The following is a 56,284-nucleotide window of genomic DNA, read 5'->3' on the forward strand; positions in this document are numbered from 1 at the left end:
GGGGGGGGGGGGGGGGGGGGGGGGGGGGGGGGGGGGGGGGGGGGGGGGGTCGGGGTCTGGCTGCGTGGAGGCCACCACGATCCGGTCGACCAGCGCGCCGGCGTCCAGCGTGTCCGCGGCCCCGCGGGCGGCCTCGTCGCTGTCCTGCTCTGCCATGACCAGCAGCCCGCCCAGACGGGCCACGCCCGCACCCATCACGGCCGCGTGCATCGGGTCGCTGGCGGTGTACACGATGTTGACCGGCAGACCGCGCGCCGCTGACTCGTCGGCCACAGCCTGGGAGGTGGCCAGCAGGTCCGCGCCGTCCAACCGCTGAGCGTCGGGCAGCCCGTCGGCCACCGGCGCGCTGACCGCGCCAGTGCCGCCGATGACCACCGTGGCGTCGATGTCGAGCTCGTCAAGCGCCGTCTGGGTGGCTGCCGGCACCGCGCCGGCGTCAACGAACAGCACCGGCAGGTGCAACGCCGCCGCCATCGCCGACGCCGTCGCGGCCTCGTCACTGTCAGGGTTGGCGACGACCGCGGCGTCGAACGCGGGCTGACCGGCATCCTTGGCCTCGTCGGAGCGCGCGTCCATCAACCCCGCGATCGCCGCCGCCGTGGCGGCCGGGCTCCCGGCGTCGACCCGCTCGATCTCGTCAGCCGGCACCCCGGCAGCCTCCAGGTCGCTGATCACCTGGGCCGACAGCGACGACGTGTCACCCACCACGTAGGCGCCCTCGGCCTGCATCCGGGCGACCTCGTCAGCCACCTCCTCAGGCAGACCCGCCGCCGACGAGGCCAGCACCGGACCCCAGAACGCCCGTGCCAGCACTCCCCCGGCCAACGCCCCGGCCACGTCCTCGTCGTTCACAATCACCACCCGGGTCCTCGCCTCCGGGCCGACCTGCTCCACCCCGCCCGGATACGCCAGCTGTGACTGCGCCACCGACACCGCCGTCGCGTCCCCACCCACCGGCGTGAGATGGCTGACCGGCACCGCCCCGTCGGCATTCAACGCCATCCGCGCCAGGTAGATGTCCTGCGTGTCGGTGTGGAAGTTGCCCTCACGCCCGTCCGCCCACGCGAACAACAGCTCGTCGCTGCTGAGCTGCGCCATGGTGGGCCCGTACCAGATGTAGGTGCCCACACGACGGTCCAGGCCCACGTCGAGGTTGAGCGTCCGGTCGCTCACCCGCCGGTTGACCGAGAACGACTCGCCACCATCGGTCGAGTAGGCGTAGTAGGTGTCGCCCATCCCCCGCGGCGCCGGCAACGGCAACCCCACGAACGCGTGGCGGCGGTCGTGCCACACCACGTCCACCCGGCCGTCGTCGGCGACGTGGACCTCGGGCGCGCGCTGCACGGTGCCCGGACCATCGTCGTCGTTCACCCGCAGGGGCGCCGACCAGCTCGCGCCCCCGTCGGTGGAGCGCTGCAGGACGACGTCGAAGTCACCGTCCTCGAGCCTGGTGTACGTCAGGTAGAGGGTGCCGGTCCCGGCAGGATCGGCCGGGTCGATGGCCAGCTTCGGGTGGCCGCCTCCCCCGCTGATGGGGCCGGTCTCCACACGCGTCCAGGTCTCACCGTCATCGGTCGAGCTCGCCACCACCATGTCGTTCGGGTCCAGCTCCGTCACGGGGTCGCGGTTGCGCCAGGCGACGTACAGCGTGCCGTCGGGGCCGATCACCGGCTGCGAGGGCTCGCGAGCGGACTCGTCGGGGCCGCTGGCGATGACCGGCTCGTTCCAGGTCTGGCCACCGTCGTCCGACACCGCGGTGATGATCCGGCGTGCGCCTCCGCCGCCCTGGCAACCTCCCGACTCGACGAAGCACACCCATCCGGAGACCACGACCCGGTCACCCTCCCCGTCGGGCGACACGGCCAGCTGCGGACGGATGAAGAAGGGCTGGGGGTCGGGCCCGCCGGGGACGGCGACCACGCCCGGCGCGAAGGTCTGGCCCCCGTCGGTGGAGCGAGCGACGAGGATGTCGTCGCCCTCCCCGGCGATGATGCCGCTCTCCGGCCGTTGGAACTCCCCGCGGTGGGACGAGAAGGTCGTGTACACGGTGTCACCGGAGCCGAATGCCACGCTCTCGTTGACCTGGGCGTACCCGCCCGAGTCGAAGTTGTGGGTGCACACCGGGGTCGGGAAGCCGGCTGGCCCCGTGAGCTCGTCCGTCTCCCACGTCGCGCCGCCGTCGAAGCTGACGTGGTGCTCACAGGTCGCGTTGATGAAGTCCTTGTCGACCACGACGATGTGGTCGGGATCGTCGGGGTTGACCGCCATGCCCGGGATATCCCGCCCTCGGGCGGGGCGCGGGTCGTCGCCCATGCGGGCGTTCTCCGCGGTGCGCAGCGGTCCGGGGTCGGCCGGGTCCTGTGCCACGGCGCCGGGCACCGCCACGATCAGGCTGGCCAACAACGCCAGCGCCACGGTCGCCGTCAGGGCCCTGCTGGAGGTTTCCTCGCGCATGGAGCGACTCCTCTAGGTGTCTACCAGGTGTCTACGAATCGCCGTGTGCACTGCTCGCCGCCAGATCGCCGCCCCGAAAAGCCGTCCCGCACCCCGACCACGGGCACCGGTGGCCGACCTCACCCGAGGTCGGCCGTGCTGTCCTGCGTTTGCCATGCCCCCGTGATCGGACGTGACGTCCCTACTGCGCCATCGCCGATCGCAGCCCGCTCAATCGCCGCCCGAGGACCGCGACCAATCCGAGACTCGCCAGCACCACGATCGAGAGCGCCACCGCACCCGAGTCGAGCGCGCTCACCGCAGTGGACCCGACCGCGGGCACCGCGGTGCGGCCCGTGTCGACGACGCCGACCGGGGAGCGGGAGGCCGCGGTGGCGTCCGTCGCTGCGTGTTCAGCCGCAGCGAAGCGCTCCCAGCCCGTGGGTGCCGCCGGCTGCGGGCTCGTGCCGGCGACGCCGGCCGTGCCCTGCGCGGACTCGACGGGGGACGTGGCCGCAGCCGCGGTGCGCTCCGCCGCAGCGAAGCGCTCCCGCGCGGTCGCCGCGGACCCCGCCAGCGGCTCCTGACCGCTCACCGCTTGGCGCTCAGGCGTGCCAACCGCAGGCGGGGCGGCAGCCGCCGCGGCCCGCTCCGCCGCCGCAGGGGCGGGCTGTGCTGGGACACCGCCCGTGTCTGCGACCCCCGGCTGCGTGGGGACACCGGCCGCCGCGTCAGCGACCGCCGGCTGACCTGCGGTCGCCGGCTCGGCAGCCGAGGTCCCGGCACCGGTGGCCGACGACGGCGCCGGCTGGCTCGGCTCCCCGGCCGGGGCCGCAACCCCGGTCGAGCCACCTGCTGCATCCGCCGGTGCTGCCGACTGCGGGCTCACCTCCGCAGGTGCGCCGGACGGCTCGGACGAAGCAGCCGGCGCCAGCTGGCCTTGGGAGGCGGCGGCCACGACCTCGAAGGACTGGCGGCCCGGCGTGCCGTACACCGGGGTCTCGGTCTCCTCACCGGTCTCGGGATCAGTCGTCGACTGCGTCGCAACGATCACGTAATGCCCGGGTTCGACGTCAGGCACGGTGAAGTCAAACGCCACCGTGCCGTCCTCGCTCGCCTGGCCTGACCACAGCACCGCGCCGTCACGCCGGTCCCACCGCACCCGCACGTCGCCCCCCGGCGACTGGCCGTGCGACGAGCGGAACCCCTTGCCGGTCCCCTCCATCACGGAACCCGGCGTCCCTGCCGACGATGCGAACTCCAACGTGGCGAACGCCGTGCACGCATACGCCGCCGCACCGGCCATCACCACCGCCGCGGCAACCCCCACCACAAGCAGCAATCCCCGACGCACAACCGCTTCGCCCACGGCGCTCCCCTCCCACACTGCTCTGTTGTTGTGGCCTGCAGACGTGTTGTGACCTGCAGTTCGTGAGGGCGCACCGCGACCCGGTCCGCTCCTTCACAAGTCGTCAGCCTAGACCGGCGGCGGATCCTCGCAATACGTGCGTTTAGCACATAGGGGCGGGCACGCGGTGGACGACGCCCTCCACGACTGACCGGCGTGCCCTCGTCCGTTCGGGGAGGCCTTCGGCGGCGAGCCCGGTCAGATTCAGAACAGGCGCAGCTCGTTCGACGCCCGGCCGCGCAGGGCGTCGTAGTCGACCTCGATCCAGCTGATGCCCCGCGCCTCGGCGAGTACGCGCGCTTGCGGCTTGATCTGCTGGGCGGCGAACACCCCCCGGACGGGGCGCAGCAGGGGGTCGCGCTCGAGGCGCTCGAGGTAGCGGACCAGCTGCTCGACGCCGTCGATCTCCCCGCGGCGCTTGATCTCTACCGCCACGGCGCCCCCGTCGGCGTCCCGGCAGAGCAGGTCCACCGGCCCGAGGTCCGTCGGGTACTCGCGACGCAGCAGGGTGAGGCCGTCCCCGAGGGCGTCCGGGTGGGCGGCGAGCAGCTCCTGCAGGTGCGCCTCGACGCCGTCCTTGGTCAGGCCCGGGTCCTCGCCCAGCTCGTAGGTGACGTCGCCCAGGACCTCCTCCAGCGCGATCGTCAGCGTCTCGCCCTTGGGGCTCGTCACCGTCCACACCCCCTCCTGCTCGACGAGGGTGTTGGGGGCGTTCATCCAGTTCAGCGGCTTGTAGGCCCCGCCGTCGGCGTGCACCGCCACGCAGCCGTCGGCCTTGACCATGATCAGCCTGACGGCCGCCGGCAGGTGCGCACTCAGGCGGCCGGCGTAGTCCACCGAGCAGCGGGCGATGACCAGGCGCATGATCACCGAGGCTACCGGAGGCCATCGGCACCCGACCATGAAGGTGTGTGGTCTGACGCACCGCCACGGTGCGCCAGACCCCGCACCTGCCGTCGCGGGATCGACTCATCCACAGGCAAGGTCTGGGCTCTGGACCGCGGCTGCGTGCGGTCGTCCACTGGGTGGATGAGCAACTCGCCGCGCACCCGCCTGAACGCCGTCATCGCCGACCAGCACCACCACTTCGCCACCGCGCAGGCCGCCGCCTGCGGGGTCAGCGCGCGCGTGGTCGCCCGCATGCACCGCACCGGCGAGACGACGCGCGTGCACCGGGGCGTGTACCGCATGGCGAGCGCCCCGGTGACCTGGCGGGGGCGACTGATGGCGGCCCTCTTGGCGGCGGCCCCACCGATCACCGCGCCCCGGGTCGTCGGTCCCCAGGACGCAGCGGTCGCCTCGCACGGGTGGGCCGCCAAGCTGCACGGCATCGAGCGCATCGACACCCCCGAGTCTCCAGAGGTGACCGTCGCGGTGCCCCACGCCCTGGCGATCCCGGAGGTCCGCGTGCACCGGACCCGCCGGTTGGAACGCTGCGACATCACGACGGTCGACGGCATCCCGGTCACCAGCGGTGCACGCATGGCCGTGGATCTCGCCGCGGGCCTCGACGAGGCGAACGTGATGGCCCTCGCTGACGATCTCATCTGCCTGCGCGCCACGACCCGGCCGTGGCTGCACACGCGCGCGACGGCGCTGTGCGCCGGGCGTCGCCACGCCGACGTGCTCGTGCGGATCACCGCACCCGAGGCCGAAGGCGAGTTCTGGTCGTGGCTCGAGCGCACCTTCGACCAGACGGTGGTCCGGGCCTTCGACCTCCCGCCACCCGCCTACAACGTGCCCCTGCACGACCGTCGGGGCCGCATCGGCATCGCCGACGCCTGCTGGGAGGGTGCCGTCACGGTAGTCGTCGAGCTCGACGGACTGCGCTTCCACCAGCTGACCGGCCAGCGCGGCAACGACCAGCGCAAGCACAACCGCTACGCCACCGCCGGGTACGTCCCGCTGCGCTTCGGCTATCGCGACGTGGTCCGCGAGCCCGATCACGTCGCCGCTGTCATCGCCGAGGCCCTCGCCGGCGGCGGCCTGCAGACGGCGTCGGCCGGGCGCTGAGGGGTCCAGGGCACCGCTACGGTGCGCTCGACCCCTCACCCACGGCTGTGGGCCGGGCGTCCCTTGGTGTGCCCCCGTCGGGCTCGACGACCGCCGGGTCGCCGACGGCGACCACACCGGGTTCCAGCACGGTGGCGTACCAGCGGCTCCAGCCCGGGTGGCGGTCGTGGGACATGCGCATGAAGTCGCCGTCGACGAACCAGCGGGCGTTCTTCGCGCACGGGGTCGCCGGGAGGGACAGCTCGGCGAGCACGCCGCCGACGCGAAGCCGGGTGCCCGACCGCAGCGCCGCCCAGTCCAGGCCCGACAGGGCGAGGTTCTCGCCGGCGTTGCCCGCGGCGATGGGGTGGCCCTCGGCGTGCAGCTCCGCGATGACCTCCGCCGACCACAGGCACAGCGCCTGCCAGAGGCGACCGTGGAAGCGTCGGTCAGCCTGCCGATCGCCCTCGACGCCGTCGAGTCCGACCGCCGCCGCGGCCACCGGCAGCTTGGGCACCCCACCGCCCGAACGGTGGATGCCCGCCACCGCCCCCGCCGTCCGGACGGGGCCGACACCGAGGCGCACGAGCGTCCGGCCCGCCGCGCTGAGGTCCGCCAACGCGGCCTGCACGACTGCCAGCACGCCGTCGGGGTCGGCGCCACGCGCGTCGAGCAGCCGGGTGATGCTGGCCTCACGGATCGCGGCGACCGACGGCTCGCCCGGCGCCGGCGGGGACTCGACCAGATCCTGCGCGACCCCCTCGGTCAGCTGGTCCCACCAGGCGTCGAGCACCTGGAGGGTTCCGGCTACGTCGCTGCGCGTCCACTGGCTGCCCATGTACCCAGTCTCGCCCCGGCAGGCCCCCCTCGCCAGACCAGCGCGGCGGCGCCCTACCGTGTCGGGCCCCGGACACAGTGAAGGGCCCGGCGCTCTTGTCGCACCGGGCCCGCTGTCGGGTCTTGGCTCCACCCACCGGTCCCACCGGCTCTTGTCGCCGGCTGGTCCCGTCGTGGCGGGGAAGCCCTGTCGCAGATTCTACCCCGTCGGAGCCGTCTTTACGACCCCTGGCCTTCGTTGCCCGGCGAGCCCGCGAGCTCCACCGGCGGGGAGTCGGGCGGGGCGTCGACGGCGCGGAAGACGATCTCGTCGTTCTCCACGTCGGCGACGATCAGCTGGCCAGCGCTGAACTCGGCGTGCAGGATCTTCTCGCTCATCGCGTCTTCGATGTAGCGCTGGATCGTGCGGCGCAGGGGCCGGGCGCCGAGCGCGGCGTCGTAGCCCTTCTCCGACAGCCAGAGCTTCGCGTCCTCGGTGAGCTCGAGGTCGAGATCCTTGGAGCGCAGCTGGCCCTTCACCCGCTTCATCATGAGGTCCACGATCGACTTGACCTGCTCGCGGGTGAGCTGGTGGAAGACGATGACCTCGTCGATGCGGTTCAGGAACTCGGGGCGGAAGTGGCGCTTGAGCTCCTCGTCCACCTGCTGCTTCATGCGCGAGTAGGTGTCGGACTCCTCGTTGGCCGCCGCGAACCCGAGTGCCTGGGCGCCGAGGTTCCGCGTGCCGAGGTTGGAGGTCATGATCAGCACGGTGTTCTTGAAGTCGACTTCCTTGCCGTGCGCGTCGGTGAGCCGGCCGTCCTCCAGGATCTGCAGCAGCGCGTTGAAGACGTCGGGGTGGGCCTTCTCGACCTCGTCGAACAGCACCACGCTGAACGGCTTGCGGCGCACCGCCTCGGTGAGCTGGCCGCCCTCCTCGTACCCGACGTAGCCGGGCGGGGACCCGATCAGCCGGGACACGGTGTGCTTCTCCATGTACTCGGACATGTCGAGGTGCACCAGCGAGTCCTCGTCGCCGAACAGGAACTCGGCGAGCGTCTTGGCCAGCTCGGTCTTGCCGACGCCGGAGGGCCCGAGGAAGATGAACGAGCCGGACGGGCGCTTGGGGTCCTTCAGGCCGGCGCGGGTGCGCCGGATGGACTTGGACACGCCCGCGATGGCCTCTTCCTGACCGACGACGCGCTTGTGCAGCTCGGACTCCATGCGCAGGAGCTTGGCGGTCTCCTCCTCGGTGAGCTTGAACACCGGGATACCGGTCCAGTTCGACAGCACCTCGGCGATGTCCTCCTCATCGAGGGTCAGCACCGTGTCCATGCCGTCGGACTTCCACTCCCGCTCGCGGTTGGTCTTGCGCTCCAGGATCTTCTTCTCCTGGTCGCGCAGGGCCGCCGCCTTCTCGAAGTCCTGCTCGTCGATCGCGGACTCCTTCTGCTTGCGCACCCGCTGGGCGTCCTCCTCGAGGTGCTGCAAGTCGGGGGGCGCGGTCAGGCGGCGGATGCGCAGGCGCGAGCCGGCCTCGTCGATCAGGTCGATCGCCTTGTCGGGCAGGAAGCGGTCGGAGATGTAGCGGTCGGCGAGGTTGCCGGCGGCGACCAGGGCGTCGTCGGTGATGGTCACCCGGTGGTGGGCCTCGTAGCGGTCGCGCAGACCTTTGAGGATCTCGATGGTGTGCGCGACGCTCGGCTCGTCGACCGTGATCGGCTGGAAGCGGCGCTCCAGGGCGGCGTCCTTCTCCAGGTGCTTGCGGTACTCGTCGATGGTGGTGGCGCCGATGGTCTGCAGCTCGCCGCGGGCCAGCATGGGTTTGAGGATGCTGGCGGCGTCGATCGCGCCCTCGGCGGCACCCGCCCCGACGAGCGTGTGCAGCTCGTCGATGAACAGGATGATGTCGCCGCGGGTGGTGATCTCCTTCAGGACCTTCTTCAGGCGCTCCTCGAAGTCACCGCGGTAGCGGCTGCCGGCCACCAGTGCGCCGAGGTCGAGGGTGTAGAGCTGCTTGTCCTTGAGCGTCTCGGGCACGTTGCCGGCGGTGATCATCTGGGCCAGGCCCTCGACGATCGCGGTCTTGCCGACGCCGGGCTCGCCGATCAGCACCGGGTTGTTCTTGGTGCGCCGGGACAGGACCTGCATGACCCGCTCGCCCTCGCGCTGGCGACCGATGACCGGGTCGAGCTTGCCCTCCCGGGCGTACTGGGTGAGGTTGCGGCCGAACTGGTCGAGGACCGGGGAGCCCTTGGGGTCGTCCGCGGAGCCGCCCGAGACACCCGCCTTCTGGGGGCCGCCCTGACCGGGCTCGCCACCGGCGTAGCCACTCAGCAGCTGGATGACCTGGGTGCGCACCCGCGACAGGTCCGCGCCGAGCTTCTGCAACACCTGGGCGGCCACACCCTCGCCCTCGCGGATCAACCCGAGCAGGATGTGCTCGGTGCCGATGTAGTTGTGGTTGAGCATGCGGGCTTCTTCTTGGGCGAGCACCACCACTCGCCGGGCCCGGTCGGTAAATCGCTCGAACATCTCACTGCCCCCTCGTCGGGTGCGCCTACCGCAACTCTAGCATCGACCGATGCTGCGGCTGCCTGAATCAGTCTTGCGGACTCCGGCAAACGTGCGGCGTCGACGAACCAATGTCGCCAGGGATGGGGACTGCCGCGCGAATCGCGTACCGCAGAGCAAGGATAGCCTGCCCACCGGTGGCCGACAGGACCCGCCCGACCACTGCAGGCCCGCTGCCTGCGGTCAGACCCCGGGGCGCGGCGCCGGGCTGTGCTCGCGCGCTACGGCTCGCCGTCGATGGAGCGCGTCAGCGCGTTCAGGAGCCGGCCGACCTCGACCTCCAGCCGTGCGCCCAGGGCGTTGGTCTCCGCCCTGTCCAGGGTCAGCAGGCAGCCGAGCAGCAGGTGCGCGGGGCGCACGAGCCCCCTGCCGTCGCCGGACACCCGCAGCGCCTCGACGCAGGCGTCGCGGGCCGGCACCGACAGCGACAGCGGTGGGGGCTCGCTCCCATCGGCGTCCGCCGGCGCGGCATCGCCCGGCGCGGTCCCACCGGCCACCTCCAGGGCGGCGGCGACCTGCGCGTCGCCCACCCGCAGGACACCCATGATGAGGTCGTCCACCTCGATCGCTGTGTGCTCCTCGACCGCAGCCGCCGCCCGGGCCAGGCCCAGGGCGCGCCATGTGGTGTCCGATCCGCTGGCCAGGACCCTCCAACCGGCGGCCTGCAGGGCCTGCCGACCACTGGGCACGGGGGCGTCCTCGGCGGGGTCGACGCCGGCCGGCGAGGCACCGGTGTAGCCACTCAGGGTGGTCACGACCTCGGTGCGCACCTTCGGGGGGTCCGCGCCCAGCGTGGCCAGCACCTGCGCGGCCACGCCCTCGCCCTCGCGGGTCAGGCCCAGCAGGAGGTGCTCGGTGCCGATGTAGTCGTGGCCCAGGTTGGTGGCCTCGCGCAGCGACTGCTCCAGCGTCTTCTTGGCCCGCGGGCTGAAGGGGCGGTGCTCCGGCATGGGGCCGTCGCCCCGACCCACCGTCTCGTCGACGTGCTCGCGGACGGCCTCCAGGGAGATGCCGAGGGACTCGAGCGCCATCGCCGCCACACCCTCGCCCTCGTGGAGGATCCCGAGCAGCAGGTGCTCGGTGCCGATGTAGTCGTGGGTGAACATGCGGGCTTCGTCCTCAGCGAAGACCAGCACCCGCCGGGCTCGGTCGGTGAACCGCTCGAACATGACTACGCTCCGTTCCCGGGTGCGGGGCTCATGGCGCCGATGGGTCAGACCCCGGGCTCGCCGGACTCCCCGGGGAGCCGACCGCGTGGCGCAGCAGCGCCGGGCGCAGGGCGACGTCCTCGGCCCCGAGTCGCTCGGCGACGGCGGCCGCGCGCACCGGACCCAGCACCTCGAGCGCGGCGAGCAGCAGGTGCACCGGCCGGATGCCGGCGCCCTCCTCGGGGACCAGGCGCGCCGCCATGCTGCAGACGCGCCGGGCCTCACCGGACAGCGTCACCACGGCATCGCCACCGGACACGCCCTCCCGGTACCCGGGGACCAGGCGGCCAGGCGAGGGATTCTCGGCGCCGGCCTCGGCCAGCGCCGCGCCGACCTCGGGGTCGCCCACGGCCAGCACACCGACCACCAGGTCGATGCGGGCGATCTCGCCCCGCAGGGTGTCACCCGCGTGGCGGCGGGCCGCGGCCACCGCCCGCAAGGTGGCCGTCCCCGCCCAGGCCAGGAACTCCCAGCCTCCCGGGTCGCTCTCGTGGACGGTGTCGCGCTCGGCGCGGGCCCGCGCCCGGGCCCGCTCGACCCGTTCGCTCATCGGGTCCAGGCCGCCCCAGGAGCGCAGGCCCGAGGCCGGGGCCTCCTCGCCCGCCACGGCGACGGCCCGCTCCCGCACCGCGCCGAGGTCCACGCCCAGCGCCTGCAGGGCCCCGCAGGCGCGGCTGTCCTCGTCGCGCAGGAGGCCGAGCAGCAGGTGCTCGGTCCCGATGTGCTCGTGGCCGAGCCCCTGGGCCTCCCGGAAGGCCCCCTCGAGGGCGTGCTTGGCCGGGGTGGTGAAGGGGATGTGGCCGGCCGGCGGGTCCTCGCCGCGCCCGAGCATCTCCTCGATGTGGCTGCGGACGGCCTCCAGCGAGGTGAACGACACCAGCGCCTGGGACGCCGCACGCTCGCCGTCCACCAGCAGGCCCAGCAGCAGGTGCTCGGGCCCGATCGCGTCGTGGGCGAGCAGGCGCGCCTCCTCCTGGGCCTTGACGACGACCAGCCGGGCTGCGTCGGTGAACCGCTCGAACATGACACCTCCTCGTGGGGGGCGATCCTCGCACATGGGCGGGGGGCCGGCGGCCTACTCGGGTCTCAGGGTCGGGAACAGGATCACGTCGCGGATGGTCTGCACGTCGGCCAGGAGCATGACCAGGCGGTCGACCCCGACGCCGAGCCCGCCCATTGGGGGCATCCCGTACTCCATGGCCCGCAGGTAGTCCTCGTCGATGCCCATCGCCTCGAGGTCCCCCGCGTCCCTCGCGCGGGCCTGCGCCTGCAGACGGGCGCGCTGGTCGTCGGGGTCGGTGAGCTCGCTGAACGCGTTGGCCAGCTCCCGACCGGCGACGATCAGCTCGAAGCGCTCGGTCACCGCCTCGTCGTTGCGGTGGCGGCGCGCCAGCGGGGAGACCTCGACGGGGTAGTCGATGACGAAGGTGGGGTCCCACAGCGTGTGCTCGACGAGCTTCTCGTACAACTCCAGCACGAGCTTGCCCGGGCCCCAGGCGCGCTCGGTCGGCACACCGTGGCCGGCGCACAGCGCCCGCAGGTCCTCGAGCGGCGTGTCGTAGGCGAGGTCGTCGCGCCCGGTGGCCGCGCGCACCAGGTCGAGCAGCGTGCGCCGCGGCCAGTCCCCCGCGAGGTCGATCGCCCGCCCGTCGTAGGAGAGCTGCTCGGCCCCGACCGCCTCGCGGGCCGCGCGTTGCAGCAGCGCCTGCGTGAGGTCCATGATCGCGTGGTAGTCGGCGTAGGCCTCGTAGGACTCGAGGATCGTGAACTCGGGGTTGTGACGGGTGGACAGCCCCTCGTTGCGAAAGACCCGCCCGATCTCGTACACCCGCGCCATCCCGCCCACGACCAGGCGCTTGAGGTACAGCTCCGGGGCGACCCGCAGGTACAGGTCGAGGTCGAGCGCCTCGTGGTGGGTCACGAACGGCCGTGCGGTCGCCCCGCCGGGGATCGGCTGCAGGATCGGGGTCTCGACCTCGGTGTAGCCGCGCTCGTCGAGCTCGGCGCGCAGCGCCCGAACCACCGCCGAGCGGGCCGCGAACACGCGCCGGGCCTCGGCGTTGACGGCGAGGTCGACGTAGCGCTGGCGGAAGCGCGCCTCGGTGTCGGTCACCCCGTGCCACTTGTCGGGCAGGGGGCGCAACGCCTTGCCGAGCAGCGTCAGCTCGTCGGCCTTGACCGACAGCTCCCCGCGCTTGGTGGTGATCACCTGGCCGGTGGCGGCCAGCCAGTCACCGACGTCGAGCTGGTCGACGAAGGCCATGCCGTCGGTGCCGAGGGTGGACAGCTCGGCCATGACCTGCAGCTCGGCGTCGCCCTCGCGCAGCACCAGGAACGCGAGCTTGCCGTGGCCGCGGCGCAAGACCAGGCGGCCCGCCACAGCGACCGTCTCGCCGGTCTCCTGCGCCGGCTCGAGCCGGCCGTCGAAGCGGTCCCGGACGCCGGCCAGCGAGTCGGTGACCACCACGCCCACGGGATAGGGGTCGACACCCTGCGCTCGCAGCCGCTCGAGGGTGGCGTGGCGGTCGGCGATCAGGTCGTCGAGGCGGGTCTCGCGGTCGTCGGTCATGGCTGCGCAGGCTAGCGCCAACAAAAGGATCTCCATCCAGGGGGTGCACCACCCCCGTGGTTGATGAACCGCCAGTCGACCTGCGGACCCGACCGACGTGCGGACGGGAGATCGCTCCGCCGACGTCTGGCCCGAACCCAACGGCAGCGCCCTACGCGCTGCGGCGCTCCACCGACGTTCGAGTCATCCGCGGCACGTGCTCAGCCTGTCGGGCACTCGCGTGCTGCGGACACCTCGTAGTCGGGCACGGGCCGTGCCGCTGCTTCCTCGGGGGTTGTCGCCGCCCCGTTCTCCTCGATGTCGGCGATCAACCAGTCCATCTCATCGATCTCGCGGCGCTGGGCCTCGCTGATCGCGACGGCCAACTCACACACGCGAACGTCGAGCAGTTCGGACCGTTCTGATCGCGTGATGGCCAACGAGTGGTGCGGGACCATGCCACGCATGAACGCGGTGTCCTGCACGGTCACCTGGCTACGGTCGAGCACCGCGCCGACGGCGAACAGCAGCAGGCTGGCGACCACGATGGCGATGTTCGCCTTCGTGTTCCTGTACATGTTGAGCATCCAGGCGAGCATGACCAGGCCCATGGTCCCGCCCATGGTGATCGCCATGAAGACGCGGCTCTGGCTGAACCGGACGTGGCTGATCTCCCAGGAGGCCACGAACATGACGAAGTACATCACGACCATGGCCGTGAGGATCATCGCCCCGAACCGCAGGTACATGCCTGCACCATGAGAGCCGTGTCGACCGTTGCCTTGCTGTTCGTTGGAGTCCTCGTGCTTCTGGATTGCCATGTCGCCCCTTCCAGGAATGGACGTTTCGGTGTCCGGTCCGCGGCGTTGCGTCGTCGCTGTGCAGCAGCCGGACGCGCACGACGGCGCGCCTGGCACCGATCACGTGAGGAGGACCACGCGTTCGGCGACCGGGTTCGGGGACGGTCTGGCTCCCCGGTCCCGGTCAGCGGGTATCAGGTGGGATCCCACTCGTCGAGCTGACCGTTAGCGTGACGGTGGTTCTGCGTCGAACTCGCGGTAGTGGCGGGCGAGGTGGTCGTAGACGGCCGCGATCTCGTCCTCGGGCAGGTCGACACCGCCGCGTCCGCCGGTGATCACGTTCATGGCCGCGGCGACCCCGGACCAGACGACCTTGAGCTCCCCATCGACCAGCGCGTGGTGGGGCAGCTTGTAGGCGGTCTTGAGCTGGGGCGGGTCGTGTTCGTCGGCTGACTCGTCGTACCAGGCATGCGCGTTGGCGACGGCGTCCCAGCCGCCGTGCCCGATGATCCGGTCGAGCTCGTCGGTGCCGCTCCAGTCCCAGGCGCGGTCGCGGGGAGCGGTCGGGCTGGCGTGTAGTTCGGGTACCGCCATGATGGGGTTCCTCCACTATCGATCCTCTGTCGGGCCACGTTCGAGCCTGCCCGCCCGGGTTCCGGCTGAAGCGTGGGTTCGGCCTCGTCGCACGGCCGGGGGCTCGGCTGTCAAGGGCCATCTGAACCTGCCCATGGGCAGGAGAACTGCCCGCTGGTGGCCATGGTTCCTGCCCGCTGGTGGCCATCGCAGCTGCCCACGGGTGGGCCCGGGCTGGGCGAGTCCGCCGGCGCTGAGCAGGTGCGGGTGCGGCGGACGCCCGGCGGCTGGTGGTGGGTGCAAGGGGGTGAGGGGGAGCGCGGCACGGGCATCCAGCGTGCGCGGGCGTGTGGGTGGCAGGTCGGCGGCGGTGATCAACGCGAGGACGAGCGCGTGCAGCTGGCGGTCACGGGGCCGCCAGCGGTCTCAGGCGTCACCCCGCAAGTGGGCGGCCTTGTCACCGATCGATCCCAGCAGCATCCCGAACGATCCCACGATGAAGAGCCACGTACCCACGACCTGGGTCGACCCCCACAAGAAGAGCACCGAACCCACGAAGAAGGCCACGTTTCCGGCCAGACCGAGCCGGGCGTGCAGCCAGTGGAACCGTTCGAACGTGTCGAGCAACTTCGTGCGAGCACCACGAGGAGCAGCCGAGCCGTCGTCCGCGCGGTTCTGACCGTGTGCGCGCGACGGGGTCGCATCGGCGTGCGGCTCCTTTCCGGTCATGCCGTCCTCCTTTGTAGGATCAGGCCCCGTTCAGTTCAGTGTCTGCCACGGGTGTGGGGCGAGTGGTCCGGGGTGTGCATGCTCCAAGCAGCCGGTCCGACGAGGGAGTGCTCGTGGCGAGCGACGAACACGACTTTCAGGACGAGCTGCTCGAACATCTGGGGCAGTCGCTCCGATTCTCCGACGCCTACACGTGCAGGAGACAAAGCCGCGGGTCGTGGAGCTCCGCGAGGCGCTGACCGCGCCGGCAAGCCGGTCCCGCCCATCCGTCCACTCACGCGTTGCTGTTGCCACTTGGGCCTACCCATCAACACCTGCTGCCGAACTGAGCCGGAGATGACCCGAGCCATCCGTCCCTCCCCGTGGCCCGGCTGGCACCCGCGCACTATGCCCGTGGCCGCGGCGCAAGACCAGGCGGCCCGCCACGGCGACCGTCTCGCCGGTCTCCTGGGCCGGCTCGAGCCGGCCGTCGAAGCGGTCCCGGACGCCGGCCAGCGAGTCGGTGACCACCACGCCCACGGGATAGGGGTCGACACCCTGCGCTCGCAGCCGCTCGAGGGTGGCGTGGCGGTCGGCGATCAGGTCGTCGAGGCGGGTCTCACGGTCGTCGGTCATGACTTCGGGAGACTAGACGACCGCCCGGGAACGGCGACCGGGGGGCGTCCAGTGCCGTGTCCATGAGCCCCAGGGGCGGCGCGCCGAGCGCCAGCAGCGCCCGGTGGAAGCGCTGGAGGCCGTAGCCGGCGCCCCACCGCCGGCGGGCGTCGTCGCGCAGCTCGCGGATCGCGAGCTTGCCCCAGGTGTAGCGGCCGTAGGTGGGGTCGAAGGTGGCGCGGTTGGCCTCGGCCTGCGCGGAGGGCTCCGGCAGGTAGGCGTCGCGCTCGAAGGCGGCGGTCGCCTCCTCCATGCTCATGGCACCGGTGTGCACGCCGATCGACACGAGCAGCCTGGTGACGCGCAGGAGGGCCTTGCACGCGACCCCGACGGCGTAGCGCGGGTCGCCGTCGCGGAAGCCCTCCTCCACCAGCAGCTCCTCGGCGTAGTGCGCCCAGCCCTCGACGAACGCCGGGGAGTGCAGGGCCTTGCGCACGTCGCCGGGGGCCCGGCGCAGCGCCCGGCCGTGGGTGAAGTGGCCGGGCGCGACCTCGTGCGCGGTGGTGCTCGGCAGCCCCGTGTAGGTGAACGTGGCCAGCCAGCCCTCCTGGCGCTCGGGGGACCAGCTGGGGTCGGGCAGGGTGATCAGGTACCAGGAGGGTCCGTCGTCCTCGAACGGCGCCGCCCACGACAGCATCGCGGTGGCCCACCGGCGCGAGGCCGGGCTCGGCGCGACATGCACGATCCCGTCGGGCTCGTCCTCGACCAGGGCGGCGTCCGCGGTGAAGTGGAGGACCTCGTCGGTGAGCGCGCGGGCGGTGTCGAGGAGACCCTCGGCGTCGGGGTACCCGCTGTTCAGCCGCCGAACGGCCTCGGGGACGGGCACGCCCGGGCACGCCCGCCCGCACGCCTCGGCGAGCAGATCGGTGACGCGAGTGCGCTCTGCCTCCCCCTGGCGGTACAGCCGCTCCAGCGAGACGGTGGTGGCCTCGGGGGCGCCCAGCAACCGCTCGAGCGCGCGGGCGCCGAGGGCGGGGCTGGGGTCCCCGGAGCCGGCCGCCTCCTCGAGGTGGGCCACCAGCCGGCGGTGGGCCGGGATGGCGGCGGCATCCCCGGGCAGCTCGGGGTCCAGGACCTCGGCCAACCCCCGCACCGAGCCGAGCAGCGCCGCGGCCGTCGGCGCCGGGACCGCGTCGAGGGCGCGCAGGCCCGCGCCGATGGCGTCCGGCCATGCGGCCAGGTGCCGGCCGCGGGCGGCCACGCGCTCGGACTCGGGGGCGTAGTGGCGCGCGTAGACCGAGATATCGAGGTTGTCCAGGAGCAGGCGCGGGTTGCTGCGGTGCAGGGCCACCTCGTCGAACAGCACCCGCACGGAGTCCTCGAAGGCCGCCAGGTGGGCCTCGTCGTGGCGGCCTTCGAGGGCCGGCCCGCCGAGGCGGCCAAGGCCCGCCCGCACGCCCTCCGGGGAGAGGTCGGCCACGTGACCGTCGTACTGATGCAGCCCGGCCTGCTCACGGGCGGCGGGCACGAGCAGGTCGCAGACGGCGCGCAGTCGGGGGTCGATCATCGGCGCGAGGGTACCCGCGCCACCACCGGTTACGTGTTGCGGTCCCAGATCATCCGCAGGCCCCGCAGGGTCAGCCACGGGTCGTGGTGGTCGATGGTGCGGCAAGCCCGCACGATCGGAGGGGCGAGGCCACCGGTGGCGATCACGACGGGTGCCGTCTCCATCTCGGTGGCGAGCTCCTCGACGATGCGGTCGACCGCGCCGGCGAACCCGTACACCGCGCCGACCCGCATGGCCTCGACCGTGCTGCGGCCGATCGCGCGGGTGGGTTCGACCAGCTCGATGCGGGGCAGCTGCGCGCCCTTGGTGGACAGCGCGGACATCGACGTGGCGATGCCCGGCGCGATGGCCCCGCCGACGAACTCGCCCTTGCCGGTGTAGACGTCGAAGCTGGTGGCGGTGCCGAAGTCCACGACCACCCCCGGGCCCCCGTGCCGGGCGTAGGCCGCCAGGGCGTTGACCAGCCGGTCCGAGCCCACCTCGCGGGGGTTGTCGACGTCCAGGGCCATGCCCGTGCGCACGCCCGGTCCGACGAACACGGGCATGAAGTGGAAGTACTTGTGGGTCATGACCCGCAGCATCTCGGTGACCACCGGAACGACCGAGCACACGATCACGCCGTGCACGTTCTTGGAGAACGACAGGTCCGCGAAGGACATCAACCCGCCGAAGAGCAGCGCGAGCTCGTCGGGGGTGCGCTGCGCCTCGGTCGAGATGCGCCAGTGCTCGACCAGGTCCTCGCCGCTGAACACGCCGATGACCGTCTGGGAGTTGCCCACGTCCACGGCGAGCAGCACCGCTACGCCCCGTCCAGGTCGAGGCCGATGTCCAGGGCCGCCGCGGAGTGGGTCAGCGCGCCGACCGCGACGGCGTCCACGCCCGTCTCGGCGACGGCGCGCACCGTGGCGAGGTCGATGGCGCCGCTGGCCTCCACGAAGATCGGCTGGGGCTCCCGCCGGGCGCGGGCCACGCCGCGGCGCAGGGCGTCCAGGGTGAAGTTGTCGAGCAGCACCGCCCGGGCGCCGGCGGCCAGCGCCCGGTCGAGCTGGTCGAGGTCGTCGACCTCGACCTGCACCGGGCGTCCCCGCGCACCGTCCAGCGCCGCTCTCGTGGCAGCGGCGACCCCGCCGGCGGCGGCGACGTGGTTGTCCTTGACGAGCAGGCCGTCGCCCAGGCTGCGGCGGTGGTTGACCCCGCCCCCCGCGGCCACGGCGGCCTTCTGGAGGCCACGCAGGCCCGGCAGGGTCTTGCGGGTGTCGCGCACGACGCACCCGGTGCCGGCCACCGCCGCCACGTACCGGGCGGTGGCGGTGGCCACCCCCGACAGGTGCGAGAGCAGGTTCAGGGCGGTGCGCTCGCCCGCGAGCACGGCCCGGGTCGGCCCGGCGACGGTGGCCAGGGTGGCGCCCGCCTCGACCAGGTCGCCGTCGCGCACCAGGGCCGTGAACCCGACGGCGCCGTCCACCGCGGCGAAGACGGCGTGGGCGGCGTCGAGGCCGGCGACCACGCCCGCGGCGCGGGCGACCAGGCGTGCGGTGGCGCCGGCGTCCGCGGGCACGGTCGCGGCGGAGGTGGCATCCCCGCCTTCGCCGAGGTCCTCGGCCAGGGCGGTCGCGACGACCGCCTGCACCCCACCCGTCATGAGGTGGACAGCACGTCCTCGATCCGGGTCGCCGCGGTCTCCGGCCGGCCCGGGATGGCCCGGTTGTCCTCGCCGCAGTACACGACGGTGGGGACGTGCGCGCGAGCCTCGGCGTCGGTGTAGGTGGCGTAGGAGATCACGATGACCGTGTCGCCAGGTGCCACGAGCCGGGCCGCCGCACCGTTCAGGCACAGCTCGCCCGAGCCGCGCTCCCCGGCGATGACGTAGGTCTCCAGGCGCGCGCCGTTGTCGATGTCGACGACTTGGACCTTCTCGTGGTCGAGGAGGTCGGCCGCCGCCATCAGGTCCGGGTCGATGGTGATCGAGCCCATGTAGTGCAGGTCGGCTCCGGTCACCGTGGCCCGGTGCAGCTTGGACTTCATCAGGGTGCGCAGCATCGTGCTCCCTTTCCCGTGTCAGTCCGCCGGTCGTCGGGTGCCTGGTCTGGCTACTCGACTGTCGGGGGGATCCAACCGGATGGTGTCGATGAGGCGGGTCGTGCCCACGTGGGCGGCCACGAGCGCCTGCGCCGGGCCCTCCACGACGCCCTCGAGCGGTTCGAGGGTCTCGGGGTCACCGACCTCCGCATAGTCGAGGCGGACACCGGGCGCAGCCTCCAGTGTACGGCGCAGGTCGCTACGCGCCCCGTCGGCGTCGCCACCCCATGTGGCGGCGACCGCGCGCAATGCCGCCGACAGCGCGCGGGCGGCCTGCCGCTGCCCCGGGGAGAGGTAGGCGTTGCGGCTGGACAGCGCGAGGCCGTCGGCTGCCCGCACGGTCGGGCACGCGACGACCACCACGGGCAGGCCCAGGTCCGCGACCAGGACGCGGATGATGGTGAGCTGCTGGTAGTCCTTCTCGCCGAAGTAGGCGCGGTCGGGGCCGGTGACGGCGAGCAGCTTGGTGACGATCGTGGCGACGCCGTCGAAGTGGCCTGGACGGCGGGCGCCCTCCAGACGGTCGCCGAGCTCGCCGACGCGCACGGTGACCACCGACGGCGCGAAGCCCGCCGGGCTGAGCACCAGGTCGGCGCCCAGGCGATCGAGCCGCGCGACGTCAGCGTCGAGGTCGCGGGGATAGGTGGCGAAGTCCTCGTCTGGTCCGAACTGCAGCGGGTTCACGAAGATGCTCACGACGGTGACGTCGCACTCGTCGGCTGCCCGGGCCACCAGCGCACCGTGACCGTCGTGCAGGGCGCCCATGGTGGGCACCAGCCCGATGGTCGCGCCGGCTCGCCGGTGCGGGGCCAGCGCGGCGCGCAGGGCCCCAGCGGTGCGCACCACCTCAGTCACCGCCGCCCCCACGGCTGTCGGTGGCGTCGAGGACGCGTGCGACCGCGGCGGCGGCATCAGGGTCAAGGCCCGCCCGGCGGGCGTGGCGCAGCGCCAGGCGCGCCAGCTCCAGGTAGGCGTCGACCGCCTCGGGCATCGCGGTGCGCAGCTCCTCCAGCTGGCTGGCCAGGGTGCCGGCGTCCCCGCGACGCACGGGGCCGGTCAGGGCCTCGGCGCCCCGCTGCGCGGCGTTGCCCGCGGCGGTGGTGGCCAGGGTCCCGAGGAAGGCGCTCGGGTCGCTCACGCCCGCGCCGAGCAGCAGGTCCCGGGCCAGGGTGACCACGCTGGAGGTGGCGTTCGCACCCACCACGAGGCCGGTGTGGTACAGGGTCCGGCTGCCGGCGGCCACGGTGACCGGGCTGCCCCGCAGGTCCGTGACGAGCACGCGCGCCCAGCCGAGGTCGGCATCGTCGGCGGTGACCGCCCACGACACCCCCGCCAGGCTGTCGGCGCCGGCGTCGGGGTCGGGGAAGGTGTGGGCGGGGTGGCACGCGGCCACCCGGGCGCCCGCGACCCTCGCCGGGCGCAGCACCTCGACGTCGAAGCCGCCGGCGACGTGCACCCAGCGGCTGCCCTCGGCGACCCCGTCGTCGCGAGCCACCCCGCGCACCACGGCGGCCACCGCGTCGTCGGGCACGCACACGACCACCAGCTCGGCGGTGCGGGCCGCGGCAGCCGCCGCCAGGGGCACCGCGCCGGGCAGGCGCCGACAGAACGCGTCCAGCGCGTCCCGGCCTCGCCCGGCGACCGCCACGACGGGGTAGCCGGCCCGGTCCAGGGCAATGCCCAGCGCGGTACCCACGCGGCCCGGCCCGATGATCGCGGTGCGCCTCACGGGAGCCGTACCTGCGACCCGACCATGGTCACGCCCTCGATCGGGGCGAGCCTGGCCAGCGCGGCGGTCAACGAGGTCCCGTCCGGCAGGGCCTCGCCCGGGGCGACCTCGATGAGGGGCACCAGGGCGAACGCCCGCTCGACCAGCCGGGGATGGGGGATCTGCAGCCTGCGGGTCGCCACCGTGCGGGGGCCGTACAGGAGCACGTCCATGTCGATGGTGCGCGCCCCCCACCGCACCGTGCGGTCCCGGCCGAGCGCCGCCTCGATCACGTGGCAGAGATCCAGCAACCTGGCGGGGGAGCGCCGGGTGCCGACCCGGACGGCGACGTTGAGGTACTCCTCCTGCTCGGGGCCGCCCACGGGCGCGGTCTGGTAGACGCTCGACACCGCCTGCACACTGGTGCGCGCGTCGGCGTCCAGGCCGTCGACGGCTGCCTGCAGGTAGGTCAGCCGGTCACCGAGGTTGCTGCCGAGGCCCAGGTAGGCGACCTCCGCGTGACCGACCGGGGGGATGATCGCGCTCATGGGGCGGTGCGGCGGATGACGACCGCGACGGCATCCAGCTCCAGCGGGATGGCCACCTCCGGCTTGGCGACCCGCACCTCCACGGCCGTGACCCCCGCCTCGCGCAGCGCGAGGCCGGCCAGGTGCGAGGCCAGCCCTTCGATCAGCGTGAACCGGGTCCCGGCGACCTCCTCGGCCACCGCGCGTGCCAAGGCGTCGTAGTCTACGGTGTCGGCGAGCGCGTCGGAGGAGGCCGCGGCCGTCAGGTCGCACTCCAGCACGAGGTCGATGGCGAACATCTGCCCGCGTTGACGCTCCTCGGGGAAGACACCGTGGTGTCCGAAGACCTGGAGGCCGGAGATCTCGATGCGGTCCATGGCCGTGCGCAGGATAGCGCCGGGGTGTGCTCCATCGCCCGACTGGGTAGGTGGATGTCATGCAGCGCCTGCCACCGCCGCGAGGTGGACATGACCCCGGAGACGGCTCGTTCCCTGTTGCATGTGCCCCCCACCGCATCCTCCGCCGAGGTCGAACAGGCCTTCCGTCTCCTGGCTCCCGGGAGACATCCCGACCGAGGCGGCGACGCGGAGGACTTCCGCCTGCTGCTGCAGGCGAGAGCGGTCCTCCACGCTCGCCGATCCAAGGGCCCGCACACACCGCTGACCGTCGTCCATCGAGGACCGTGGTGGCAGCGTCTGCTCCGCGCGCTGCACCGATCCCTCGGGCGGAGCTCATCGGTCCCCAGGGTCAGATGATCGTCATGGCGCCGACCAGCCGAGAAGAGAGGGGAACGCCGTGACCACTGCTCGGTTCGGCACGCTCGTGGGCCTTGCCATCGGCGCGGTCTGGGTGTTCGCAGGCTTCACGAGCGCACTGCTCGTGGCTGCCCTGGCCGCGGTCGGCTTCGTCGTCGCCTTGATGATCGAAGGGCGCGTCGACGTCACCGAGTATCTCGGGCACCGCCACGACGAATGACCGCAGCGCACACCGGATGAAAGGAAGCACACCATGACCGATACCGACACCCCCCAGCGGTCGTCACCGTCACCGGCCAGGTCGCGCGGCGGCTCCGTCGCGCAGCTGGAGACCGAGCGCGGCGCCACCTCCATCGACGACTCGGTGGTGGCGAAGATCGCCGCCCTCGCCGCCCGGGAGATCGACGGCGTGGCGGCCTTGGGCGGGAGCCTGTCCGGCGCGCTCGGCGATGTCGTCGGGCGCATCCGCGGCTCCGAGCATCGCACCTCCGGCGTGGGCGTGGAGGTCGGCAGTCGCCAGGCGGCGGTGGACATCAACTGCCAGATGGAGTACCCCGCGTCCATCCACGAGGTCGCGGAGAGCGTCCGCCAGAACGTGATCGACCGCATCGAGTCCATGACGGGGCTCGAGGTCGTGGAGGTCAACATCGCCGTCAACGACCTGGTGTTCCCCGGGGGGGACGACGGCGAGAGCGCCGACACACGCGTCGAGTAGCGCGACCCCATGGGTGAGGCTGTGGTCTCCTCCGTCGCCGTGGCGCGCATCGCTGCCGCGGCCGCGCGGGAGGTCCCCCATGTGCTGGCACTCGATGGGGGAGCTCGCGGCGAGATCGCCACCTACGGGCCCCAAGGGCCGGTGCGGGGCGTGCGCGTCGACCGGTCCGCGACACCCCGCGTGCGCGTCCGCACGGTCATGAGGTTCGGGGAGAGGCTGGGGGAGGTCGCCGAGGAGGTCCGTCGCAGGGTTCGCGAGGAGCTGGCCGCGCAGGTGCCGGCCTTCGCCGATGCGATCGTTGACGTGCACGTGGCCGATGTCCGGGAGGATGTCCGGGAACCCGACGAGGATCCCACGCCGTCGGCGCCTCCCGGGGACCCCCGGCCCGGGCCCGAGCGGTCATGAACGCCCTCAACCGGCTCCTCGGGCTCCTGGTCGGGCTGACGCTACTGGGCGCTGCCCTGCTGCTGGTGGTGGAGACCGTGCTCTCCTTCCTCCAGCGCCCGGCCTGGCTGGTCCCCCTCGACCAGTGGGCGACCGAGCTCTCGAGCCTCTCGTGGCAGAACCGCACCCTGATGGTGGTGGCGGCCCTGTGCGTCGTGGCCGGGGTCGGGCTCGTCACCCTGCAGCTGTGGCCCGCCCGGCCCGCCGCGCTCCGCCTGATCGAGCAGCGGGTGAACCGTTTGGCGGCCCTGGACGGGCGCGGCCTGGAGGAGCTGCTGCGCCGCACGGCGGTGGACGACGGCGACGTGCAAGGGGCGGCGGTGCGGGTCTCCCGACGAAAGGCCCGGGTGGAAGGCAGCGTGCCCCGGGACGCCCAGGTCTCGGCGGTGAGGGCGCGCACCCGCGAGCGGGTCCAGGCGTGCGTGCGCGAGCTACGCCTCGAACGCCCGTTGAAGGTGGTCGTGCGCCTGCGGCGCAGCAAGGTGCGCGTCCGGTGAGCCGGAGGCCCAACCGCATCGTGCTGGCGCTCCTGGGGCTCGTGCTGGTCGCCGGGGGCGTCCTCGTCCTCCTGGCCGCCTACGGCATCCTCCCGGTGGCCGAGCCGGGCGCCCTGTACGACGACCTGGCCGCAGCGGCCGAGGCCAACCCCGAGCCGTGGGCCGGCGGCGTCGTCCTCGGCGGGCTCCTCGCCGCGGCGCTCGGGGCCTGGCTGGTGCGACGCCAGCTCAGGGGCCGCCGTGGCGGTCGGCTCGGCACGGTGACCCTGGCCCGCGAGGCGCGCGGTCGCACCACCGTTGAGGCTGCGTCGGTCGCGCGTGCCGCCGCAGCGGACCTGCGCCGCGGGCCGGGGGTGGTGAGCAGCAACGTGCGCATGGTCACGTACGGCTCGCGGCCCCGGCTGCTCGTCGCGCTCGCCATCGACACCGACACCGACCCGCGTGCCGCCCTGGGCGTCGCCGAGGAGGTGTATGCGCGCGTCCGCGAACTGCTGGGCGCCCCGGACCTGCACGTGGACACCGTCGTCAGACCCACCGCGGAGCTCGGCGACCGCGTCCGGTGAGCGAGGGACCGGGGATCCCCATGGAGGTGGTGGTCTGGCCGGGCCACACACCCGGGGCAGCCGCCGGGCCACACGACCACCGTGGAGGTGGTGGTCTGGCCGGGCCACACACCCGGGGAAGCCGCCGGGCCACACGACCACCGTGCGGTGAGGGGGATCAGGCCACGGGTGCGCCCGGGGCCACGTCGTCCTCGAGCGCGAGCAGGCGCACGGTCCCGTCCGCATCGAGCGCGCCGAGCACCAGGAACTCGCTGGTGAACCCCGCGATGCGCTTGCGGCCGAGGTTGATCGCGCCGACCACCAGCCGCCCCATGAGGTCCTCCTCGGTGTAGTTGGTCACCTGCGCGCTGGTGTGGAGGGTGCCGACGACCGGGCCGAAGTCCACGCTGAGCTTCCACGCCGGCTTGCGCGCCTCGGGGAAGGGCGCGACCGCCGTCACCCGGCCGACCCGCAGGTCCAGGGCGTCAAAGCCCTCGGCGCCGACGTCGTCCTTGCGGGGCAGCACAGCGGGGTCGTCGGTCACTCGCCCTCCCTCCAGTCGTCGGTCCGCCGGCTGAGGGCCTGCGCCACACGCGTGAGCCGGGCGGTGGGTCCCACGTCGTGCGCCCGGATCACGGCCACCCCGGCGTCGACGGCGACCGCCGCGCTGGCGAGGCTGCCCTCCAGGCGCCCAGCGGTGTCGGCTTCGCCGAGCAGGACGCCCAGGAAGCTCTTGCGGCTGGCGCCGATGACCACCGGCCGACCCAGGCCACGGAACTGGCGCAGGGCCCGCAGCAACGCCACGTTGTGCTCGGGGCGTTTGGCGAACCCCAGGCCGGGGTCGACCAGGATGCGCCCCGTGAGGATCCCCGCCTCGGCGCACCGGCGCAGGCCCTCGGCGAGGAACTCGTAGACCTCGGCGACCACGTCGTCGTACACGGCCAGCGAGCGCATGTCCTTGGGCCGTCCGCGGGCGTGCATGAGCACGTAGGCCGCACCGGTGTCGGCGACCACGTCCAGCAGGGCCGGGTCGCTCGCCCCCGACACGTCGTTGACGATCGCCGCCCCCGCGTCCAGCGCCGCCCGGGCGACCGTGCGCTTGGTCGTGTCGATGCTGATCACCGCGCGCCCGTGCAGGGCCTCCACCACCGGGATGACCCGACGCAGCTCGTCCGCCTCGGAGACGGGGTCGGCCCCGGGCCGCGTCGACTCCCCGCCGACGTCGAGGAGGTCGGCGCCCTCGTCGAGCAGGTGCAGCGCGTGGCCGACCGCGGTCTGCGGGTGCGGCTTCCTGCCACCGTAGGTCAGCCCGCCGTCGGAGAAGGAGTCCGGGGTCACGTTGACCACGCCCATGACCAGCGGATGCGCACCGGTCGGCAACGGCCGGTCGGCGAGCGGCACCTCGGGTGCCGGCCCGAGCCAGGCCGCGACGGCCTCTCGCAGGGAGCGGTCCAGCGCCCGGGCCTCCTCGGCCTCCAGGCTGCGCCCCGCGGCACGCGCGAGCGCCTCGACGGTGGTGGTGGCGTGCAACCGCCCGTCGATGTCCTCCACCGTGGCGCCCGACGACGACCAGGTGCTGCGCAACCGCACCGGGTCGCTCACCCCGCTGACGACCACGCGGATGTGCGCGGCGGGCCCGAGCGCGGCCTCGACCACCCGGACCAGCGGGGTCATCGCCCGCGTCCCATGGCCACCAGCTGCATGACCTCGGTCCTGGTCCTCGGATCGTCGCGCATGGCACCGCGCACCGCGCTCGTCACGGTCACGGCACCGGGCTTGCGGACCCCCCGCATGGTCATGCAGGTGTGCTCCGCCTCGATCAGCACGAGCACGCCCCGCGGCTCCAGCGCGGTCTCGATGACGTCCGCGATGGTGGTGCACAGGCGTTCCTGCAAGCTGGGGCGCTTGGCGACGAGGTCCACCAGGCGGGCAAGCTTGCTGATGCCGGTGATCTGGCCGCGGGTGTTCGGCAGGTACCCGACGTGGGCCGTGCCGAGGAACGGCACGAGATGGTGCTCGCACATGCTGGCGAAGGGGATGTCGCGCACGATCACGATCTCGTCGTGGCCCTCCTCGAAGACCACGTCGAGCACCCGGGCGGGGTCGATGAGCAGCCCCGCGAAGATCTCGTCGCACATGCGGGCGACCCGATCGGGGGTGTCCCGGGTCTCCTCGGCCTCTGCGTCCAGACCGAGGCCCTCCAGCAGCAGCCGGACGCCCGCGCGGATCTTCTCGTGGTCGAACGACCCGTCCGGCTCGAGCCCGGTCGCGGCCCGGATGCGGGCGTCAGCGTCGAGCGTCGCGGGACGCCGGACCCCGGCGCCCGCCGCCGAGTCGGTCATCGATCCGCCCCGTCAGTCGCGGGGAGTCGCAGGGGGATCGTCCCGTCGGGCACGAGCGGCTCGCGCCAGCGCCGCGGGCTGCGCGGCGCGCCGCAGCTGGCTCATCACCGAGGTGCCGGAGACCGGTTGCCCGTTGCCGTTCATGAGCGGTTCGATCTTGCGCGAGGGCCGCTTGGTGACCTTGGCGAGGATCACGGCGAGCTCGTCGCGCTCGACGGTCTCGCGCTCCATCAACGCGTCGGCCAGCTCCTCCAGCACCACCCGGTTGTCGACGAGCACCTCCAGGGCCTCGTCGTGCGCCTCGTCGATCAGCGCCCGGATCTCGTGGTCGATCTCGCTGGCCACCTCCGCGGAGTAGTCCGGCGCGTGCCCGAACTCCTTGCCCAGGAACGGCTGCGAGTCCTTCTGCCCGAAGGTCATGGGCCCGAGCGTCGCGCTCATGCCGTACTGGGTGACCATGTTCTTCGCCGTCGCGGTCGCGCGGGAGATGTCGTCGGCCGCCCCGGTGGTGAAGTCGCCGATGGTGAGCTCCTCGGCCACACGGCCGCCGAGCATCATCGCGAGCTGGTCGATGAGCTCGCCGCGTGCCACCAGGTACTTGTCCTCGGTGGGCAGGGTCAAGGTCCACCCGAGTGCCTGGCCCCGGGGGATGATCGACACCTTGTGGACGGGGTCCGCGTGGGGCAGGGCGTGGCCCACGATGGTGTGGCCGCCCTCGTGGTAGGCGATGATGCGCTTCTCGGTCTCGCCCATCAGGCGGGTCTTGCGCTCGGGGCCGGCGATGACCCGGTCGATCGCGTCCTCCATGGCCTCCATGGTGATGTCCGCGCGGTCCTGGCGGGTGGAGATCAGCGCGGCCTCGTTGATCAGGTTGGCGAGGTCGGCGCCGGTGAAGCCCGGCGTGCGGCGCGCGATGACCGACAGGTCGGCGTCGTCGGCCATCGGCTTGCCGCGGGCGTGGACCTCCAGGATCGCCTTGCGACCGACCAGGTCGGGGCGGTCCACGACGATCTGGCGGTCGAAGCGTCCCGGACGCAGCAGCGCCGGGTCGAGGATGTCGGGCCGGTTGGTGGCGGCCACCAGGATGATGCCGGTCGTGACGTCGAAGCCGTCCATCTCCACGAGCAGCTGGTTCAGTGTCTGCTCGCGCTCGTCGTGCCCGCCGCCCATGCCGGCACCGCGGTGGCGGCCGACGGCGTCGATCTCGTCCATGAAGATGATCGCCGGCGCGGCCGCCTTGGCCTGCTCGAACAGGTCGCGCACCCGGCTGGCCCCGACCCCGACGAACATCTCGACGAAGTCGGACCCGGAGATGGAGAAGAACGGTGCGCCGGCCTCGCCGGCCACGGCGCGCGCCAGCAGGGTCTTGCCCGTCCCGGGAGGCCCGAACAGCAGGACGCCCTTCGGGATCTTGGCGCCCATCGCCTGGAACTTCGCGGGGTTCGCGAGGAAGTCCTTGATCTCCCGCAGCTCCTCGACGGCCTCGTCGGATCCGGCCACGTCGGCGAAGGTGACCTTGGGCGCATCCTTCGAGATGGCCTTCGCCTTGGACTTGCCGAAGCTCATCACGCCCCGGCCACCGCCCGACATCTGGGTCATCAGGAAGAAGAACAACCCGAAGATCAGCAGGAACGGCAGCAGGGAGAACAGGAACTGCAGGAAGATGTTCCCGGCCTGGTTGTCCACCGTGCGCTCGGCGAGCGTGCCCTCCTGCCGTGCGACGTCGAGCGCCGCGCCGAGCCGCTCGCCGTCGACCTCGATGTTGTAGGAGGTCTCGAAGGGCTCGTCGCCGTCGTCCAACGTGCCCTCGAGGCGTCCGTCACGCGCGAAGTCCTCCAGCGTGGCGACTTCCCCCGCCTCGAGGTGGTTCATGAACTCGTCGAACCGCAGCGGTTCCTCTTCGTCACCGCCGCGCATGGACAGCACGACCGCTGCCGCGATCACCACCGGCAGGATCCAGACATAAGGGCTTCGCACGAAGCGTCGCGCTTTCATGCTTTCACTGTAGCACCGGGTCCGGAACCCCGACCGGCCGATCGGCCGCCCCGGGGGTCAGGGCCCATAGCAGTCGCTGCGCGACCGCCCCACCCGGCACCGCAGAGAAACGCCTCAGCAAGCTCCGGCGATGCACGTCTCTAGGGGCCGGAGTCGGAGATCCGTTGGCGGTGTCGGACCCGGTGTTGTGGGCCGCCGCTGGCGCACCTGGCGGTCGGGATCGGCCCGCACCACCGGCTGTCGGCGTCGTGTGGCGCGCCGAGAGGCGGTGTGCGCCACCGCGGACACGTCGCCGTGCTGACTCACGCCAACGCGGACACTTCCTCTGACACAACGGACAAAACCTGCAAGAGTTTGTGCCTATTTATCATCTTCTGCACCTTCTCGGCAGCGGCGAAGTGTCCGTGTGACGGGCACGCACACCGGCGAAGTGTCCGCGTTGCGCCCGTACACGTGCGGCGACGTGTCCGTGCGATCCTGACGATCCTGACGGGTCCACCCGTCGGCCCCCGGGGCGGCCCGGGGGCCGTCACGACCAGACACTGCCCGTCCACCCAGACGCGTGCGCATGGTCTGCGCCCCCATTCTGCGGCAGCCTGCCGGATTGAGGACTCAGCGCCCCCATGGCGGTCGCTGCGCGACCGCCACACCCTGCACAGCGGAGAATCGCCTCCGCACGCTCCGGCGATTCACGTCTCAGGACACTAGGACTAGTCAGCTAGGGGCCGGCGTGGACGTCGTGCCGGAGGGTCCCGACATAGGGCAGGTTGCGGTAGCGCTCAGCGTAGTCCAGGCCGTACCCGACGACGAAGACGTCGGGGACCTCGAACCCGCGGTAGCGGATGGGCACGTCGATGCGGGCCGTCCCCGGCTTGGTGAGCAGGGCCATGACCTCCAAGGACGCCGGACCGCGCGAGCGCAGGTTGCGGATCAGGTAGTCGAGCGTCAACCCCGAGTCCACGATGTCCTCGACGAGGATCACGTGGCGATCGGCGATGTCGAGGTCCAGATCCTTCAGGATGCGCACGACCCCCGAGGTCTGCGTCGCCGACCCGTAGCTCGATACGGCCATGAAGTCGAACTCCACGGGGATCTGCACGTACCGCGCGAAATCCGCCATCAGGACGAAGGCGCCCTTCAGCACCCCGACCAGGAGCACGTCCCGGCCGGCGTAGTCCCGGTCGACCTCGACGGCGAGGTCGACCAGACGGGCATGGATCTGCTCCGACGTGATCAGGACCCGGTCGACGTCGGCGTCCTGCGGCACGACGCTCGGTGAGGTCACGCGCTGCTCGTCCACGCCGGGAGCGTAGCCGACCGGGCGTACATCGCAGATGGCATGCGGCCCGTCGGGGCGCAGCCGGGGCGCGGTCGGGGCCGCCGCAGCGCTGACCTCCAGACTGCCGAACAGCGCTCGCGCTGAACGGGCGACTGCCACGCGGGCTTACCGGATGGCGCTCGCCACCGCCGTCTTGGCCGACATCGCCTCGGTCGGCAGGTGGCAGTACCCGGGCTCCTCCGCGAGCCCCTGCCGCGCCAGCACAGCGGTGTGGATGACGGTCCCGGTGCCGGCGGACGAGCCCGACAGCAGGGCCAGGGCCGGGGCCACCGCGTCGAGCACGGGGCCTGAGCAGGCCACCGAACCCATCCCGGCCCTCCGGCTCACCAGCGCCGGCGGCGCCCACGAGGACCGGAGCGATGAACTGGCCCCCGCACAGCCGGGGTGGCGCCCCGCCGAGCGGCTCCATCCGCTTCGCTCCCCGCCGTCATCGGGCAGCGGCGAGCCACAGCCTGACTGCCTCCCTGCCGCGCGAGGAGGCTGCCGCCGGGTGCGGGACATCGAGGCCGGGCACCCAGACGACCAGATCGCCAGAGCCGGCGACGACCGGGACGAGGTCGCGCAGGGCCCGCGGCACACCGGCGTCGCTCAGGGCGTCGGTCAGGCGGGCGGAGCCGATCCGGTCGCCGCTGCGGCGGCTGCGCACCACCAGGGCCGCATCGGCAGGCACGACGGCCCACGGGGCGCGGGCGGTCCCCGGGGGGCCGACAGCCAACGGCGTGGGGGTTGTCCTGTCTCTGTTCGTGGCGCGGGCCAGACCTGGCTCGTCGCGCCAGGGGACGAGGTCACTGCGCACGGCAAGGCCCAACTCGGGCAACACCACCTGCCCGGGCACTCGTAGCGGGCGGGCCGGCAGCGCCGGAAGGCCCGGTGGCACCGCCGCAAGCCACCCACCACCGCACGTCACCCATACCCCGCCGGGAGCGTGCAGCGCAGCACCCGGCCCCAGCGCGAGGATGGCCTCCACGCTCGAGGCGGACGCCGACCCGCTCGATGCGGGCCCCTCCACGCCCGTGTGCACGCCGCGCAGCAGTAGTCGGACGACCCTGGTGGCCAGGCCTCGGGGCAGCGTCGCGAGATCAGCGGTCGGCACCGCCCGGGCTGGGCCCCACGCCACGACCGACCGCCGAGCCATGTCCGCGGCCAGTTCGTCGAGGGTGTCGGCGTCCTCGCGGGCCAGATCGGCAAGGCGCGTCAGCGCACCGACGGGGTCGCCCGTCCCTCCGCTCAGGGCAGCCACGGCGGGCAGCAGGTCGTGGCGTACTCGGGCCCGACGCTGCCGGGGGTCGCGGTTGGTGGGGTCCATGACCGCGCGCAGACCCTCCCCCGTCACGAAGGCGTGCACGTCGTCGCGGCGCAGCCGCAGGAGCGGTCGGACCACGCGCACACCGTGCGCGCCCTCCGTGTCGTGCTCGCTGGGACGGGACACGGCCATGCCCCCAAGGCCCCGCAGCCCGGTCCCCCGGGCGATGTTGAGCAGCACCGTCTCGGCCTGGTCGTCGGCGGTGTGCCCCACGACCAGGGCGCGCGCCTGGACAGCCGCGGCGATGCGCGACAGGGCGGCGTAGCGGGCCTCGCGGGCTGCGGCCTCCACCCCGCGCCCGGTCGACCGGACCTGCACGGACCGCTGGTGGTAGGCCAGCCCGAGGGCTGCGGCGTGCGCCGCAGCCACCTCGGCGTCGGCGGCGTCGTCACGCAGCCCATGGCGGATGTGGGCCACGCACGCCACCAGGTCGGGACGGGCTTCGGTGACCAGGAACGCCAGCGCGGTCGAATCCGGACCGCCCGACACGGCCAGCACGACCGGGGCGCGCGGCGCCACGACAGCGTCCAGGACGGCGCGCACCTCGGCGAGCACCGCGTCGCGGCCCTGGCCCGGTCGCAGCGCCCCGATCAGGACTGTCTCGCCCCAGGGACCGCGAACGGCGGCCGGCGGGTCACGAGGCGGCGGCGATCCGCCCCGCCCAGCGGTCCGGGTCATCGAGCTCGACGTCGGTCGGGATGTGGTCGGGATCCTCCCACACGCGGTTGAACGCGTCCCGGCCGTGGCGCTCGGCGACCGCCAGGATGAAGGTCTCGCCGACGCGGTACTGCTGGGCCTTCATGGACAGCCCCAGGGCCTTGCGCATCGCCTGGTCCATGGCCTTCGACCGGCGTCGGTTCAGCAGGTCGCGCACCCGCGAGGGGTCAAGGCCGTTGCCGTCGCGCTCGGAGGCCACCTCGGCACCCCAGTCCATCACGACGTTGCCGTGGCCCTCCAACAGCGACATCAGCGCCTGCGCACGCTTGATGACCGCGGACTGCTCCTCGGACAGCACCACCTCGAGCAGCACCTGGGGGTCGCTCAACCGCGACGGGTTGCGCAGGAGGTCCCCGAGCTTGCTGACCGACTCCTTGACCCGGTCGGGGTCCAAGCGGGTCTCCGCGAGGTAGGTGTCAAGCAGGCCACGCAGGTGCGGTCGCAGCCACGGCACGGCCTCGAACTGCAGGCGGTGGGCGATCTCGTGCAGGCACAGCCCGAGACGGAACTCCTCGGCGGTCACATCGCTGCCGGGCAGCATCGAGCGCTCGATCTCCAGCAGGTTCGGGCCCACGAGCGTGAGCCGTCCCGGCGTCCGCCCGCCGGGCAGGAAGACCTCGTACTGGCCGAGCACACGGGTCGACAGGTACCCGAACACGATCCCGAGCTGCAGCCCGAGGGCTTTGCGAGTGGTGGCGCGGGCCACGTCGCTGCGGGCCATCAGCTGGTCGGCGAGCGGATCGGTCAGCTCGGCGATGCTCTCGATGTTCGCCTGGATCCAGGCCCGTCGCCCGACCACGCGCACGTCGGCGGGCGGCAGGTCGGCGCCCAGGCCGGTGGCCGTGCGGGCCAGGCCGTCGGCGCGACGCACGGTGCGGGTGAGCTCACCGCGCAGATGGTCGACGTCGTCGCGGGTCAGCGCAGCGCCCCCGCCACCCTTGTCCGCCGGCCGTGCGGCGACCAGCCAGGCGACGCGGCTGGCGAGAGCCCAGTCGGCGAGCGGCTCGATCGGGCTGGTCGGCTCGACAGCCACGCTACTGGCGCTTCTTCGCTTTGCGCTCCTCGGAGAACCGCGGCTGCCACAGCAGGTACAGGCCGAGCACCCCGATGACCGCCACGCCGGCGAGGAGCAGCAGGGGGTAGAGGAGTCCGGCGAAGACGGTGGGCTGCTCGTAGGGCTCGGGGCGGAACTCCAGCGACGTCTCCGTCCCGCTACCGACCTCCTCGTAACTCGGCAGCTCCTCACTCTCGCCCCCGGCCTCGACCGCCATCGCCGGCGCGGCGACCGCGCACGCCAGCAACACCATCATGAGCACGGCCACCAGGCGCTTGGACATCGCCACCCTCCGTCGCGGACTTGTGATCTGACCAGCGGGAATCGCGGACGAGTGTACCCGAGGCGGCGCATCGCTCCGCACGGCGCCCCGGGGTGCCGCGACCATAAAGGCTCGGCGCCACCTTCGAGCCCACGCTACCCTCAACGGGTCCCGATGTGCCCACCGACACCAGGAGCGCAGCCATGCCAGCAGGGCGTCGCCGCCTGATCGGCCTGGTATCGGTCGCGGGTGTGGCCCAGGCCTTCGTGCTCGTCGGCCTCCTGCACCGCCGGTCTGACGAGCTCGGTCACGCGCACGAGGCCGCGTACATCGACCCCGTCGCCCACTGGCTGCGCGACTCCGTGCTGTACGCCCCTGCCGGGGTGGTGGTGCTGCTGGTCGCCACCCTGCTCACCCGCCGCCTCGCGAACCGGTGGCTGCGCACGACCGACGGCGTCGGGGCGGCGATGCTGTGGGCCGGGCTCGGCGCCGCGATGTACGCGGTGGTCAGCGTGCCCGCGGCCATGGTCCACGGCGCGCTCTTCTCGTCCACGGTGGTGACCCCGCTGCTGTCGGCGGTGCAGGGCGCGATCGTCACCCTGCGCTACTCCTTCGGCCTGCTGATCGCCTGCGCCATGCTGCTCGGGCTGCCGTGGACGCGCCACCGTCGGGCGGCCCGCGCGCCGACGACCTCCCGTTCGCCCGTGTCCACACCGACGTAGGAGAGCACCGTGCTGACCAGACGACAGCTGCTGCAGATGGGCCTCGTGGGCGGCGCCGCCGTGCTGCTCCCGTGGGAGCGGGCCATCGTGGCCCTGGCCCAGAGCCCGTCGACGACGCCGTTCGCGGTCGACCTGCCGATCCCGGCGGTGAAGTCGCCGACCTCGACCGACGACACGACCGACTACTACGAGGTCGTGATGCAGCACGCCGAGGTCGAGATCCTGCCCGGCGTGCTCACGCCCGTGTGGGCCTACGACGGGCTCTACCCGGGTCCGACCATCAAGGCCCGCAGGGACCGCACGGTGGTGGTGACCCAGGTCAACGAGCTCGACGTGGACGCGAGCGTCCACAACCACGGCGCCCACGTGCGACCCGAGGACGACGGTCACCCCGTCGACCTCATCCCGCCGGGCGGGCAGAAGGTCTACACCTATCCCAACCTCCAGCGCGCGGCGAGCCTCTGGTACCACGACCACGTGATGCACGTGACGTCGCGCAACGTCTACATGGGACTCGCAGCCTTCTACCTGATCGGCGACGAGGTCGAGGACGCGCTCGACCTGCCGACCGGCGAGTACGACATCCCCATCGTCATCCAGGACCGCAGCTTCGAGGAGGACGGGACGCTGCGGTTCGTCGACAGCATCAACAGCGTGCTCGGCAACACGATCGTGGTGAACGGCAAGCCCTGGCCGCGCCTGGAGGTCGCCAACCGCAAGTACCGGCTGCGCTTCCTGAACGGCTCGAACACCCGCGACTACGAGCTGGCCCTGGACTCCGGCGACGACCTCGTGCAGATCGGCACCGACGGCGGCCTCATGCCCGAGCCGAACCGGGCGTCGAGCATCATGCTGTCACCCGCCGAGCGGGTCGAGATCGTGATCGATTTCGCCGACGTGCCGGTCGGCGACTCGGTCGTGCTGAAGAACCTGATCGGCAACCCCAACATCGGGTTGGACGACATCATGCGCTTCGACGTCGTGCGCTCGGAGGACGATCCCGTCGGTGCGGTGCCGCCCACGCTGCGGCCCGTGCCGGAGCGCGGCCCGGCGCGCGTCACCCGGGACTTCGACATGGACTTCAGCGACGAGCTCGGACTGTGGGTGATCAACGGGCAGCCCTTCGACGAAGACCGCATCGACGTGCGCCCGCAGCTCGACGTCCCCGAGATCTGGCGGGTCCACAACAGCGCGGGGGCGCCCCACCCGTTCCACATCCACCAGGGGATGTTCCAGGTCGTGGACCGCGACGGGGAGCCGCCCCTGCCCGCCGAGATCGGCATGAAGGACACCGTGCAGGTGAACCCCGGCGAGACGGTGAGCTTCCACACGGTCCTCACGCGCTACACGGGGGTCTACGTCTACCACTGCCACAACCTGGCCCACGAGGACCACGACATGATGGCCCAGATGGAGATCGTGCCCGCAGACATACCGGAGTTCTCCGACATCGCCGGGCACACCCACGAGGAGGCGATCCTGGCCGTCGCCACCGCGGGCATCACCACCGGGTTCCCCGACGGCACGTTCCGGCCCCAGGACCCGGTGACACGCGGCCAGATGGCCGCGTTCCTCCAGCGGGCGCTGGAGCTGCCGTCCGGCGCCGGCGGCGGGCAGTTCTCCGACGTGGGCGGCCACACCCACGAGGAGGCGATCGCGGCCGTCGCCGCCGCGGAGATCGCCGCCGGCTTCCCCGACGGCACCTACCGGCCCCAGCAGCCGGTCAGCCGCGACCAGATGGCCTCCTTCCTCCAGCGGGCGCTGGACCTGCCGCCGGGCGGACCCCACCCGTTCACCGACGTGGCCGGCAACCCCCACGAACCGGCGATCGCCGCGGTCGCCCAGGAGGGGATCGCGTCCGGCTTCCCCGACGGCACCTACCGCCCGCGCCAGCAGGTCACCCGCGGGCAGATGGCGGCGTTCCTGGCCCGGGCCCTGGACATGGACACGCCGACCCCGGCGTGACCGTGACACCGCTGCCGCGCTACGAGGAGACGGCCTGGCGCCGAAGGGCCGCGTAGCCGGGCTTGATGACCTCGTCGATCAGCCGCAGGCGGTCGTCGAACGGCCAGAAGGCGCTCTTCATCGCGTTCAGGGTCAGCCACTCCACCTCGGACAGGCCGAAGCCGAACGCCTCGATCAGCCGGGCGAACTCGCCGGTGAGGGTGACGTCGGAGACCAGCCGGTTGTCGGTGTTCACCGTGACGCGGAACCGCAGCCGCCGCAGCAGGTCGATGGGATGCACGGCCAGGGACGCCACCGCGCCGGTGTGCACGTTGGACGTCGGGCACATCTCCAGGGGGATCCGGCGGTCCCGGACGAACTGCGCGAGCCGGCCGAGGCGCACGCCGTCGTCATCGGTGGTGATGTCTTCGACGATGCGCACGCCATGGCCGAGCCGCTGGGCGCCGCACCACTGCAGCGCCTCCCAGATCGACGGCAGGCCGAAGCTCTCGCCCGCGTGGATGGTGAAGTGGAAGTTGGCCCGGGCGATCAGCTGGAACGCGTCGAGGTGGCGGGTCGGCGGGTAGCCGGCCTCGGCGCCGGCGATGTCGAAGCCGACGACCCCGCCCTCGCGGTGGCGGACCGCCAGCTCGGCGATCTCCGACGAGCGCGCCGCGGTCCGCATCGCCGTGCAGATCAGGCCCAGGGTGATCCCGAAGTCCCGGCTGCCCCGGGCCAGCCCGTCGAGGACCGCCTCGACCACCCCGTCGAGGTCCAACCCCTCCTCCAGGTGCAGCTCGGGAGCGAAGCGCAGCTCGGCGTAGGCGACCCCGTCGGCGGCGAGGTCCTCGGCGGCCTCGTAGGCCACCCGGGCGAGGGTCTCCTGGCTCTGCAACACGGCTGTGGTGTGGGCGAACGCCTCCAGGTAGCGCTCGAGGCTGCCGCGTTCGGCCTGCCGGCGAAACCAGGTCGCCAGCTCGGCCGGGTCGTCGGTCGGCAGCCGGTGGTCGCCACGCTGCTCGGCCATCTCGAGCAGCGTGGCGGGGCGCAGGCCGCCGTCGAGATGGTCGTGGAGCAGGACCTTCGGGGCGGCGCGGAGCTGGTCGGCCGTGATCATCGCCGCCGACCATACCCACGCGCGCGCCCGCGGGTCACCGTGCGGCCCAGCGCTAGCTGCGGTGCGTGGCGCCGGTGCGCCGTGGGGCGGAGCCCTTGTGGCGACCGGAGGTCCCGTTGGGGCCCGGGCGCCCGTTGCCACCCGACGAGCGGCCCTTGCCCTGCGGGCGTCCCTGCGACTGCGGGCGGCCCTTCGAGCGGGGCTTGCCCGACCGCACCGGCGCCGCGTGGGGGGCCTCGCCCCGTCGGGAACCACCCTCGCCGCTCAGCTGCGCCACGGCGAAGGGGTCGACGTGCTGGTGGATCGCCAGTGCCCGCTGCAGGCCCTTGACGTCGCCGATCTTGTCCGGCCCGACCAACGTCACGACCAGGCCGTCGTTGCCGGCCCGCCCGGTGCGTCCCGAGCGGTGGACGTAGTCCTTGTCGGTGGCGGGCGGGTCGTAGTGCACGACCACGCCGACGTTGTCCACGTGGATGCCACGGGCGGCGACGTCGGTGGCGATCAGCGCGGACACCCGGCCGCTGGTGAAGTCCGACAGCGCGCGCTCGCGCTGGTTCTGCGACCGGTTGCCGTGGATGGCGGCGGAGCGCACACCCTGGCGGTTGAGCTGCTTGGCCACCCGGTCCGCGGCGTGCTTGGTGCGCGTGAAGACGATCGCGGGCGCGGCGGCCTCGATCACCTCACGGGTGAGGGCCGTGCGGTCGGTCGACGCGGCATGCCAGAAGAAGTGGCGGACGTCACCGCTGGACTCGATGGTCTCGGTGAGCTCATGGCGGGCCGGGTCGCGCTGGTAGCGGCGGATCAGCACGTCCACGTCACCGTCGAGGGTGGCGGAGAACAGCAGCGTCTGGCGATCCGTGGCCGTCTGGTCGAGCAGGCGCTTGACCTCGGGCAGGAAGCCCATGTCGGCCATGCGGTCGGCCTCGTCGATGACGACGAAGCCCACCTCGGACAGGTCGGCGTCGCGCCGGCGGACGAGGTCGGCCAGGCGGCCGGGGCAGGCGATGGCGATGTCGACACCGCGGCGCAGGCAGCGCTGGTCACGGCTGATCGTGGTGCCGCCGTAGAACGTGGCGACCGTGCGGCCCTGCGCTGCCGCCAGGGGCGCGAGCACCTCGGCCACCTGCGAGGCGAGCTCGCGGGTGGGGACCAGGACCAGCGCGCGCGGCTTGCGCGGGCTGCCCTTGTGGGCGCTGACCGCCAGCGGGATGCAGAAGGCGAGGGTCTTGCCGGATCCGGTCGGGGCGCGACCGCACATGTCGCGGCCGGCCATCGCCTCGGCGATGGTCGCGGCCTGGATGGGGAACGGCGCGGTCACGCCGCTGCGGGCGAGCGCGTCGACGAGCGGGCGCGGGACGCCGAGCTCGGTGAAGGTGGTTGTCAAGATGATCTGCTCCTGCCCGGATGAAGTCCGGGCGGTCATGTGCGCGCAAGCATCGGGTGCGTGCGCGAGCACGCAGCATGCAGTGCTGGTCGCACTGCAGGGGCTTCGTGCGTGGGCGAACACGCCCGAAGATGAGGATGCGGTGGTGCTGGGGTTGTGCCCGCTCATCACGTCCGGCGCCTTAGCGGTTCGCTCGCCTTGTCGACGAGCTCGTGCGGCGCGCGTGTTCCGAATGGCGTTACCGCTATCCGTGGTCACAGTGTAGTCGTTCACGCGCCGGGCGCACGCCAGGTGGCCCGGTGGTGTCTAGTCGGGGGGGCTCAACTGCAGCCAGTTGTAGAAGGCTGCCTGATCGCCCTCGAAGGAGTAGCGGGCCCGGTCGACCGTGGGGAACTGCGTGGCGGTAGCGTCCAGCTGGGACAGCAGCACCAGGCTGCCGGCCGCCGTCGATGCGTTCGGGATGATCTCCGAGAAGTCGTCGAAGTCGACGTAGGCGGTGCGGTCCGAGACGGAGACGATGCGGACCATCCCGGCGGTGTCCTCGGAGAACCAGCTCCAGTAGTCGTGCGCGCGCTCCGCAGCGGTGGGACCCTCCAGCAGCGCGTCCATCGTGGCGCGCAGGACGCCCGCGACCGGCACCGTCCGCGGGAGGGGGAAGACCTCGCCGGTCTGGTCGCTGTCCGGGCCGCTGAAGAAGACCGAGACCTCCACGTCGCCGCCCAGCCAGCCAAGGAGGCGCACCGCAAAGCTCGCCGTCTGGTCGCGGCGCACCGAGGCCCCGGGACGGTAGGAGCCGTCCAGGTAGCCGGCGGCCAGGCCATGCTGCGCGGCACCGTTGACGTTGGCGAAGTGGGCGTTGCCCGGCGGCACGTCGCTGAACGCCTCCTGGTCGCTGGCCAGATCGGTGTCGGCGGCGTACTCAGCGGCCCGCAGCAGCATGGAGGCCATCTGGTCACGGCGGACCGGGAACGACGGCCCGAACGCCCCGTCGTCCAGGTGGCCGGGGCCGCCCTGCACGATGCCGGCGGCGGCCAGCCGGCGCACCGCCTCGTCGTGGGCGGAGCCCGCGGGCACGTCGGTGAAGCCCTCACCGGGCGGTGGCAGATCGACGCCGCCGGCCTCCAGCGCGCGGAAGACGAACGCGGCCATCTGGTCACGGCGCACCGAAAGGACCGGGCGGTAGGTGTTGTCGGCGTACCCGGTGACGATGCTGTGGGCGGTCGCGCAGTCCACGTTCAGCCGGTGCGCCGTGGAGATCTGCTGACGATCGGCGAAGGGGGCGGACTCCAGGTCGGCGTTGGTGATGAGTGGGCACGACCATCCGTCCGAGGACACCGGGCCGGCAAAGGCGCCCTCACCCTCGATGTGCTCGCCCGCGGGCAGGCGGTCCTGGCGCAGCGCCGCCAGGTCCTCGGGGTCCTCGGGGTTGGTATCGTACTGCGCGAAGCCGGCGAACGTGATGGCGGCGGGCAGGTCCAGGCAGCGCGGGTCGAACGCGGCGCGGTACCACTGGCCGTCGAAGTCCAGGTCCCCATCACAGACCGGCGTGGCGTCGTCGAAGTGGGTGGCCACCACCCGCAGGTCCCCGTCCACGGAGTGCACCGACAGCTGGCCGGCGGGGAACCCGTGGGTCTCGGCGAAGGTGTTGAACACCCAGGCGATCTGGGTGTTGCCCGCCCAGCCGGGATCGGTGGCCGGGTCGGTGGGCTCGGCCACGCGCAGCGCGAACGCCAGTTCGCTCTCGGTGTACTCCGCGCACACCTCGAGGATCTGGACCTGGGGCGCGGTATCAGCGGGGGGGTCGGCCTCCACGCACAGCTCGTGGCCGGTGGCAAGGGCGTGTGGACTGCCCGCCAGGCTGAGCGCACCTGCCAGCGCGAGCACGACCGCGACGACGAGGATCCGGGCAACGGGGCGGTGGACGGACATCGTGGTGCCACTCTCCTCGGCAATCGGCGGCGAACATCCTCATGGGTAGGACGCGCGAGCGGCCCCGCGGGTTTACTCAGTCGATCAGCCAGACCCGCCGCAGGGCCCACGTCGTCGCCGTGCCCCGCGCCGCGCGCGGAGGCCCGGGCTCCCGCGCGTCGACGAACCCCAGAGGGGTGTCGAGGCGGTAGTCGGTGTGGGTGCCGCGGTACCACATCTGGTCGACCGTGGCCGGCAGTGGACCGCCGAGCGCCACCCAGTCGGGTCGCACGAGCGCCCGGCCACCGGCCGTGCCGGCGCCCGGCACGGTCACCGGCTCGCCGGCGACGTGCAGCCGGACCTGCCCGTCACCGGCGGGCTGCGTGCCGCCGTCGAGCAGGGAGGCCGGGCCGGTGAGCTGCGCGGCCCACAGGTCCGCGGGCTGCTCGTAGATCTCCCGGGGGCCACCGCTCTGCACGACGCGCCCGGTGCGCAGCAGGACCACCCGGTCGGCCACGGCGAGGGCCTCGCCCGCGTCGTGGGTGGCGTACACCGCCGCGGCCCCGAGGGCGCGGCGGCGGTCGCTCATCTCCTCCTGCAGCGTGGCCCGCAGGGCGGTGTCGAGGTGCGCGGTCGGCTCGTCGAAGAGGTACACCGACGCCTCGCGGGCCAGGGCGCGCGCGAGGCCGACCCGCTGCTGCTGGCCCCCGGACAGCTCGGCGGGCCGACGCTCCGCGAGCTCCGCGATGCCCATGCGCTCGAGCATGAGGCGGGCCTGCCGGCGGGCGTCGCGCGCGCGCGCCCCGCGGCGCCGCAACGGGTAGGCCACGGTGTCCACCGCGGTCATGTGCGGCCAGAGCGCGTAGTGCTGGAACACCACGCCGACCTGGCGACGCTCCGGCGGCAGCGACCGGGCGGGGGTCGCGACCGCCTGGCCGGCCACGTCCACCTCCCCGCGCGTCGGCGACACGAACCCGGCGACGAGGTGCAGCAGCGTCGACTTGCCCGCACCCGAGGGGCCGAGCAGCGCGACGGCCTCGCCCGGCTCGACGAGGAGGTCCACCCCGTCCAGGGCGAGCACGCGGCCGTAGGCCACCGCCACGTCGCGGCATGCCACTGCGGGGCCGGTCACCGGATCACTCGAATCCCGTCGGGCGTGCCCGTCCGCGCTGCAGGAGCATGGCGGGGCCGGCTACGGCCAGCACCGCTGCAGTGAGCAGCACCGCCAGCGCGGAGGTGGCGAGCACGTCGCCCAGCTGGTTCAGGTTCAGGATCACGACCGCGAGCGTCTGCGCCCCGGGGCCGTAGAGCAAGGCCGACATGGTCAGCTCGTGGAGGGCGAAGACGAAGACCAGCAGCCCACCGGCCGCGATCGCGGGGCGCAGCAGGGGCAGCGTCACCGTCCGGGCCGCCGCCGCTCGTCGCGCGCCGCTGGCGTGGGCGGCGCGCATGAGGTCGGGGGGGATGCCGTCCAGACCCGCCGCCAGCGAGCGGTGCCCGATCGCCCAGAACTTCGCGAGGTAGGCGACGAGGATCAGCGCCAGCGTGTCGCGCAGCCGCGCCCCGTGGGCCAGCAGGACGGCGACGGCCAGCGCCGAGCCCGGCAGCGCGAAGGTGAGCACGGCGGCGGTGCCCAGCGGCCGGCTCCACCGCTGGCGGGCGACGACGGCGAGCAGGCCCCCGAGCGCCAGCGTGCCCACCGCGGCGCCGACCGCGAGCTGCAGGCTGTTGGCGGCGGCCTGCCGGGCGGGTCCGGCGAGCACCGCGGCGAAGTTCGCCAGGGTCCAGTTGCCGGGCGTCGGCGCGACCCCGACCGCCGGTGACAGGGCGATCAGCACCAGGGCGAGCAGCGGTAGCAACACCGCCACCGCGAGGTAGGCCCAGATCGCCAGCGCCGGCAGCCACGGCCGGGGGCCCGCGATCGCGCCGCCGGCGGGGCTGCCGGTCCGCACTGCGCGGAACCGCAAGCCGACGGCCAGGTCCGTGAACCCGACGACCACGAAGGCGACGACCACCAGCAGGGAGGACAGGAGCAGCACGCGCCCGAACGCCACCGGGTCGGCCGACAGCACGAGGTCTTGGTAGATGCGGGTCGTCACCGTCGAGAACCCCGCTGGGCGACCGAGGACCGCCGGCACGCCGAAGGCGTTGGCGGCACCCACGAAGACCAGCGCCCCCGCGGCGACCAGGGCGGGGCGCAGCAGAGCCAGCGTCGTGGTGCGAAACGCCGTCCACGCGCTCGCCCCGCTGGCTCTGGCCGCGCGCTCCAGGTCCGGCTCGGCCCGCACGTTGAGCGCCGCGGCGATGATCGCGTAAGCCAGCGGCATGACGTTGACCGTGACCACCGCCACTACCCCGGCGGCGCCGTAGATGCCCGGCACCGCGACGCCCGTCAGCTGTTCGGAGAGGCCGGCCGTGCCGTACGCCCGCCCCCAGCTGAGCGCCGATACGTACGGGGGCACGAGCAGCGGCAGGACCAACCCCAGGCGCAGCCAGCGTCGGCCCGGCGCCGCGCTGCGCTCGGTGACCCAGGCGGCGGCGGTCGCCGCCGTCAGGGCGAGCACCACCACCACGGCCGAGGTCCACAGGGTGTTGACCAGCGGCCGGGCGAGTGCGCCCCCGGTCAGCCCGGCCATGGCCTGGGGGCCGTCGGCCAGCGCAGCGGCGAACAGCTCCCCCAGCGGGAAGACGACCAGGGCGGCGAGGGCCCCGAGGGCGACCAGCCCCGCCAGGGGCTTGGTGAGCCGCTCAGCCACCGAACGCCGAGCGCCACTCCTCCAGCAGGGCCTCGCGCTGCGCGAAGGTCTCGTCGTAGTCCGGGGCGATGGCCGGCTCGGTCTGGTGCTCCCACTCGACGTCGTCGCGGACCGGCTGCCAGCCGGTCCCGGCGATCGCCGCCTGCCCGTCCTGGCTGAGCACGAAGTCCACGAACGCCTCGCCGGTGTCGCGGGCCGCCGCCTCGCCGAGCACCGCGATCGGGCTCATGACCTGGATCGCCCCGGGCTCGGGCCACACGAGCTCCACGGGCGAGCCGTCCTCGATGGCGTCGCGCACCAGCTTGTCCAGCAGCATGCCGGCGGCGTACCGACCGTCGGCCACACCCGCCAGCACCTCGCCCGGCGCCTGCAGCTGCGTCGTGCCGTTGTCGGCCAGGGCCCGGAAGAACTCGGTGCCGAGCTGCTCCGCCTGCGCGAAGTAGCCCAGGGCGACCTGGCCGGAGCCCGCGAAGCCCGGGTCGAACACGGCGACCTGGTCGGCCAGCTCCGGGTCGGCCAGGTCCTGCCAGCTCGTCGGAGCCGGGGCGTGGTCCTCGCGGTGCGCGATGACGATGTTGAGCACCCGCGTGCCCCAGTAGGTGTCGGCGCGCATCGCCTCGGGCAGCGCGTCGGCCTCCGCCGGCTCGAAGGGGTGCAGCAGGCCCTGCGCCTCGTACGCCAGCATCGATGGCGGGTCGGTCATCCAGAACACGTCCGCCCGGATCTGCCCCTCCCGCTGCTCGGCGGCGACGCGGGCGTTGAACTCCGCTGTCGGGGCGCGGAACACCTCGACGTCGACGTCGGACACCGCCGACCAGGCGTCCACCACGGCGGCGACGGTGTCCTCGGTGACCGTGGTGTACAGCCGCAGCGCCTCGGTCGCGCCGTCGTCAGGCCCGTCGCCGGGCGTGCCCGCGTCCGTGCCGCAGGCGGCCAGCGCGAGCGCGAGCGCGACCAGCAATCCCGTCACCATCCGTGTCCGCATCAGTGCTCCTCAGCTGAGCGCCGCACCCGGTCCGGAATGGGTGACGCGCTCGTTGGTGATCGTCAGCTGCCGTGCGGTGAAGCGTCGCAGGTCCCTGAGCTGGCGTGGCGACAGCCGGTCGCAGACCCAGTCCCAGTGCAGCGCCACCCAGTCGCCGGGGGTTAGGTCGCCGACGAGGCCGAGCCCGTCGAGCGCCTGGGTGGCCGTCTCGGTCGTCGGGGCCCCGAGCCCCAGGCGCAGGCCGTCCCACGTCAGCGGACGCGACGACACCACGACGTGCTGGCCGTGCACCTCCACCACCCGGCCCCAGCGGATGCGGCACCGGTCGAGGATGCGCAGCGGCTCACCGCGCTCGGTCTGGCCGAGCAGGCCCACCCACGGGTACACGCCGAAGACGTGGAAGCTGTGGTGGCACACCGAGCCTTCTGGGACGCCCTGGGCCAGGAACCCCCACTGCTTGCCGGCCTTCCCGCGGAACCGGTCCTCGATCGTGCGCCCGAAGTCGGCGGTGGACACGTGATCGAGCAGGCTGTTGCCGATCCAGTAGGCCTCCACGACGCGGTAGTCGAACGGATCGGCGATGCCCGCGGCGCCGGCCAGCAGGGTCAGGTACGGCCACGGGCCGGTGAACGACCGGGCCAGCTCCGCGAGCCCGCCGTCGGTGACCCCCGCCGCTCGGTACTCGAGCATGGCGCGGTGGTCTGGAGGCCCGCAGAACCCCCGCTCGTTCGGCGGGTAGGCGTAGCGGGCGAACAGCTGCAGGCCGTCGTGCTGCCGGTATCCGCCAGCCGCGGTCGGGGGGCTGGTCGCCTGGCTCATTCCGGTCCTCCTCGGGAGGCTGGGTCGCGGGGTTTCCCCTCCAGTCTCGCGTGCATCCGGGGCCGGTGCCGTCAGTGGTCCGCCACGGGGTCATCGACGGGCGGGCCCTCGTCGTCGAGGTCGATGAAGTTGGTGACCTCCTCCTCGGGGGGCGGGGTGATCGCGGTCTCGACGCCGAAGTCGAAGAGCTCGACGGTGATCGTCGCCCTGCTGGGCGCCTGGAGGCGCGAGGGCTGCTCGACGGGCGCCGCATCGTCGGCGGGCTCAGGCGCGAGCGCATCGACGGTGTGGCGCATCTGACGCAGGAGCCCGTCGTCACCGATCCAGACGGTGATCACCAGCTCCTCGGCGTCGAGCTCCAGCAGGCGCTCCCGGGTCGACGCCTGCCGCTCCTGCGGGACCTGCGCGACCAGCCGTTCGAGGTCGAGCACGCCGGCGTAGCGGGTCGCCTCCCCGCCGCGGATCTCCTCGCGCCGGACCATGGAGACGGCGTCGATCGCCGGACCGAGGATCGCCAGCCGCTCGGCGGGGTTGCGCCCGCGCGGCTGGCCGATGCCGAAGAGGCCGACGTCCACGGCACCGCTCGGTCCACCGTCGTACTGGGAACGGACCCAGGCGGTCGGGGACTCCAGGTCCGAGCGCGTGTAGTAGACGTCGCCGTCCATGATCGTGGTGGCGGTGATCTCTTCGTCGGCCGTGAACCCCGTCGTGGGGTCGCCCATGTCGAAGCGCGCGCGGTCACCGGCGAAGTCGATCACGCCCTCGCTGGCGGTGATGAACGACGTGCCCCCCTCGCGCAGCACCAGGGTGGTCTCCACCCGGGCGCTGCCGGCGAGCCGGGTCCGCTCGGCGGCCTGCGTGATCACCCCCGGGTCGGCCGGCGTCGCCGGCTGGGCGTCGACCGCCCCGGGCCGCTGCGGCTCGTCGGTCCCGCAGCCCACGCCCCAAAGGGCCACCAGGACGAGCACGATCACCGAACGCCGCATGAGACCTATCCTTGGGGAGATGCCTCCAGCGTACCAACGGGACCCTCCTGCGGATCCTCCTGCACTGGGGGATCGACCAATCCGCTGAGCCGCCCGGGGGCGAACCCACACCGTCCGTCACCCTGTCGCGTTGGAGGGAGCTGCCACATGGCCATCGACCACCAGAGCGTCGGCGAGGACGGTGCGACGACCGACCCGGTCGGCCTGGCCAGGTACCTGGCGGCCAGCGACCAGTTCCACCGCGACACCTTCCTCGGCCGCGTCCTGCATCCGGGGACCCTGTCGTTTCGGGAGCGCGTCCCCGAGCACAGCATCCACATCCTGATCACCGGCAGCCAGGTCGCGATGCACGTCGACCGCTACGCGCCCCTGACGCTCACCCAGGGCGGCAGCCGGTACTCGTTCTGGCGGGCGGGAGCCCACAACCTCGCGCACCTGGCGGAGGACTTCCTGCGCCTGCTGACCGGCCGGCGCGGCGAGCACCGCTGCGTGCTGCGCTGCCAACGGGTGGACACCGGCGACGGCCGGCTCGACGCGATGCTCGTCGGGTCGGCGGCCACGCCCTGCGACATCCGTGCCGCCTGACCCCGCGATGGTGACGGTCTCGCCGGCCGCGTCCGGCGAGACCTGGCGTGTGCCGTTCAACGTCGTGGACGAGGTGGTCCACCTGCTCGACGCCGAGGCGGCTCCCTGGAGCGTCCAGCTCGAAGCCCGCGTCACGCGCAGCCTGGACGCGTCCCGCCTTCGCGCCGCCATGGACGTCGCGTTGCGCCGCCACCCGATGGCCCGCGCCCGCAAGGCCGCGTCGCGCCTGCGGCATCACCGGGACACCTGGGAGATCCCACCGGTGCCCGACCTGGATCCCCTGCGGGTCGTCGACTGCCCCGACGACGCGTCGCTGGACGCGGTCCGGGCGCGCCTGCAGAGCATGGCCGTCCCGCTGGTCGAGTCCCCACCACTGCGCGCGGTGCTCGCCCGGCACCCTGCCGGCGACGTGCTGATGCTCAACGTCAACCACGCGGCCTCGGACGGGTTCGGCGCGGTGCGCTTCCTGCGGTCGGTCGCCCGCGCCTATACCGGAACGGCCGATCCCCTGCCCGACCTCGACCTCCTCGACCACCGCGACCTCGTCGCACGGCTGCGGGCACCCGACGCCTCCACCCGCGCCCGGCGCGTGCTCGCCGTGGCGGAGAAGCTGCGCGACCTGGTCTCGCCGCCCGCGCGAGTGGCCCCCGTGCAGGCCCGCGACGCGGCCGGCTACGGCTTCCACCACCTCCGCCTCGGGCTCGGCGAGACCCGACGGCTCGTCGGCCTCGACCACCCGGGCAGCGTGAACGACGTCCTCCTGGCCGCGCTGCACCTGACGATCGCCGACTGGAACCGCCGCCATGGCGCACGCCCGCGACGGGTGACCGTGATGGTGCCCTCGAACCTGCGCCTGCCCGCCTGGCGGGAGGAGTCGGTGGGCAACTTCTCGCTGCCCGCCCGGATCTCGTCGAGCTCGCGCGATCGACGCACCCCCGCCGATGCGCTGGCCGCCGTCACCAGGCAGACCGCCCGCAAGAAGCGCAGCGGCATGGGCACCGGGCTGATCGAGCTGCTGGCCGGGTCACATCTCCTGCCCCTCTGGGGCAAGCACACCCTGGTCGCACTCCTCCCGCTGGCGGGCGACCGGCTCGTCGACACCGCCATCCTGTCCAACCTCGGCCGTCTCGACGACCCACCGTGGTTCGGCGACGACGCGGGGGAGACGGTCGAGGTCTGGTTCTCCGCGCCGGCGCGGATGCCGCTGGGGTTGTCCATCGGTGCGGTGAGCGTCGCGGGCTGCCTGCACCTGGTCTTCCGCTATCGCCACCGCGCCCTCGACCGCGACGCCGCTGCCGGGTTCGCCGCTGGCTACCGCGAGCACCTGCAGACGGTGGCCGCGTCGTAGCACCGCAGTCGTTCGGTAGGCTGCCCGCCAAAGCGTGCCGGACGGGACGGTGCTGACCAGCACGGAGAGGAGTGGGACGTCCATGGAGGACGCAGACGCGCGGGTGTGCTCGTTGTGCGGGAAGGCGCAGGAGCAGGTCCGCAAGCTCATCGCGGGACCCGGCGTGCACATGTGCGACGAGTGCGTCGCGTTCGGCACCGAGTTCCTCGCCGAGGGGGCGGAGGAACACGGCAGCGAGCCGGGCGAGCCGGCGGCGTGCTCCTTCTGCGGGACGGCGACGCCCGCCGGGGCGGCGGTCGCGAGCCCCGATGGCGTGCTCGTCTGCAAGCAGTGCGTCGACCTCGGCCAGAAGATCATCGACGAGGCGTTCGCCGAGCCGCCGAGCGGACCTTAGCCGGGGCGGCCCCGCGAACCGCTCGTAGCACCTGTGCTACACTCCGTCTATGACGAGAACGATCACCCAGCGCGAGCTGCGCAACAACAGTGGCCAGATCATGCGCGCCCTCGACCGCGGCGAGGAGTTCATCGTCACCCGCAACGGCATCCCCGTGGGTGAGCTCCGACCGGTGCGACGCCGCTTCGTCGATCAGGCGGTGATCCACAAGGCCTTCGGGAGTGCCGCCCCGATCGATCCGGAGCAGTTCCGCACCGACGTGGACGCCGTCGTGAACCAGGACGTCGAGCCGCGCGCTTGAACACCCCCGAGGCTCCGTCACGAACGGTCGAGCGCGGGCTGCTGGACACCTCCGTCGTGATCGACCTCGACCAGATAGATCCGCAACAGTTGCCCCGGGAAGCGGGTATCGCCGCCCTGACACTGGCAGAGCTAGCAGCCGGCCCGCATGCCACCGACGACACGGCTGAACGCGCCCGCCGCCAGGAGCGGCTCCAGCGGGCTGAAGCCACCTTCGACCCGCTACCGTTCGATGACGAGGCAGCGCGCGCCTACGGGCGGATCTACGCCGCCACACGAGCGAGCAAGCGCAAGCCACGCGGCCCCCGGGCAGTCGACCTCTTGATCGCCGCGGTGGCGCTCGCCAACGATCTCCCGTTGTTCACTCGCAACCCCGCCGACTTCGCACACCTTGAAGAAGCCGGCCTGCAAGTGCGTCCCATATGAATGCTGCGCTCAGCAACCGCACCGGTCCAGCTGGGTCCGACCACCTTCCTGAGATCGCCCGGACTCCAACCCTTGCCGGGTTGGGTTGAACATCCGAGTGCGCTCAGCATGCGCAAGCTCGGGCAGCGACTCGGGGTCGAGGCGATGTCGCTGTACAACCATGTGGCCAACAAGGACGACCTCCTGGACGGGATGATCGATGTCGTGTTCAGCGAGATCGACCTGCCCGCCAGCGATGCCGGCTGGCGCACGGCCATGCGCCAGCGGGCGGCCCCGGTGCGCGAGGCACTCGCGCGACACCCCTGGGCGACCGGGCTGATGGAGCTACGGACAACGCCCGGGCCGACGAGCCTGCGCCACCACGAGGCGGTGCTGGACAGCCTGCGCGAAGCGGGCTTCTCGATCGAGGACGCCACCCACGCCTACTGGCTCCTGGACAGCTACATCTACGGGTTCGCGATCCAGGAGGCGCGCCATGCCGCGCCAGCGGCACCCAGTAGTCATCGGAGGGATCGTCCACGACGACGGCAGGGACGGTCTCCGGATCTGAGAAGACCTCAGCGAAATGCGCCAGTTGCTCGGCGAGTTCTCCAGCGTCGGCGACGCTGAACCAACGCCGGACCCGCTCGTCACCGGCACGTTGCACGAAGCGCTCGAGCACACGTGGCGAAACGATCAGCGTGGTGCGGCGAGTCACCACCACCCGAACCGACCGGTCACTCGTCCCACCGGGGCGCGATCAACGCCGACAGCAACACGTTGGGGTCGATGACGGCCCGCAACGCTAGCGCCCGTAAACGATCTCCGCCGCCTCCGCTTCGGACAGCGGCTCGGGGTTGCGGGCCTGGACCTGGTCGAGCCTTTCGAGAAACAGGTTACGAGCCAGCCGGTCGTTGACCCACTGCTCTGGGTCCACACCTTCTGCGGCCGCAGCTCGTTCGACCCTGGCCGCCACCTGCTCGTTGAGTCGCACTGTCCGTGTTCCGCTCATCGCCTCCAGCGTACCCCCCCCTGCGGTCCTACCTACCCGGCGAGGTCCGCACTCGTCCCCACGCGCGAGGGCGATCAGACCGTAGTCGGCTGTGCCTTCAGGTGGGCTAACGCTGAGTCAGGGTTCGAGGCGTTGTATCGAGGAGACCCGGCCGATGCGCTGATCGAATGACGCCACGACGCCGACACCGGAGGCTTCAGCCGAGCCCACCAGATAGGCGTCGGCGAAGTCGAGCCGTTCGACTTCGTACAACTCGATCGTGCGCAACAGCAGCGCGTCGTCGACGGTCATGACCGCAGGGAAGGCAATAACGGAACGGGCGAGTTCCGCCACGCGCTGGCGCTCCACTTCATAGTAGGACTCTAGGACGTAGACCATCTCGGCCAAGACCAAGTCGACCAGCAACAGCTGGTCGGCTTCCGCAAGGAAGCGGGTCGCCCGAGCGGCGAGCTCGGGCGGGTCCCAAGTCAGGTGGCGAACCAGGATGTTGGTGTCGACGAAGGCGGTCACGACTCGGATGCCGCGCGGGCACGCCGAGTCTCCCGGCGCACCTGGTCCCAGGGTGTCCCGCGCTTGGCCGCCGGCACGTGCACCGTCCCCGCAACCGTGAGCAGGTCGGGGGTCTTGGCCAGCACCGCCCGCTCGCCTTCGATTCTGAACACCACCCGGTCGCCCGGAGCGAGCCCGAGATGGTCGCGCAACGCCTTGGGCAGTGTGACCTGTCCCTTCGAGGTAACCGTTGCCCGGACGTCCATCCCTTCCTCCTTACTATATCCTCCAAGTAAGGATAGCATCGGGTTGTCGCAGTGCCATGGCAACGAGCGACAGCTCCCGTTCGATCTAACCCGGCGAGGACCGCGTTGGCGCGGTCGTGGACAGGGCAGCGTCTCAGGCCGGGCCCCAAGCATGTACAATGCCCGGGAGGGGAGATGTACAGGAGGTCGGTGGTGTCCGAGGTCGGGGTTGCGGAGCTGCGCCGGGATCTCAAGCGCTGGGTCGAACGGGTTCAGGCCGGCGATGAGGTCATCATCACCGATCGCGGCAATCCAGTGGCGCGCCTAGTGGGAGCCGGGGTGCCTTCAGTGCTAGAGCGGCTCACCGTAGAGGGGCGGATTAGTCGCCCGGTACAGGAGCGACCATCCGCACGTGGCTTGCGACGCATCGGGTCGCAGGGCGCGGTGTCGGGGTATGTCTCCAGCGAGCGTGAGGCTCGCCGAGCGTGATCGCGTACTTCGACGCCAGCGCGCTAGTCAAGTTGATGATCGAGGAACCGGGCAGTAACGACGCCGCCGCGCTGTGGGACGGCGCGGACGCGGTGCTGTCGAGCCGGGTTGCAAACGCTGAGGTGCGGGCGGCCCTCGCTGACGCGCAGCGCGCGGCACGGTTGACCACCGAGCAGCATGAGGAGGCCAAGCGGCTCTGGGACGGTCTGTCTGCAGCCTTGCGACTCGTGGAGCTGTCCGAAGGTGTGTCTCAGCATGCGGGCGATCTGGCCGAGAGGTACGCGCTGAGCGGCTTCGACGCGGTCCATCTCGCCAGCGCCCTTCTCGTGGACGGCGATGGATTGGTCGTTGCGACATGGGACACTCGCCTGGCTGCCGCGACCGTCGCGGTGGGCGTTCCCACGCTTCCGGATCGGCGTTGAGGGGCGCGCGGCGCGATAGGACCAGCTCCTCCTCATGGACAGCCCCAGTCCGTACATCGAGTGCGGCAGAACCCGGCAAGGGCTGAAGTCGACAAAGGCTCCGCGGGACGTTATGCCGTGCTGTACGACGCTGGTCGCAGCACGATATTCGAGGCGTGCATCGCGATGCGGCGCAGGACGGCCAGGAGCTCCGGATTGATGTCCTTGATCGCTTCGCCGATCTCGATGAAGCGAACGGCGTCGAAGATGAGACCGTCGTCGAGGCTGCCCCGCCGCAGGTGGGACGCGATCGCGTCAGGCCGACGCGACGATGTCCGCGAGCCGCTCGTCGTTGCGTCGGCTCATAGGGGAATCGCTTCGGCGAGGACCTCGGCACCGGCCTTCGGAGCGCCGCCTCTCGGGCGAGCAGATCGCTCCGTGAGAACTCCGACGAGGGCTCCCTGGTCATCGACCACCGGCGCACCACCGATCTGCTCGCGCAGCAACAGTAGGCAGGCCACGTGCAGCGGTGTGTCCTCGGGCAGTGCGATCAGGTCCGGCGTCATGAGGTCGCGCACCCGCAGCCCCCAGCGAGGGACGCGGCCATGTCCCGGTCGGGACCGCCCGGCTGAGCTGAGCTCGCCCGCCCGCAGAACCCGGTGAGCGGTCACCCGGGTGGCGTCCCGGACGCCGAGCGGAGGCTCGTGCACTTTTGTGGCTCGCCTCGGCGTGACACATCCCGACGTCGAGCGCCGGCGCGACCACATCGATTCCTGCCCGTAACACGCCGGTACCCTCGCGGGAACGTGCCGCGCGCATCCTCATGGCCATGCACAACCATCTGCCCGTGCGCTCACCGCCGGCCCCCGCCGCGCCCGCGGAGGCCTCGTGCGGTCCCGGCGGCGGTTGTGGGGACGCACCCGCCCCGGACGCGACCGTGCGCACGTTGATCGACGAGTTCCTCGCCGCGGAGGCCGGCACGGCCGTGCAGCGCTTCTCGCGGCGCCACGACGCCGAGCAGGCCGCCGAGGCTGCCGCGGCTGCCGGCGCGCCGCCGGCGCAGGCCCGCTGGTACCGCGACCTGCTGCCGGCCACCCCGCCGGGCCCTGGGCAGCAGTACGCCTTCGAGGTCGACCTCGACGCGTGCTCGGGCTGCAAGGCGTGCGTCGTGGCCTGCACCAACCTCAACGGCCTGCCCGAGGGCGTGTCGTTTCGCTCCACCGGCACCCTGGTCGGCGCCGGCGGCGACGCGCCGGCGGTGCTGCGCACCGTCACCACGGCGTGCCATCACTGCGCCGACCCGGGCTGCCTGAACGGCTGCCCCGCCAACGCCTACGAGAAGGATGCGCTCACCGGTGTGGTCCGCCACCTCGCCGACCAGTGCATCGGCTGCCGCTACTGCACACTGATGTGTCCCTACGAGGTGCCGCGCTACGACGCCGAGGCCGGCATCGTGCGCAAGTGCGACCTGTGCCAGGACCGGCTCGCCGACGGCGAGGCGCCCGCGTGCGTGCAGGCGTGCCCGACCGAGGCGATCGCCATCCGGGTGGTCGACCTCGACGACGTCGACGCGGCCGCCGACGAGCCGTGGCCGTTTGCCTCCCCCGCGCCGGCCACCACCCGACCGGCGACGCGCTACCGCAGCAGCGAGGACCTGCGCAACGGGGTGAGCGCGGTCGACACCGGCGCCCTGTCCCCGGCCGGTGCCCACCCGCCGTTGTCGGTCATGCTCGTGCTCACCCAGTTCGCCGTCGGCACCCTCGCGGTCCTCGTGCTCGGCGGCGGGCTGCTGCCACACCTCCACCAGCTCGCCGCGGTTCCCGCCGCCGTCGCTGCGCTCGGCACCGCGGTCACCGGCCTCGCCGCCAGCGTGGGCCACCTCGGCCGTCCAAGCCAGGCGTGGCGGGCCGTGCTCGGCGTCGGCCACTCGTGGCTGTCGCGGGAGATCGTCGCGTTCGGCGCCTTCGCCCCCGCCGCGGCCGTCTACAGCGCCGGCCTCGCCGGCGTCGCGCCGCTCGACCGGGCGGTCGGGTGGCTCGGCCCGGTGGCTGTGGCGCTCGGGCTGGCCGGCGTGGGGACCTCCGTCATGGTGTACGCCGTCACCGCGCGCCGCTGGTGGTCCCTGCCGCGGGTGGCTGCCCGCTTCGCCGCCACGACCGCGCTGGGTGGCCTCGCCACCACCCTGGCGGTGGCGACCGTGACCGGTGCGGTGACCGGCACGAGCGCCGCCCCCGTCGTCCCGCCGCTGGCGGTCCCGCTGACCGTCGTGGCGGTGCTCGTCGGTCTCGCCGAGCTCGGGTTGCTGCGCCACCGGCACGGCCCGCCCAGCGACGAGCTGGCCCGCACCGCCCGCCTCCTCACCCGCCAGCTCGGCACCCTGTGCGTGCTGCGCACCGCCACCCTCGCCGTCGGGGCGGTGCTCGCGCCGTGGCTGGCGCTGCGGATGCTCACCGTCGCGCGCACCTCCCCCACGGCCGCCGCGGTGACCGCGGTGGTCGGCCTCCTCGCCCTGCTCGTCGCCGAGCTGTGCGAGCGCTGGCGTTTCTTCACCGCCAGCGCCCCCGACCGCATGCCCGGCAGGCTGCCGTGAGCGCCGACGACCCGGTGCACCAGTTCCTGCGCCGCCACGACGGCCCACGGACACGCGAGCTTCGACGCGCGCCGGGTGGCTTCGACCTCGGGCAGGTGCCCGCCGGCCGGGTCCCCGACGCGGTCGTACGCAGCATCTGCGGGTACTGCTCGACCGGCTGCTGCCTCGACGTGCACCTGCAGGACGGCCAGGCGGTCGGGCTGACGCCCACCACCGCCTACCCGGTCAACCACGGCACGGCCTGCCCGAAGGGCTGGGAGGCGCTCGCGCCGCTGCGCGCCGACGACCGGGCCACCACCCCCCTCGTCCGCGACCGGCGGGGCCGTCTGGCCCCCACCGACTGGGGCGGCGCCCTGGAGCGCTTCGTCGACGGGATGGCCAGCATCCAGCGCCGCCACGGCCGCGGGGCGGTCGCGTTCCTGTCCACCGGGCAGATCCCCACCGAGGAGATGGCGCTGCTCGGCGCGGTCGCCAAGTTCGGCATGGGCATCGTCCACGGCGACGGCAACACCCGCCAGTGCATGGCCACCGCGGTGACCGCCTACAAGGAGTCGTTCGGGGCCGACGCGCCGCCCTACACCTACGCCGACCTCGCCGCCTCCGACGTCGTCGTCCTGATCGGCTCCAACCTCGCGGTCGCCCACCCGATCCTGTGGGAGCGCCTGCAGGCCAACCCCCACGACCCCGCGGTCGTCGTCGTCGACCCGCGCCGCACCGAAACCGCCGCGGGCGCCACCCAGCACCTCGCCCTGCGGCCCAAGTCCGACCTCGCGCTGCTCTACGGGCTCGGTCACCTGCTCCTGGCCCGCGACGCCGTCGACCACGCCTTCGTCGCGGCGCACACGCGCGGCTTCGAGGCCTACGCAGCCCACGTCGCCGCGTACCCGCCCGAGCGGGTCGCCGCGCTCACCGGTCTGCCGGTCGACCAGCTCGAGCACTGCGCCGACACGATCGCGGCCGGCCGCGCCGTGTCGCTGTGGTGGACGATGGGCGTCAACCAGTCCCACGAAGGCACCCGCACCGCCCAGGCGGTCATCGACCTCGCGTTGCTCACCGGCAACATCGGCCGTCCTGGCACCGGCGCGAACTCCATCACCGGGCAGTGCAACGCCATGGGTTCGCGGCTGTTCTCCAACACCACGAACCTGCTCGGCGGGCACGACTTCACCGACCCCGCCCACCGCGCCGAGGTCGCGCGCATCCTCGACCTCGACGCAGGCCTGATCCCCACCGAGGCGAGCCTGCCCTACCACCGCATCATCGAGGGCATCGCCACGGGCACCATCCGCGGCCTGTGGGTGATCGCGACGAACACAGCGCACTCGTGGATCGGCCAGCGCGACGTGCACGACCTGCTCGACCGGCTCGACTTCCTCGTCGTGCAGGACATGTACGCCACGACCGAGACCGCCCGCCGCGCCGACCTCGTCCTACCCGCCGCCGGGTGGGGAGAGAAGGAGGGCACGTTCATCAACTCCGAGCGGCGCATCGGGCGGGTCCGCAAGGTGTCACGCGCGCCCGGGCTGGCCCTGTCCGACTTCGCGATCGTGCGGCTGCTCGCCGAGGCGTGGGGCTGCGGCGAGCTGTTCGCCGCCTGGGACTGTCCCGAGGCCGTCTTCGGGCTGCTCCAGGACCTCTCGCGGGGTCGGTTCTTCGACTTCTCCGGCATCGGCGGCTACGACGACCTTGACGAGCAGGGCGGCATCCAGTGGCCCCAGCCCATCCCCGGCGCCCGCCCCGAGCGCGAGCGGCGATTGTTCGCCGACGGCGTCTTCCACACTCCCGACGGGCGGGCGCGCTTCGTCGTCGACGACCCGCGGCCGCCGGCGGAGACGGTACGGCCGGCGCGCCCGCTCGTGCTGCTGACCGGGCGCGGCTCGTCGG

Annotated in this window: 58 protein-coding genes (1 of these 58 cut by a window edge); 17 read left to right on the top strand and 41 right to left on the bottom strand. The window is 72.7% G+C overall.

What is annotated here, in order from left to right; all coding sequences use genetic code 11:
- The 3 genes from WD250_01485 to nucS all read right to left on the bottom strand — a co-directional run.
- Positions 1-2,454 (bottom strand): cell wall-binding repeat-containing protein (locus WD250_01485; protein MEX2618866.1); only part of this gene is annotated, 2,454 nt, incomplete at its 3' end.
- Positions 2,455-2,635: 181 nt separating this feature from the next.
- On the bottom strand, positions 2,636-3,802 hold the full coding sequence (locus tag WD250_01490) for a hypothetical protein (GenBank protein MEX2618867.1): 1,167 nt from the start codon (positions 3,800-3,802) through the stop codon (positions 2,636-2,638).
- Between the two features lie 243 nt (positions 3,803-4,045).
- The gene (gene nucS / locus WD250_01495) at positions 4,046-4,705 is read right to left on the bottom strand and encodes an endonuclease NucS (GenBank protein MEX2618868.1); all 660 of its coding nucleotides are present in this window, start codon (positions 4,703-4,705) and stop codon (positions 4,046-4,048) included.
- Positions 4,706-4,870: 165 nt separating this feature from the next.
- Between nucS and WD250_01500 the strand changes: the two genes are divergently transcribed.
- Positions 4,871-5,854, top strand: a complete 984-nt coding sequence (locus WD250_01500) for a type IV toxin-antitoxin system AbiEi family antitoxin domain-containing protein (protein ID MEX2618869.1) — start codon at positions 4,871-4,873, stop codon at positions 5,852-5,854.
- Positions 5,855-5,870: 16 nt separating this feature from the next.
- Here the strand turns inward: WD250_01500 and WD250_01505 are convergent, their stop codons facing one another.
- The 17 genes from WD250_01505 to folB all read right to left on the bottom strand — a co-directional run bounded on the left by WD250_01505 (position 5,871) and on the right by folB (position 21,933).
- Positions 5,871-6,671, bottom strand: coding sequence for an MOSC domain-containing protein (locus WD250_01505; GenBank protein MEX2618870.1), 801 nt, complete (start codon positions 6,669-6,671; stop codon positions 5,871-5,873).
- Positions 6,672-6,889: 218 nt separating this feature from the next.
- Positions 6,890-9,184, bottom strand: coding sequence for an ATP-dependent Clp protease ATP-binding subunit (locus WD250_01510; protein ID MEX2618871.1), 2,295 nt, complete (start codon positions 9,182-9,184; stop codon positions 6,890-6,892).
- Between the two features lie 260 nt (positions 9,185-9,444).
- Positions 9,445-10,392, bottom strand: a complete 948-nt coding sequence (locus tag WD250_01515) for a Clp protease N-terminal domain-containing protein (GenBank protein ID MEX2618872.1) — start codon at positions 10,390-10,392, stop codon at positions 9,445-9,447.
- A gap of 28 nt (positions 10,393-10,420) precedes the next feature.
- Complete coding sequence (locus tag WD250_01520) at positions 10,421-11,455, bottom strand: Clp protease N-terminal domain-containing protein (protein ID MEX2618873.1); 1,035 nt, start codon at positions 11,453-11,455, stop codon at positions 10,421-10,423.
- Positions 11,456-11,506: 51 nt separating this feature from the next.
- Entirely contained in the window at positions 11,507-13,000 is a 1,494-nt protein-coding gene (gene lysS, locus WD250_01525) for a lysine--tRNA ligase (GenBank protein MEX2618874.1), read from the bottom strand.
- A 200-nt stretch (positions 13,001-13,200) separates the two neighbouring features.
- Positions 13,201-13,800, bottom strand: a complete 600-nt coding sequence (locus WD250_01530; protein ID MEX2618875.1) for a DUF305 domain-containing protein — start codon at positions 13,798-13,800, stop codon at positions 13,201-13,203.
- A gap of 204 nt (positions 13,801-14,004) precedes the next feature.
- The gene (locus WD250_01535) at positions 14,005-14,373 is read right to left on the bottom strand and encodes a hypothetical protein (protein MEX2618876.1); all 369 of its coding nucleotides are present in this window, start codon (positions 14,371-14,373) and stop codon (positions 14,005-14,007) included.
- A 405-nt stretch (positions 14,374-14,778) separates the two neighbouring features.
- Positions 14,779-15,081 carry a YrhK family protein gene (locus WD250_01540; protein ID MEX2618877.1) on the bottom strand — a complete coding sequence of 101 codons (303 nt, stop codon included), beginning with the start codon at positions 15,079-15,081 and terminating at the stop codon, positions 14,779-14,781.
- Between the two features lie 300 nt (positions 15,082-15,381).
- A complete protein-coding gene (locus WD250_01545; GenBank protein ID MEX2618878.1) occupies positions 15,382-15,696 on the bottom strand; it encodes a hypothetical protein in 315 nt (104 codons plus the stop codon).
- Complete coding sequence (locus tag WD250_01550; GenBank protein MEX2618879.1) at positions 15,680-17,242, bottom strand: DUF885 family protein; 1,563 nt, start codon at positions 17,240-17,242, stop codon at positions 15,680-15,682. Before WD250_01550 ends, WD250_01545 begins: the two co-directional genes overlap by 17 nt.
- Before the next feature lie 29 nt (positions 17,243-17,271).
- Positions 17,272-18,039 carry a type III pantothenate kinase gene (locus WD250_01555; GenBank protein ID MEX2618880.1) on the bottom strand — a complete coding sequence of 256 codons (768 nt, stop codon included), beginning with the start codon at positions 18,037-18,039 and terminating at the stop codon, positions 17,272-17,274.
- A 2-nt stretch (positions 18,040-18,041) separates the two neighbouring features.
- Entirely contained in the window at positions 18,042-18,884 is an 843-nt protein-coding gene (gene nadC / locus WD250_01560) for a carboxylating nicotinate-nucleotide diphosphorylase (GenBank protein ID MEX2618881.1), read from the bottom strand.
- Entirely contained in the window at positions 18,881-19,282 is a 402-nt protein-coding gene (panD, locus tag WD250_01565; GenBank protein ID MEX2618882.1) for an aspartate 1-decarboxylase, read from the bottom strand. The genes nadC and panD overlap by 4 nt, the downstream gene beginning before the upstream one ends.
- Positions 19,283-19,300: 18 nt before the next feature.
- Positions 19,301-20,176 (bottom strand): pantoate--beta-alanine ligase, encoded by an 876-nt coding sequence (gene panC / locus WD250_01570; GenBank protein ID MEX2618883.1) that lies wholly within the window; start codon positions 20,174-20,176, stop codon positions 19,301-19,303.
- Complete coding sequence (locus tag WD250_01575) at positions 20,169-21,050, bottom strand: Rossmann-like and DUF2520 domain-containing protein (protein ID MEX2618884.1); 882 nt, start codon at positions 21,048-21,050, stop codon at positions 20,169-20,171. The genes panC and WD250_01575 overlap by 8 nt, the downstream gene beginning before the upstream one ends.
- Positions 21,047-21,577: a 2-amino-4-hydroxy-6-hydroxymethyldihydropteridine diphosphokinase gene (folK, locus tag WD250_01580; GenBank protein MEX2618885.1), complete on the bottom strand. Its 531-nt coding sequence runs from the start codon at positions 21,575-21,577 to the stop codon at positions 21,047-21,049. Before folK ends, WD250_01575 begins: the two co-directional genes overlap by 4 nt.
- Positions 21,574-21,933, bottom strand: coding sequence for a dihydroneopterin aldolase (gene folB, locus WD250_01585; protein ID MEX2618886.1), 360 nt, complete (start codon positions 21,931-21,933; stop codon positions 21,574-21,576). The genes folK and folB overlap by 4 nt, the downstream gene beginning before the upstream one ends.
- Before the next feature lie 418 nt (positions 21,934-22,351).
- Here folB and WD250_01590 point away from each other — a divergent pair, with 418 nt between their 5' ends.
- From WD250_01590 to WD250_01610, 5 genes are read left to right on the top strand one after another with little or no spacing between them, the layout of a single operon-like run.
- Entirely contained in the window at positions 22,352-22,531 is a 180-nt protein-coding gene (locus WD250_01590; GenBank protein MEX2618887.1) for a hypothetical protein, read from the top strand.
- A gap of 33 nt (positions 22,532-22,564) precedes the next feature.
- Complete coding sequence (locus tag WD250_01595; GenBank protein ID MEX2618888.1) at positions 22,565-23,026, top strand: Asp23/Gls24 family envelope stress response protein; 462 nt, start codon at positions 22,565-22,567, stop codon at positions 23,024-23,026.
- 9 nt (positions 23,027-23,035) lie between these two features.
- Complete coding sequence (locus WD250_01600; protein MEX2618889.1) at positions 23,036-23,431, top strand: Asp23/Gls24 family envelope stress response protein; 396 nt, start codon at positions 23,036-23,038, stop codon at positions 23,429-23,431.
- On the top strand, positions 23,428-23,967 hold the full coding sequence (locus tag WD250_01605) for a DUF6286 domain-containing protein (GenBank protein ID MEX2618890.1): 540 nt from the start codon (positions 23,428-23,430) through the stop codon (positions 23,965-23,967). The genes WD250_01600 and WD250_01605 overlap by 4 nt, the downstream gene beginning before the upstream one ends.
- Complete coding sequence (locus WD250_01610; protein ID MEX2618891.1) at positions 23,964-24,530, top strand: hypothetical protein; 567 nt, start codon at positions 23,964-23,966, stop codon at positions 24,528-24,530. Before WD250_01605 ends, WD250_01610 begins: the two co-directional genes overlap by 4 nt.
- A 157-nt stretch (positions 24,531-24,687) precedes the next feature.
- Here the strand turns inward: WD250_01610 and WD250_01615 are convergent, their stop codons facing one another.
- The 9 genes from WD250_01615 to WD250_01655 form a co-directional block, all read right to left on the bottom strand.
- Positions 24,688-25,053: a tRNA-binding protein gene (locus tag WD250_01615; protein MEX2618892.1), complete on the bottom strand. Its 366-nt coding sequence runs from the start codon at positions 25,051-25,053 to the stop codon at positions 24,688-24,690.
- Positions 25,050-26,183, bottom strand: a complete 1,134-nt coding sequence (gene folP, locus WD250_01620; protein MEX2618893.1) for a dihydropteroate synthase — start codon at positions 26,181-26,183, stop codon at positions 25,050-25,052. The genes WD250_01615 and folP overlap by 4 nt, the downstream gene beginning before the upstream one ends.
- Positions 26,180-26,851 (bottom strand): GTP cyclohydrolase I FolE, encoded by a 672-nt coding sequence (gene folE / locus WD250_01625; protein MEX2618894.1) that lies wholly within the window; start codon positions 26,849-26,851, stop codon positions 26,180-26,182. The genes folP and folE overlap by 4 nt, the downstream gene beginning before the upstream one ends.
- Positions 26,852-26,863: 12 nt before the next feature.
- Positions 26,864-28,846 carry an ATP-dependent zinc metalloprotease FtsH gene (gene ftsH / locus WD250_01630; protein MEX2618895.1) on the bottom strand — a complete coding sequence of 661 codons (1,983 nt, stop codon included), beginning with the start codon at positions 28,844-28,846 and terminating at the stop codon, positions 26,864-26,866.
- 718 nt (positions 28,847-29,564) lie between these two features.
- Positions 29,565-30,146: a hypoxanthine phosphoribosyltransferase gene (gene hpt / locus WD250_01635; protein ID MEX2618896.1), complete on the bottom strand. Its 582-nt coding sequence runs from the start codon at positions 30,144-30,146 to the stop codon at positions 29,565-29,567.
- 144 nt (positions 30,147-30,290) lie between these two features.
- On the bottom strand, positions 30,291-30,485 hold the full coding sequence (locus WD250_01640; protein ID MEX2618897.1) for a hypothetical protein: 195 nt from the start codon (positions 30,483-30,485) through the stop codon (positions 30,291-30,293).
- 127 nt (positions 30,486-30,612) lie between these two features.
- On the bottom strand, positions 30,613-32,166 hold the full coding sequence (gene tilS / locus WD250_01645) for a tRNA lysidine(34) synthetase TilS (GenBank protein MEX2618898.1): 1,554 nt from the start codon (positions 32,164-32,166) through the stop codon (positions 30,613-30,615).
- On the bottom strand, positions 32,123-33,238 hold the full coding sequence (locus tag WD250_01650; GenBank protein ID MEX2618899.1) for a zinc-dependent metalloprotease: 1,116 nt from the start codon (positions 33,236-33,238) through the stop codon (positions 32,123-32,125). The genes tilS and WD250_01650 overlap by 44 nt, the downstream gene beginning before the upstream one ends.
- A 1-nt stretch (position 33,239) precedes the next feature.
- A complete protein-coding gene (locus WD250_01655) occupies positions 33,240-33,542 on the bottom strand; it encodes a hypothetical protein (protein MEX2618900.1) in 303 nt (100 codons plus the stop codon).
- Positions 33,543-33,724: 182 nt separating this feature from the next.
- Here WD250_01655 and WD250_01660 point away from each other — a divergent pair, with 182 nt between their 5' ends.
- Complete coding sequence (locus WD250_01660) at positions 33,725-34,243, top strand: hypothetical protein (GenBank protein ID MEX2618901.1); 519 nt, start codon at positions 33,725-33,727, stop codon at positions 34,241-34,243.
- A gap of 9 nt (positions 34,244-34,252) precedes the next feature.
- Complete coding sequence (locus WD250_01665; GenBank protein MEX2618902.1) at positions 34,253-36,208, top strand: S-layer homology domain-containing protein; 1,956 nt, start codon at positions 34,253-34,255, stop codon at positions 36,206-36,208.
- Between the two features lie 19 nt (positions 36,209-36,227).
- On the opposite strand, the gene WD250_01670 is transcribed toward WD250_01665, so the two are convergent.
- The 8 genes from WD250_01670 to WD250_01705 all read right to left on the bottom strand — a co-directional run bounded on the left by WD250_01670 (position 36,228) and on the right by WD250_01705 (position 46,142).
- Entirely contained in the window at positions 36,228-37,304 is a 1,077-nt protein-coding gene (locus WD250_01670; GenBank protein ID MEX2618903.1) for an adenosine deaminase, read from the bottom strand.
- A 52-nt stretch (positions 37,305-37,356) separates the two neighbouring features.
- Positions 37,357-38,688: a DEAD/DEAH box helicase gene (locus WD250_01675; protein MEX2618904.1), complete on the bottom strand. Its 1,332-nt coding sequence runs from the start codon at positions 38,686-38,688 to the stop codon at positions 37,357-37,359.
- Between the two features lie 306 nt (positions 38,689-38,994).
- Positions 38,995-40,617 (bottom strand): S-layer homology domain-containing protein, encoded by a 1,623-nt coding sequence (locus WD250_01680; protein ID MEX2618905.1) that lies wholly within the window; start codon positions 40,615-40,617, stop codon positions 38,995-38,997.
- 76 nt (positions 40,618-40,693) lie between these two features.
- Positions 40,694-41,728, bottom strand: a complete 1,035-nt coding sequence (locus WD250_01685; protein MEX2618906.1) for an ABC transporter ATP-binding protein — start codon at positions 41,726-41,728, stop codon at positions 40,694-40,696.
- Between the two features lie 4 nt (positions 41,729-41,732).
- A complete protein-coding gene (locus WD250_01690) occupies positions 41,733-43,352 on the bottom strand; it encodes an ABC transporter permease subunit (protein ID MEX2618907.1) in 1,620 nt (539 codons plus the stop codon).
- On the bottom strand, positions 43,345-44,337 hold the full coding sequence (locus WD250_01695) for an extracellular solute-binding protein (GenBank protein ID MEX2618908.1): 993 nt from the start codon (positions 44,335-44,337) through the stop codon (positions 43,345-43,347). Before WD250_01695 ends, WD250_01690 begins: the two co-directional genes overlap by 8 nt.
- A 9-nt stretch (positions 44,338-44,346) precedes the next feature.
- Complete coding sequence (locus WD250_01700) at positions 44,347-45,156, bottom strand: DUF6390 family protein (GenBank protein ID MEX2618909.1); 810 nt, start codon at positions 45,154-45,156, stop codon at positions 44,347-44,349.
- A 71-nt stretch (positions 45,157-45,227) separates the two neighbouring features.
- Positions 45,228-46,142: a hypothetical protein gene (locus tag WD250_01705; protein MEX2618910.1), complete on the bottom strand. Its 915-nt coding sequence runs from the start codon at positions 46,140-46,142 to the stop codon at positions 45,228-45,230.
- 147 nt (positions 46,143-46,289) lie between these two features.
- Between WD250_01705 and WD250_01710 the strand changes: the two genes are divergently transcribed.
- From WD250_01710 to WD250_01735, 6 genes are all read left to right on the top strand, one after another.
- The gene (locus WD250_01710; GenBank protein ID MEX2618911.1) at positions 46,290-46,727 is read left to right on the top strand and encodes a hypothetical protein; all 438 of its coding nucleotides are present in this window, start codon (positions 46,290-46,292) and stop codon (positions 46,725-46,727) included.
- Entirely contained in the window at positions 46,717-48,075 is a 1,359-nt protein-coding gene (locus WD250_01715) for a hypothetical protein (protein MEX2618912.1), read from the top strand. The genes WD250_01710 and WD250_01715 overlap by 11 nt, the downstream gene beginning before the upstream one ends.
- Positions 48,076-48,157: 82 nt before the next feature.
- A complete protein-coding gene (locus WD250_01720) occupies positions 48,158-48,469 on the top strand; it encodes a ClpX C4-type zinc finger protein (protein ID MEX2618913.1) in 312 nt (103 codons plus the stop codon).
- A 49-nt stretch (positions 48,470-48,518) separates the two neighbouring features.
- Entirely contained in the window at positions 48,519-48,770 is a 252-nt protein-coding gene (locus tag WD250_01725; protein MEX2618914.1) for a hypothetical protein, read from the top strand.
- Complete coding sequence (locus WD250_01730; protein ID MEX2618915.1) at positions 48,767-49,195, top strand: type II toxin-antitoxin system VapC family toxin; 429 nt, start codon at positions 48,767-48,769, stop codon at positions 49,193-49,195. The genes WD250_01725 and WD250_01730 overlap by 4 nt, the downstream gene beginning before the upstream one ends.
- 108 nt (positions 49,196-49,303) lie before the next feature.
- The gene (locus WD250_01735; protein MEX2618916.1) at positions 49,304-49,804 is read left to right on the top strand and encodes a TetR/AcrR family transcriptional regulator C-terminal domain-containing protein; all 501 of its coding nucleotides are present in this window, start codon (positions 49,304-49,306) and stop codon (positions 49,802-49,804) included.
- A gap of 175 nt (positions 49,805-49,979) precedes the next feature.
- Here WD250_01735 and WD250_01740 read toward each other — a convergent pair whose 3' ends face one another.
- The 3 genes from WD250_01740 to WD250_01750 form a co-directional block, all read right to left on the bottom strand.
- Positions 49,980-50,186, bottom strand: a complete 207-nt coding sequence (locus WD250_01740) for a hypothetical protein (GenBank protein ID MEX2618917.1) — start codon at positions 50,184-50,186, stop codon at positions 49,980-49,982.
- A 117-nt stretch (positions 50,187-50,303) separates the two neighbouring features.
- Complete coding sequence (locus WD250_01745; protein ID MEX2618918.1) at positions 50,304-50,696, bottom strand: PIN domain-containing protein; 393 nt, start codon at positions 50,694-50,696, stop codon at positions 50,304-50,306.
- Positions 50,693-50,941, bottom strand: a complete 249-nt coding sequence (locus tag WD250_01750; GenBank protein MEX2618919.1) for an AbrB/MazE/SpoVT family DNA-binding domain-containing protein — start codon at positions 50,939-50,941, stop codon at positions 50,693-50,695. The genes WD250_01745 and WD250_01750 overlap by 4 nt, the downstream gene beginning before the upstream one ends.
- A gap of 464 nt (positions 50,942-51,405) precedes the next feature.
- Between WD250_01750 and WD250_01755 the strand changes: the two genes are divergently transcribed.
- Positions 51,406-51,831: a type II toxin-antitoxin system VapC family toxin gene (locus WD250_01755; GenBank protein MEX2618920.1), complete on the top strand. Its 426-nt coding sequence runs from the start codon at positions 51,406-51,408 to the stop codon at positions 51,829-51,831.
- A gap of 341 nt (positions 51,832-52,172) precedes the next feature.
- Here WD250_01755 and WD250_01760 read toward each other — a convergent pair whose 3' ends face one another.
- Complete coding sequence (locus tag WD250_01760) at positions 52,173-52,388, bottom strand: CBS domain-containing protein (GenBank protein ID MEX2618921.1); 216 nt, start codon at positions 52,386-52,388, stop codon at positions 52,173-52,175.
- A 269-nt stretch (positions 52,389-52,657) separates the two neighbouring features.
- On the opposite strand from WD250_01760, the gene WD250_01765 reads away from it, so the two are divergent.
- A complete protein-coding gene (locus tag WD250_01765) occupies positions 52,658-54,400 on the top strand; it encodes a DmsC/YnfH family molybdoenzyme membrane anchor subunit (protein ID MEX2618922.1) in 1,743 nt (580 codons plus the stop codon).
- Positions 54,397-56,284, top strand: the 5' portion of a protein-coding gene (locus tag WD250_01770; protein MEX2618923.1) for a molybdopterin oxidoreductase family protein. The gene runs 335 nt beyond the window's last position; the window shows 1,888 of its 2,223 coding nt (coding positions 1-1,888); its start codon is at positions 54,397-54,399; its stop codon lies beyond the right edge, outside the window. Before WD250_01765 ends, WD250_01770 begins: the two co-directional genes overlap by 4 nt.

It is taken from the genome of Egibacteraceae bacterium (assembly GCA_040905805.1).
In the GTDB taxonomy this organism is placed as follows: domain Bacteria; phylum Actinomycetota; class Nitriliruptoria; order Euzebyales; family Egibacteraceae; genus DATLGH01.

Coding starts and splice junctions, on each gene's coding strand:
- nucS (MEX2618868.1), bottom strand. CDS start 4,705: ATGCGCCTGGTCATCGCCCGCTGCTCGGTGGACTACGCCGGCCGCCTG.
- WD250_01500 (MEX2618869.1), top strand. CDS start 4,871: ATGAGCAACTCGCCGCGCACCCGCCTGAACGCCGTCATCGCCGACCAG.
- WD250_01505 (MEX2618870.1), bottom strand. CDS start 6,671: ATGGGCAGCCAGTGGACGCGCAGCGACGTAGCCGGAACCCTCCAGGTG.
- WD250_01510 (MEX2618871.1), bottom strand. CDS start 9,184: ATGTTCGAGCGATTTACCGACCGGGCCCGGCGAGTGGTGGTGCTCGCC.
- WD250_01515 (MEX2618872.1), bottom strand. CDS start 10,392: ATGTTCGAGCGGTTCACCGACCGAGCCCGGCGGGTGCTGGTCTTCGCT.
- WD250_01520 (MEX2618873.1), bottom strand. CDS start 11,455: ATGTTCGAGCGGTTCACCGACGCAGCCCGGCTGGTCGTCGTCAAGGCC.
- lysS (MEX2618874.1), bottom strand. CDS start 13,000: ATGACCGACGACCGCGAGACCCGCCTCGACGACCTGATCGCCGACCGC.
- WD250_01530 (MEX2618875.1), bottom strand. CDS start 13,800: ATGGCAATCCAGAAGCACGAGGACTCCAACGAACAGCAAGGCAACGGT.
- WD250_01535 (MEX2618876.1), bottom strand. CDS start 14,373: ATGGCGGTACCCGAACTACACGCCAGCCCGACCGCTCCCCGCGACCGC.
- WD250_01540 (MEX2618877.1), bottom strand. CDS start 15,081: ATGACCGGAAAGGAGCCGCACGCCGATGCGACCCCGTCGCGCGCACAC.
- WD250_01545 (MEX2618878.1), bottom strand. CDS start 15,696: ATGACCGACGACCGTGAGACCCGCCTCGACGACCTGATCGCCGACCGC.
- WD250_01550 (MEX2618879.1), bottom strand. CDS start 17,242: ATGATCGACCCCCGACTGCGCGCCGTCTGCGACCTGCTCGTGCCCGCC.
- nadC (MEX2618881.1), bottom strand. CDS start 18,884: ATGACGGGTGGGGTGCAGGCGGTCGTCGCGACCGCCCTGGCCGAGGAC.
- panD (MEX2618882.1), bottom strand. CDS start 19,282: ATGCTGCGCACCCTGATGAAGTCCAAGCTGCACCGGGCCACGGTGACC.
- folK (MEX2618885.1), bottom strand. CDS start 21,577: ATGAGCGCGATCATCCCCCCGGTCGGTCACGCGGAGGTCGCCTACCTG.
- folB (MEX2618886.1), bottom strand. CDS start 21,933: ATGGACCGCATCGAGATCTCCGGCCTCCAGGTCTTCGGACACCACGGT.
- WD250_01595 (MEX2618888.1), top strand. CDS start 22,565: ATGACCGATACCGACACCCCCCAGCGGTCGTCACCGTCACCGGCCAGG.
- WD250_01600 (MEX2618889.1), top strand. CDS start 23,036: ATGGGTGAGGCTGTGGTCTCCTCCGTCGCCGTGGCGCGCATCGCTGCC.
- WD250_01605 (MEX2618890.1), top strand. CDS start 23,428: ATGAACGCCCTCAACCGGCTCCTCGGGCTCCTGGTCGGGCTGACGCTA.
- folP (MEX2618893.1), bottom strand. CDS start 26,183: ATGACCCCGCTGGTCCGGGTGGTCGAGGCCGCGCTCGGGCCCGCCGCG.
- folE (MEX2618894.1), bottom strand. CDS start 26,851: ATGACCGACTCGGCGGCGGGCGCCGGGGTCCGGCGTCCCGCGACGCTC.
- ftsH (MEX2618895.1), bottom strand. CDS start 28,846: ATGAAAGCGCGACGCTTCGTGCGAAGCCCTTATGTCTGGATCCTGCCG.
- tilS (MEX2618898.1), bottom strand. CDS start 32,166: ATGACCCGGACCGCTGGGCGGGGCGGATCGCCGCCGCCTCGTGACCCG.
- WD250_01655 (MEX2618900.1), bottom strand. CDS start 33,542: ATGTCCAAGCGCCTGGTGGCCGTGCTCATGATGGTGTTGCTGGCGTGC.
- WD250_01660 (MEX2618901.1), top strand. CDS start 33,725: ATGCCAGCAGGGCGTCGCCGCCTGATCGGCCTGGTATCGGTCGCGGGT.
- WD250_01670 (MEX2618903.1), bottom strand. CDS start 37,304: ATGATCACGGCCGACCAGCTCCGCGCCGCCCCGAAGGTCCTGCTCCAC.
- WD250_01680 (MEX2618905.1), bottom strand. CDS start 40,617: ATGTCCGTCCACCGCCCCGTTGCCCGGATCCTCGTCGTCGCGGTCGTG.
- WD250_01695 (MEX2618908.1), bottom strand. CDS start 44,337: ATGCGGACACGGATGGTGACGGGATTGCTGGTCGCGCTCGCGCTCGCG.
- WD250_01700 (MEX2618909.1), bottom strand. CDS start 45,156: ATGAGCCAGGCGACCAGCCCCCCGACCGCGGCTGGCGGATACCGGCAG.
- WD250_01705 (MEX2618910.1), bottom strand. CDS start 46,142: ATGCGGCGTTCGGTGATCGTGCTCGTCCTGGTGGCCCTTTGGGGCGTG.
- WD250_01710 (MEX2618911.1), top strand. CDS start 46,290: ATGGCCATCGACCACCAGAGCGTCGGCGAGGACGGTGCGACGACCGAC.
- WD250_01720 (MEX2618913.1), top strand. CDS start 48,158: ATGGAGGACGCAGACGCGCGGGTGTGCTCGTTGTGCGGGAAGGCGCAG.
- WD250_01725 (MEX2618914.1), top strand. CDS start 48,519: ATGACGAGAACGATCACCCAGCGCGAGCTGCGCAACAACAGTGGCCAG.
- WD250_01735 (MEX2618916.1), top strand. CDS start 49,304: ATGCGCAAGCTCGGGCAGCGACTCGGGGTCGAGGCGATGTCGCTGTAC.
- WD250_01740 (MEX2618917.1), bottom strand. CDS start 50,186: ATGAGCGGAACACGGACAGTGCGACTCAACGAGCAGGTGGCGGCCAGG.
- WD250_01750 (MEX2618919.1), bottom strand. CDS start 50,941: ATGGACGTCCGGGCAACGGTTACCTCGAAGGGACAGGTCACACTGCCC.